The organism is Rhodovulum tesquicola (assembly GCF_024128855.1).
GTDB classification, from domain to species: Bacteria; Pseudomonadota; Alphaproteobacteria; order Rhodobacterales; family Rhodobacteraceae; genus Rhodovulum; species Rhodovulum tesquicola.
Genome location: NZ_JAMYDV010000008.1, coordinates 55404 through 111438, shown reverse-complemented (window position 1 = coordinate 111438; position 56035 = coordinate 55404). Strand labels below are relative to the sequence as shown.

The following is a 56035-nucleotide window of genomic DNA, read 5'->3' as shown; positions in this document are numbered from 1 at the left end:
CAGGAACTGCGCTGCGGTGATCGAGCCCGCGGACCGCCCGCCGCTGTTCTTGATGTCGGCGATCTGCGACTTGATGAGCTTGTCATAGGCCTCGCCCAGCGGCATCCGCCAGGCGCCCTCGCCCTCGGCCCCGGCGGCCTTGAGGAAATCGGCGCAGAAGGCGTCATCGTTCGAGAAGACGCCCGCATTCGCGTGACCCAGCCCGATGATGATGGCGCCGGTCAGCGTGGCCAGATCGACCATGGCGGCGGGCTGGAACCGGTCCTGCGCATACCAGAGCACGTCGGCCAGCACCATGCGGCCCTCGGCATCGGTGTTGATGACCTCGATCGTGTCGCCCTTCATGCTGCGCACGATGTCGCCGGGGCGCTGGGCGCGGCCATCGGGCATGTTCTCGACCAGACCCACAAGGCCCACGACGTTGGCCTTGGCCTTGCGCAGCGCGAGCGTGCGCATCACGCCCGCCACGACGCCCGCGCCGCCCATGTCCATGGTCATTTCTTCCATGCCCTGCGCGGGCTTGATCGAGATGCCGCCGGTGTCGAACACGACGCCCTTGCCGATCAGCGCGAGCGGCGCGGCATCCCGCTTGCCGCCGTTCCAGCGCATCACGACGACCTTGGAGGGGCTTTCGGACCCCTGCCCCACTGCCAGCAGCGCGCGCATGCCGAGCTTTTTCAGATCGTCCTCTTCGAGGATCTCGACATCCAGCCCCAGTTCCTGCATCGCGGCCAGCCGCGCGGCGAAATCGTCGGTGGTCAGGATGTTGGCGGGTTCGTTGACAAGGTCGCGGGTGAAGAACACGCCCTCGGCGCGGGCGGCCATGGGACCGGCCTCGGCGGCGACGGCCTCCGGTTTGGCGACCATCACCTTGACCTTGCCGGGCAGGGTCTTGTCGCCGGTCCTGTGGTCGGTGAACTCATAGGCGCGCAGCGCGAAGCCGAAGGCGATATCGGCCGCGCGCGGATGCGCCCCTGCCAGCATCAGCACATCGGCCGCGCCCTGCCGCTTGGCCAGCGCGGCGCCCGCGCGGCGCGCGCAGTCCGGCGCGGGGCGCTTGTCGAGCCGCACCACATCCACCGCCTCGGCGGCGAGCCCTGCGGGCCAGCCGAGCGTCGCGGCCTCGGCCGGTTTCAGCCTGGAAAACGCCTCGCTCGCCAAGAAGCGTTCCAGCGCGCCCTTCATCAGGCGGTTGAGCCGGCGGGCGGCGGGGTCGAGCTTGCCATCGGCGTCCAGGAAGACCGCGATCCGGCCCGATGCCGTGGCGATGGCTTCGAGATCGGTTTCGGCGAAGGTGATCGCGACGGGCGTGGTCATGGCGGGCTCCCTGTTTTCCTGTACCCGGCCCTACCTAGCCCCCTGCCCCGCACTTGACCAGATAGCAGTTTCCGGCCCTGCCCGATTGGTCTAACGTCCCTTCCGATCCGTGCCGCCCCAGGGGAAGATGTGCCCAGATTCGACCGATACCTGCTTGCGCAGCTGACCGTTCTTTTCGGCTTCTTCGCGCTTGTGCTGGTCTCGGTTTACTGGGTGAACCGGGGCGTGTCGCTGTTCGAGCAACTGATCGGCGACGGCCAGTCGGCGCTGGTCTTCCTGGAATTCGCGGCGCTGACCCTGCCCAACGTGATCCGGCTGGTGCTGCCGGTCGCGGCCTTTGCGGGCACGGTCTATGTGATCAACCGAATGACCTCGGAAAGCGAACTGGTGGTGATGCAGGCGCTGGGATGCAGCCCCTGGCGGCTGGCGCGGCCGGTGATGCTGTTCGGGCTGGCGGTGGCGCTGCCGATGGCGGTGCTGACGCATGTGCTGGTGCCCGCAAGCCGCGCCCAGCTGGACGAGCGGCGCGACGAGATCTCGCGCGATGTGGCGGCGCAGTTCCTGAGCGCGGGCCAGTTCCTGCACCCCGCCCGGGGCATCACCTTCTACATCCGCGATATTTCCGACCGGGGGGAGCTTTTCGACATCTACCTGTCGGATGCGCGCAGCGCGGGGACGCGGGTGACCTATATCGCGCGGCGCGCCCTGCTGGTCGAGGGCGGGACCGGGCCGAAACTGGTGATGTTCGAGGGGATGGCGCAATCCTACCGCTCCGACGACCGGCGGCTGTCGGTCGCGAGCTTCGAGGATTTCGCCTATGATATCGGGGCGCTGATCGACACCGCGCGGCTGCGTCCGCCCCGGCTCGAGACCCTGCCCACGCGCGCGCTGCTATGGCCGAGCGACGAGATGATCGCGGCCACGGGCGAGACGCGGGCGGTGTTCCTGGTCGAGGGGCACGAGCGCACCGCGCAGCCGCTGCTGGCGCTGGCGGGGGCGCTGATCGGCTATGGCGCGCTGCTGCTGGGCGGGTTCAGCCGGTTCGGGCTGGGCCGTCAGGTGCTGCTGGCGATCGTGCTGCTGATCGGGGTGAATCTTCTGGGCAACGCGGCGGCCGATCTGGCCCGGCGCGAGGCCGCGCTGTGGCCGGTGACCTATCTGCCGCCGCTGGCGGGGGCCGCGATGGGGGCGGCGCTGATCGCCTTCTCGGCGCGGCGGCGACGGGTTCCGGCGGGGATTGCGGGGCAGGCATGACGCTGCATCTCTACTTCGCGCGCAAGTTCACGCTGCTGGTCTTCGGGCTGTTCGGGATCTTCGCCGCGATCCTGGTGCTGTTCGACATGGTCGACCAGATCCGGCGTTTCGAGATCGGCAGCATCGGCTTTGGCGAGGCGCTGCACCTGTCGGCGCTGAGGGTGCCTGCGGATCTGTACACGATCCTGCCGCTGGTCGTGGTGCTGGCGACGGTGGCGCTGTTCCTGGGGCTTGCGCGGACCTCGGAACTGGTGATCACGCGGGCCTCGGGCCGGTCGGCGCTGCGCGCGCTGGTCGCGCCGGTGCTGGCCGCGCTGGTGCTGGGCGGGATCGCGGTGGCGATCATGAACCCGATCGTGGCGGCCACGTCCAAGCAGTACCGGCTGGTCACCGACCGCTACAAGACCGGCGAGACCAGCGTGCTGTCGGTCAGTTCCGAGGGGCTGTGGCTGCGCGAGGGCCGCGACGAGGGCCAGATCCTGATCCGCGCGGCGCGCACCAATCCCGAGGGCACGCGGTTCTTCGACGTGACCTTCCTGGCCTTTGGCCAGGACGGCCAGCCCGCCTGGCGGATCGAGGCGGCAGAGGCCGTGCTGGGGGTCGGAAGCTGGGAGCTGCGGGAGGCCAAGCGCTGGAGTTTCGACGCGGACACGCCCAATCCGGAACTGGCCGCGATCGAGCAGCCGCTTCTGTCGCTGCCCTCGGACCTGACCAGCCAGCGCATCCGCGACGGCTTTGCCCGGCCGTCGGCGATCGCGATCTGGGACCTGCCCGAATTCATCGCCGGCCTGGAGCGGGCGGGCTTTTCGGCGCGGCAGCACCGGGTCTGGTTGCAGATGGAACTGGCGCGGCCGCTGTTGCTGGCGGCGATGGTGCTGCTGGCGGCGGGCTTCACGATGCGGCACACGCGGTTCGGGCGCACCGGGCTGATGGCGATGCTGGCGCTGGGGCTGGGTCTTGGGCTTTTCTTCCTGCGCAATTTCGCGCAAGTCTTGGGCGAAACCGGGCAGATCCCGATAGCCCTTGCCGCCTGGAGCCCGCCGGTCGCGGGCATCCTGTTCTCGCTGGGGGTTCTGCTGCACCTGGAGGATGGCTGATGCGGCGCGCCCCCGCCCCCCTTGCGGCCCTGGCCGCGGCGCTGGTCGCCGCGGGCGCGCTGCTGCCGGGGGCGGCACCGGCCCAGACCGGCCGCCCGGCCGCGAGCGCGCCCGCCGACCTGCCCGCCATGCTGATCGCGGACCGGGTCAGCGTGGGGGAATTGCGCCAGCTTGTCGCCGAGGGCAATGTCGAGGTGCTGCATGGCCAGACGCGGCTGCGCGCCACGCGCATCGTCTATGACCGCGCGGGCGACCGGCTGAGCATCGAGGGGCCGATCCTGCTGACCACGGGCGAGGGCACGGTGCTGGTGGCCGACAGCGCCGCATTGTCGGCGGACCTGTCCGAGGGCATCCTGCGGTCGGCCCGGATGGTGCTGGACCGCCAGTTGCAGATCGCGGCGGCAGATATCCAGCGCGTTTCGGGGCGCTACACGATGCTGGACCGGACCGTGGCCTCGACCTGCCGGGTCTGTTCGGACTCCGAGGTGCCGCTATGGCAGATCCGCGCCCGACGGGTCGTGCATGACGCGCAGGAGCGCCAGCTGCAATTCGATGATGCACGGTTCGAGGTGCTGGGCGTGCCGGTCTTCTACCTGCCGCGCCTGCGGGTGCCCGACCCCTCGGTGGAGCGTGCCTCGGGCTTCCTGACGCCGGGGCTCCGGGTGACCGACCAGCTGGGCACCGGGGTGAAGCTGCCCTATTTCCTGACGCTGGGCGATCACCAGGACCTGCTGATCACGCCCTATGTCTCGACCAGCCGGACGCGCACGCTGGAACTGCGCTACCGCCGCGCCTTCCGCAATGGCGAGATCGAGGCCGAGGGCGCGGTCTCGCGCGATGACCTGCGGCCGGGCGAGACGCGCTATTACCTGTTTGCCGGGGGCGGGTTCGACCTGCCGCGCGATTTCCGGCTGGACCTCAATATCGAGGGGGTGTCCGATCCCGCCTATCTGCTGGATTACGACTATTCCGACAAGGACCGGCTGGACAGCGCGCTGGCGCTGACCCGGGCGCGGCGCGACGAGCTGATCACGGCCGACCTGATCTATTTCCAGACGCTGCGCGAGTCCGAGAGCAACCAGACGATCCCGTTCCTGGTGGGCGATCTGAGCTATACCCGGCGGATCGCGCCGCCGGTGATCGGCGGCATCGCCGGGTTCACGCTTGCGGCGCATGGCCATGAGCGCCGGTCGGGCGATCCGCTGGACGGCCCGGATTTCGACCCCTATGGCGACGGGCTGGATCTGGCGCGGTTTTCGGCCGGGCTGGACTGGCGGCGCGACTGGGTGCTGGGCAATGGCGTGCTGCTGGGCGTTCTGGGCGCGCTGGACATCGACCATTACCGCATCGGGGACGATCTGGTTTTCGAGGGCAGCCGCACCCGGACCACGCCCTCGGCGTCGGTCGAATTGCGCTGGCCGCTGGTCAAGGCGGGGGCGGGCGGCGCGACCCATGTGCTGGAACCCGTCGCGCAACTGGTCTGGAGCCGCGAGGACAGGGACGGCGTGCCCAACGAGGACAGCGTGCTGGTCGAGTTCGACGAGGCCAACCTGTTCTCGCTGACGCGCTTTGCGGGCGAGGATCTGCGCGAGGCGGGGCTGCGGGCCAATCTGGGGCTGGGCTGGACACGGTATGACCCGGCGGGCTGGTCGCTGGCGCTGATGGTGGGGCGGATCTGGCGCGAGGACGACCTCGGCCAGTTCGCGCCCGGCTCGGGGCTGGACGGGATGCGGTCGGACTGGCTGGCGGCGTTCACGCTGGACCTGCCCGGCAATCTGAGCCTGTCGAACCGCGCGCTGTTCGATGACGGGTTCGACTTTTCGCGCAACGACCTGCGGGTGGCCTGGGATGGCGAGCGGGTGGAACTGGCGTCGAGCCTGCTATGGGCCGAGGCGAACCCGGCCGAGAACCGCCCGGACGACCGGTCGGAATGGGTGATGGATGCCGCCTACCGGTTCCGCGACAACTGGATCGGCAAGACCGACTGGCGCTACGATTTCGTCGCCGACCGCGCCGCAAGGGCCGGTATCGGTCTGGAATACCGCAACGAATGCGTGACGGTCGATCTTTCCCTCTCGCGTCGGTTCACCTCGTCGACTAGTGTGGAGCCGAGCACGGATTTCGGCTTCACCGTGTCGCTGGCAGGGTTTGGCGCGCGCGCAGACGGGGCGGGCCTTGCGCGGCGTTGTGCAAGGTTCTGAGAGCAGGAAGAAGACGGAGGGACGGAATGATCCGACGGATGGGCCTGGCGGTTGCGGCCGCGCTGGCGCTGATGGGCGCCGGGATCGCCTCCGCGCAGCAGGGCGGGTCCTTCGCGCCCCGGATGATCGTCAATGACCGGGCGATCACCAATTTCGAGGTCGAGCAGCGCATCCGCTTCCTGCGGCTCCTGGGCAACCCGCCGCAGATCGAGAAGGTCTCCATGGACGGGTTGATCGACGACCGACTGCGCATGGCCGAGGCCAAGAGGCTGGGCGTGAGCGTCAGCCCCGAGCAGCTTCAGGCGGGCATGGAGGAATTCGCTTCGCGCGCCAACCTGGACGCCGAGCAGTTCATCGCCGCCATCGCGCAGGGCGGGGTCGAGGCCGAGACCTTCCGCGATTTCGTCGAGTCCGGGATCGCCTGGCGCGAGGTGGTGCGCACCCGTTTCGGACCGCGCGCGCAGGTCACCGAGGCCGAGATCGACCGGGCGCTGGCGATCACCTCGCCGCGGGCGGCGGCGGCCGGCGCGCAGGTGCTGCTGTCGGAGATCGTGCTGCGCGCCGACACGCCGGAATTCCGCGCCGAGGCCGAGCGGCTGGTGCGCGAGTTGCGCGCCTCGATCCGCAACGAGGCCGATTTCGCCGCCGCCGCGCGGCAATATTCGGTGTCGCGCTCGCGCGGGGAAGGCGGGCGGATGGGCTGGCTGCCGCTGGGCAACCTGCCGCCCGCGCTGGCCGGTCAGGTCCTGACGCTGCGGCCGGGCCAGGTGTCGGAACCGATCGAACTGGATAACGCGATCGCGCTGTTCCAGTTGCGCGCGCTGCGCGAGGGGGGCGCGGCCACGCCCGAGGCGGTGTCGGTGGAATATGCGCGTTTCCTGATCCCCGGCGGCACGCTGGCCGATGCGATGCGGGTGCGCGCGCAGGTCGATACCTGCGACGATCTTTTCGGTGTCGCCAGGGGACTGCCCGAGGACCGCCTGCAACGCGAGGTGCTGCCGGTGGCGCAGGTGCCGCAGAATGTCGCGATGGAACTGGCGCGGCTCGACGAGGGCGAGGTGTCCTATGGCCTCTCGACGCCGCAGATGGCGGTGGTGCTGATGCTGTGCGCGCGCACGCCCGACCTGGGCGAGGGCGAGATCGACCGCCAGGCCGTGCGCCGGCAACTGGTCAACCAGCGGCTGGGCGGTTACGCCGAAAGCTACCTTGCCGAGTTGAAGGCCGACGCGATCATCCGCGAGCCATGACCGACCTGCCGATCGCGCTGAGTTGCGGCGAGCCCGCGGGCATCGGCCCCGAGATCGCCGCCAAGGCGTGGCGCGCGCTGGGGGCGAGGCTGCCCTTCTTCTGGATCGGCGATCCCGCGCATCTGCCGGACGGAACGCCGCATGCCGAGATCCACGCCCCCGAGGAGGCGCTGCATGTCTCGGCCCGCGCGCTGCCGGTGCTGCGCCTGCCCTTCCCCGCCCCGGCCATGCCCGGCCGCCCCGCGCCCGAGAATGCGGCCTGCGTTATCGAGGCCATCGCGCGGGGCGTTTCGCTGGTGCAGGCGGGCCATGCCGCCGCGATCTGCACCGCGCCGATCAGCAAGCAGGCGCTGAAGGAGGGGGCGGGCTTTGCCCATCCCGGCCATACCGAATACCTGGCCCATCTGGCGGGCGTGAAGCGGGTGGTGATGATGCTGGCCTGCGCGGCCCTGCGCGTCGTGCCGGTGACGATCCACATCCCGCTGTCGGAGGTGCCCGCGGCGCTGGAGGCGCGTCTGCTGGAGGACACGATCCGCATCACCCATGCCGCGCTGATCCGCGATTTCGGGATCGAGGCGCCGCGGCTCGCGGTCGCGGGGCTGAACCCGCATGCGGGCGAAGGCGGCACGATGGGCCGCGCCGAGATCGACCTGATCGCCCCGGTGCTGGACCGGCTGCGCGCCGAAGGGATCGCGCTGACCGGCCCCCTGCCCGCCGACACGATGTTCCACGAGGCCGCGCGGCGGCGTTACGACACGGCCATCTGCATGTATCACGACCAGGCGCTGATCCCGATCAAGACGCTGGATTTCGCGGGCGGGGTGAATGTCACGCTGGGCCTGCCCTTCATCCGCACCTCGCCCGATCACGGCACGGCCTTCGACATCGCGGGCCAGGGCCGGGCCGATCCCTCCAGCCTGATCGCGGCACTGGAGATGGCCAGCCGGATGGCGCGGGCGCGTGCCGCATGCTCGCGGTGATTGTATCGGCCGCTAGGGGGCGGTATTTCCGCAGTGAAGCGCATGGGATGGGCCGGACTTGCCGTGAAACGCGTGGAACTTTCGCTGCGGGCCACGATGCTGTTCGTGGCGGTCCTGCTTCAGAACGCGGAGACGGCGCTGTATCTGCCGGGCTGGCTGATGGCGCAGCGGCCGGATTTCGCCTGGCCGGGACCGGCGCAATATGCGGTGGCGGCGATCCTGATGACGTTGGTGGCGGCGGGCGTCGTGATCCTGGGCAAGCCGCGCTTTGCGGGCGCGCATGGCTGGGCGCTGGCGATCCTGGCCGGGGCCCTGCTGATGAGCGCGGCGGGGCATGTGCTGATGTCGGTGGCCACGCTGGGCGTGATGCCCGGGGCGGTGACGGGCGCCGTTCTGCTGGGGCCGGTCGCGATCTGGGTGCTGGCCGGGCTGGTCGAGGAGCGGCGGCTGTCGGGCCGGGGCGCGGCGATCGCCGCGGGCATCGGCGTGGCGGGGGTGCCCTTCGCCTGGGGCGCGGCGCTGCGGCTGGCGGAATGGCTGATGGCCTGAGGGGGACGCGATGAGCGCCATTGACGGGCTGCCGCCCCTGCGCGCGGTGATCGCGGCGCATGGGCTGTCGGCGAAGAAGGCACTGGGACAGAATTTCCTGCTGGATCTGAACCTGACCGCCAAGATCGCGCGGGCGGCGGGCGATCTGTCGGGCGCGGATGTGCTGGAGATCGGCCCCGGACCCGGCGGGCTGACGCGGGGGCTGCTGGCCGAGGGGGCGCGGCATGTGCTGGCGGTCGAGAAGGACGCGCGCTGCCTGCCCGCGCTGGCCGAGATCGCGGCGGCCTGGCCGGGGCGGCTGACGGTGCTGAATGCCGATGCGCTGGAGATCGACCCGCTGGCGCATCTGCGCCCGCCGGTCAAGGTGGTGGCCAACCTGCCCTATAACGTGGGCACCGAATTGCTGGTGCGCTGGCTGACCCCGCCCGACTGGCCACCCTTCTGGCAGAGCCTGACGCTGATGTTCCAGCGCGAGGTGGCCGAGCGGATCACCGCGCAGCCGGGGGGCAAGGCCTATGGGCGGCTTGCGATCCTGGCGCAGTGGCGTTGCGAGGCGCGGATCGTCATGCGCCTGCCGCCCGAGGCGTTCACGCCCGCGCCCAAGGTGGACTCGGCGGTGGTGCATCTGACCGCCCTGCCCGCGCCGCGCTTTCCGGCCGATCCGGCCGTGCTGGAGCGGGTGGTGGCGGCCGCCTTCAACCAGCGGCGCAAGATGCTGCGGGCCAGCCTGAAGGGGCTGGCGCCCGATATCGAGGACCGGCTGCGCGCGGTCGGCATCGCGCCCACCGAGCGGGCCGAACAGGTTCCGATCGAGGGGTTCTGCGCGCTGGCCCGGGCGCTGGCGGGCTAGCGGCCTATTCGGCCGCGGGCGCCTGCGCCTGGTCCGGGCTGTCGCCTTCCTCGCGGGGCTTGGGTGCCCGGGGACGGCGGGCGCGGCGCGGTTTCTCTGCCGGACGTTCCTCGGTCGCCCCGAAGGCGTCGGCGGGGCGTTCCTCGGGGGTCTCGACAAGGGTGCTTTCGCCATCGGTGTCGTCGAGGTCGATCACCTCGGCCATGCGCTGGCCCGTCTCGTCGGCCGTGCCGTCGCGGCGGGGCTGCTGCTCGCCCTCGGGGCGGTCGTCGGCGCGATCGTCGCGGCCACGCTCGCGGCCCTGCTGGGCCTCGTGCTGCTCGCGGCGGGCGTCCTGCTCGCGCATCGCCTCGCCCAGAAGCCTTGTGTAATACTCGGCATGCTGCTGGAAGTTCTCGGCCGCCACGCGGTCATTCGAGAGCTGCGCATCGCGGGCAAGCTGGTTGTATTTCTCGATGATCTGCTGCGGTGTGCCGCGGACCTTGCCCTCGGGCCCGGAACTGTCGAAGACCCGGTTGACGATATTGCCCATCGAGCGCTGACGGTTCGACTTGGAGCGCGAACGTGACTTGGATGGTCTCATGCGATTTCTGGTTTCCAGCCTTGTATTGGCGTGATCGGGCGGGTGCAGCGCCGCGCGGGCGCCTTGGCCTCGTCCGTGTCCTGTCTGCCGACCTGTGTCTGGCTTGTGCAGTGCGGGAGCGCCGAACGGCTCGCTCCCGCGTCCCGTGCCTGCGCGGCCTGAGTAAGCACGCCACACGCGCGCTGACAAGGGAAATCTACACAAAATGCGGCGTTTTGGCGAGGACTGCGCGCGGCACGCAACGTCCGTTCCGTCACGCCCCCGGTGCCGCGGCGCGGGCCTCGACCGCACGGTCACGACCATCGAGATCGGCATGGATCGCGACGATTTCAAGCCCCGCCGCGCGCAGCAGGGCACAAACCGCCGCGCCCTGGGTCGGGCCGATCTCGACGATCAGCCGCCCGCCCGGGTCCAGATGCGCCACGGCGCCGCGGGCAATGGCGCGATAGGCCGAAAGCCCGTCGCCCTCGTCGGTCAGGGCAGTGCGGGGTTCATGGGCCAGTTCGGGGGCGAGGCCGGGCATTTCCGAGGCCGCGATATAGGGCGGGTTCGACACGATCAGGTCGAACCGCCCGGAAATGCCCCGGAACCAGTCGGCCTGCAGGAACGCGGCGCGTTCGATGCCCAGCGCCCGGGCATTGTCGCGCGCGACGGCGAGGGCGGGTTCGGAAATGTCTGCGCCGATACCTTTGGAATCGGGGCGCTCGGCCAGCAGGGTCAGCAGGATGCAGCCCGAGCCGGTGCCAAGGTCGAGCACGCGGCCAAAGGGCGCGGCCAGCGCCGCGGCGATCAGCGTTTCGGTTTCGGGGCGGGGGTCGAGCACGTCGGGGCAGACCCGGAAATCGCGGCCATAGAAGGCGCGGGTGCCGGTGATATGCGAGACGGGCTCGCGGGCGACACGGCGCGCGATCGCGGCCTCGAACCGGGCGGCGGACTCGGGCGGCAGCGGGTCGGGCAGCACCAGCGTCAGCCGTCCCGGCGCGATCCCCAGCGCGTGCGCCAGCAGGCGGCGGGCGTCGCGGGGCGCGTCGGGAATGCCGACCTCGGTCAATGCCCGGACGGCCGCGGCCAGCGCCTGCTGCGCGGTCATCCCTCCATCTCGGCCAGCAGGCTGGCCTGGTCGTCGGCGATCAGCGCGTCGATCACCTCGTCCAGATCGCCCGCCATGATCTGGTCCAGCCGGTAGAGCGTCAGGTTGATCCGGTGGTCGGTCATCCGGCCCTGCGGGAAATTGTAGGTGCGGATGCGTTCGGACCGGTCGCCCGAGCCGACCTGCGATTTCCGCGTCGCGGCGCGTTCATCGGCGGCCTTCTGGCGTTCCATGTCGTAAAGCCGCGCGCGCAGCACCGCCATGGCGATGGCGCGGTTCTGGTGCTGGGACTTTTCCGAGGACGTGACCACGATGCCGGTGGGGATATGGGTGATCCGCACGGCGGAATCGGTAGTGTTGACATGCTGGCCCCCTGCCCCGCTGGCGCGCATCGTGTCGATGCGGATATCGGTGGCGGGAATGTCGATATCGACCTCCTCGGCCTCGGGCAGGACGGCGACGGTGGCGGCCGAGGTATGGATCCGCCCGCCCGATTCCGTCTCGGGCACGCGCTGGACGCGGTGAACGCCCGATTCGTATTTCAGCCGGGCAAAGACCCCCTCGCCCTGCACATTGGCCACGACTTCGCGGATGCCGCCCAGTTCGGTCTGGGATTCTTCTAGGATGGTGAATTTCCAGCCCTTCGCCTCGGCGTAACGCTGATACATCCGCAGCAGGTCACCGGCGAACAGCGCCGCTTCCTCGCCCCCCGTTCCGGGGCGGATCTCGACGATGGCGGGGCGGGCGTCGGCGGCATCCTTCGGCAGCAGCGCGAGGCGCAGGGCCTGTTCCATGTCGGGCAGGCGGGCGCGCAGCGTGGGCAATTCGTCCTCGGCCAGCGCGCGCATCTCGGGGTCGGACAGCATCGCCTCGGCCTGCGCGATCTCGTCGATCAGGTGGCGATAGGCGGCGATCTGCTCGGCCACCGGCTTCAGCTCGGCATATTCGCGGCCCACCTGCGCGAAGTCACCCCCCGCACCTTCTGCGAGTCGGGCTTCGAGGAATTCGAAGCGGCGGGTGATCTGGTCGAGTTTGTCGCGGGGAACCATGCCGCTCTGTCGCCCGAAGCCGGGGCGCGGTCAAGACCCGAGCCGGGCGCGCAACTGCTCTTGCCAGCGGGCCAGCCGCGCCGCGTTCACGCCCAGATCGGACTGCCCGAAGCGGGAGCGGGAGAACGCCGCCCAGGTCGCGCCATCATCCTTGGGCAGGGCCTTGATCGAGATGTAGTCGGGAAAGCCCATGATCCGCGAGCGCTGGACATAGGTCATCCACAGCTCCTCGGGGCTGCCCGCGATGCGGCTGGTGTTCGGCTCGGCAAGGGCCATCTCGTCGATCGCGCGGGCCAGGTCCTCGGGGCTGACGGCATAGGCGGGGGCGGTGCGGTCGCCGGTTTCGGGTCGGACGAGGATCGCGTTGGGCGTGCCGGGTTTCTCGGCTGTCAGCGGATCGACATGCCAGACGGCCGGATCATCGGCGACCTTGCGGAAATAGACGGCACCTGCGGCCGAGGCCAGCAGCAGGAGGATAACGATATACATGAGGATTTTCATTGGTCTGTGCCCCTTTCTTCGCGTTTCTTCCAGGCCCAGAGGCAGATCAGTTCGACCGCCACATGCGCCCCTGCGACCGCCGTGATGCCCGAGGGGTCGAAGGGCGGCGAGACCTCGACCACATCGCCGCCGACCATGTTCAGGCCCGCGAGCCCGCGCAGCATCGCCGCGGCCTGCGCGCTGGTCAGCCCGCCCCAGACCGGCGTGCCGGTGCCGGGCGCGAAGGCCGGGTCCAGCGCGTCGATATCGAAGCTGACATAGGCGGGCGCGTCCCCCACCACCTGACGGATGCGGGCGACCGTCGCGGCCGGGCCGTTGTCGTGGACGAAGGGCGCGTCGATCACCGTGATCCCCATCGGGTCGGGATTGTCGGTGCGGATGCCCACCTGAACCGACCGCGCGGGGTCGATCAGCCCCTCGCGCACCGCCTTGCGGAACATGGTGCCATGGTCGATCCGCTGCGGGCCGCCATCCTCCCAGGTGTCGGAATGGGCGTCGAACTGGACCAGCGCCAGCGGGCCGTGGCGGGCGGCATGGGCGCGCAGGATCGGCAGCGAGATCGAATGATCGCCGCCCAGCGCGATGCAGGCCGCACCGGCGTCGAGGATGCAAGCGACATGGGCCTGAAGCACCGCCGGAAACTCGGCCACGGTCGCGTAATCGAAGGCCAGATCGCCGTAATCGACGATATCGAACGCCTCCAGCGGGTTGAAGCCCCAGCCATAGGGCGCGTCGCAGGCCTGAAGCGCGCTGGCCTCGCGGATCGCGCGCGGCCCCAGCCGCGTGCCGGGCCGGTTCGTCACCGCCTGGTCGAAGGGGATGCCGGTCACCGCCAGATCGACGCCCGTCAGATCCTTGGTCAGCGTGCGCCGCAGGAACGAGGTCACGCCGCCAAAGGCGTTTTCATAGGACAGCCCCCGGTGCCCCTGCCGCGTGATCGCGGTGTCCACCTGCCGTTTCGCGTCTTCGAGTGCCATGCCGCCTCCGTTCGGGCGCCACGATACTGCCCTGCGCGCCGCTTGCCAGCCCTGCCTTTACATCCGCGCGCGCTTTTGCCCAACTCCCTTCGCACGCCCCCAGCCGGAGATTGCCGATGAGCCCCGAAGAATCCGACGCCCTTGTGCATGACCCGAAAGGCGGCATGCCCCGGCTGATCGAGATCATGCGCCGGTTGCGCGACCCCCAGACCGGCTGCCCCTGGGATATCGAGCAGGATTTCGCCAGTATCGCGCCCTACACGATCGAGGAAGCCTATGAGGTCGCCGATGCCATCGCCCGCGAGGCCTGGGGCGAGTTGGAGGGCGAGCTGGGCGATCTGCTGTTGCAGACGGTCTATCACACCCAGATGGGGGCCGAGGCGGGGCTGTTCGACTTCGACTCGGTGGCGAATGCGATTGCCGACAAGATGGTGGCGCGCCACCCCCATGTCTTCGGCGACGAGAGCCGCGACAAGAGCGCGGAGCAGCAGACCCGCGACTGGGAGGCGATCAAGGCGGCCGAGCGCGCGAAGAAGGCCGCGCATGGGGTGCTGGACGACGTGGCGCTGGCCCTGCCCGCGCTGACCCGCGCGGTCAAGTTGCAGAAGCGCGCGGCACGGGTCGGATTCGACTGGCCCGAGATCGGCCAGGTCGTCGACAAGATCGTCGAGGAGGCGCAGGAACTGGCCGAGGCGCGGGCCACGATGACCGAGGCCGAGGTGTTCGAGGAATTCGGCGACATGCTGTTCGCGATCGCCAATCTGGCCCGTCACCTGAACCTCGACCCCGAGGAGGCGCTGCGCGCGACGAATGCGAAATTCACACGCCGATTCACTGCGGTGGAGGCCGCACTTCGGGAACGAGGCAAGCGGCCCGAGGACTCGGATCTGGCCGAAATGGATGCGCTGTGGGAGGCGGCGAAGACGGCCGAGCGGGCGTCCTGAGCGGCGGGCGGCCCCGTTATCCGACAGAAACGATCATGTATTGACCTGACATTTTTTGTCGGATTTAACGGGAGCACAGGATCCGCCAAAGGACAGGAGATACCATGACTTTCCGCACCGCCCTGATGGCCAGCGTGGCCGCCGCCATTCTGGCCCCGGCCGCCCAGGCCGACGTGAACATCTATTCCTACCGCCAGCCCGAACTGATCCAGCCGCTGCTGGACGCCTTTACCGCCGAGACCGGGATCGCGACCAATGTGGCCTTTCTGGACAAGGGTCTGGTCGAACGGCTTCAGGCCGAGGGCGCGCGCAGCCCGGCCGACATCATCCTGACCGTCGATATCGCGCGGCTGTCCGAGGCGGTCGCCGCCGGTGTGACGCAGCCCGTCGAGAGCGAGGCGCTGGCCGCCGGCATCCCCGACGCCTTTCGCGACCCCGACAACCACTGGTTCGGCGTGACCACCCGGGCGCGGATCGTCTATGCGTCCAAGGACCGTGTCGATCCGTCCGAGGTGACCACCTACGAGGATCTGGCCGATCCGAAATGGAAGGGGCGCATCTGCACCCGGTCGGGCACGCATGACTACAACCTCGCCCTGTTGTCGGCGGTGATCCACCACCACGGCGAAGAGGCCGCGAAGACCTGGCTGGAAGGCGTCAAGGCCAATCTTGCCCGCAAGCCCGAGGGCAATGACCGTGCGCAGGTCAAGTCGATCTGGGCCGGGCAATGCGACATCAGCCTCGGCAACACCTATTACATGGGCCAGATGGTCGCCGACCCGGAACAGAAGGACTGGGCGAATGCGGTCAATGTGCTGTTCCCGGCCTTCGAGAATGGCGGCACCCATGTGAACGTCTCGGGCGTGGCGATGACCCGGGCGGCGCCGAACCGGGACGAGGCGTTGAAATTCATGGAATTCCTCGCCTCGCCCCAGGCGCAGGAAATCTATGCCGAGGTGAACAACGAATACCCCGTCGCGCCGGGCGCGCAGCCGTCGGACCTGGTGGCAAGCTGGGGCGCGTTCACGCCCGACGAGGTGAACCTGATGGATCTGGCCGGGCTTCGGCCCGCGGCGCTGCGCCTGATGGAAGAGGTCGATTTCGACGGCTGACCCTTGCGGTCATGCGCCGCGGTCCCCCTGTCGGGTGGGGCCGCGGCCGCGGCGCGGGCGCTTTACTTCCCTGCGTGCCCGCGCCAGTCTCCGCCCCGGATGGCCCCGGAGACCCCCATGCAGCGCAAGATCATCATCGACACCGATCCCGGCCAGGACGACGCCGTGGCGATCCTGCTGGCGCTGGCCAGCCCGGACGAGCTGGACGTTCTGGGGATCACGGCGGTTGCGGGCAATGTGCCGCTGGCGCTGACCCAGAAGAATGCGCGCATCGTCTGCGAACTGGCGGGGCGTCCGGATGTGCCGGTCTTTGCCGGCTGCGACCGGCCGCTGAAGCGCGCGCTGGTCACGGCCGAGCATGTCCATGGCAAGACCGGGCTGGACGGGCCGGTGCTGCCCGACCCCTTGATGCCCCTGCAGGACGCCCACGCGGTCGAGTTCATCATCCAGACGCTGCGCCGCGAACCGGCGGAAAGCGTGACGCTCTGCCCGCTGGGGCCGCTGACGAATATCGCGACCGCGATGCAGGCCGCGCCCGAGATCGTGCCGCGGATCGCGCAGATCGTGCTGATGGGCGGCGCCTATTTCGAGGTCGGCAACATCACCCCCGCGGCCGAGTTCAACATCCATGTCGACCCCGAAGCCGCTGAAATCGTGTTCGGTTCCGGCGTGCCGCTGACGGTGATGCCGCTGGACGTGACGCACAAGGCGCTGGTGACGCAAGCGCGCAACGCGGCGTTCCGGGGGCTTGGAACGCGGGTGGGCGTCGCGGTGGCCGAGATGACCGATTTCTTCGAGCGCTTCGACAAGGCGAAATACGGCTCGGACGGCGCGCCGCTGCATGATCCCTGCGTGACGGCCTTTCTGCTGCGCCCCGACCTGTTCTCGGGCCGTCACGTCAATGTCGAGATCGAGACCGAGGGGCGCTTTACCGCCGGAATGACGGTGGCGGACTGGTGGGGCGTGACCGGCAGGGCGCCGAACGCGATGTTCATGGGCGATCTGGACGCGGACGGGTTCTTTGCGCTGCTGACGGAACGCCTAGGTCGGTTGTGACGGATGCCGCCGTGCTGAACGAGACAAGTGGAAAATCCCGGCCTTGCGCTATGTTCAGCGCATGGCCCTGACGATCCCCTTCGACAATTCCTATGCGCGGCTGCCCGACCGGTTTTTTGTGCGGCAGGCCCCCGTCCCGGTGCGCGCGCCGCGGCTGGTGATGCTGAACGGGCCGCTGGCGGCCGAGCTGGGCCTGGATGCCGGGGCGCTGGCCGCCGAAGGCCTGGAGATGCTGGCCGGAAACCGCCTGCCCGAGGGGGCGGAGCCGCTGGCGCAGGCCTATGCCGGGCACCAGTTCGGGGGCTTCGTGCCGCAACTGGGCGACGGGCGGGCGATCCTTCTGGGCGAGGTGGTGGCCCCCGACGGGCGGCGGTTCGATCTGCAACTCAAGGGCGCGGGGCGCACCGCGTTTTCGCGGATGGGCGACGGGCGGGCCTGGCTGGGGCCGGTGCTGCGCGAATATGTCGTGTCCGAGGCGATGCACGCGCTGGGCATTCCGACCACGCGCGCGCTGGCCGCCGTGACCACGGGCGAGGACGTGATCCGCGAGGCGATCCTGCCCGGCGCCGTGCTGACCCGGGTGGCCGCCAGCCATATCCGCGTCGGCACCTTTCAGTTCTTCGCCGCCCGCCGCGATACCGAGGCGCTGCGCCTGCTGGCAGACCACGCCATCACCCGCCACTATCCGCAGGCGGACGGGCCGCTCGATCTGTTGCGCGCGGTGATCGCGGCGCAGGCCCGGCTGGTGGCGCAGTGGATGGGGGTGGGGTTCATCCATGGGGTGATGAACACCGACAATACCGCGATCTCGGGCGAGACCATCGATTTCGGCCCCTGCGCCTTCATGGATGGCTATCACCCGGACACGGTGTTCAGTTCGATCGACGCCTATGGCCGCTATGCCTTCGCCCGGCAGGCCGATATCGCCGCCTGGAACCTGGCGCAACTGGCCTCGGCGCTGCTGCCGCTGATCGACCCGGACGAGGAGCGGGCGATTGCGCGGGCGACCGAGGCGATCAGGGCCTTTCCGGCGCTGTTCCGCGAGGAATGGCTTTCGGTCTTCCGGCCGAAGATCGGGCTTGCGACGCCCGAGGACGGCGATGCCGAGCTGATCCATCGGCTGCTGGACCTGATGGCGGCGGAGCGGGCGGATTTCACCAATACCTTCCGCGGGTTTGCAGAGGGACAGGCAGGGGCCGCGCTGAAGAATCGGGCCGGGTTCGAGGCCTGGGCCATGGACTGGCGCGCGCGACTGGGGCACGAGGCGGCGACGCAGACCGTTCTTGCGGAACGGATGCGCGCAGCGAACCCGGCCTTTATCCCGCGCAATCATCGGGTGGAACAGGTCATCGCGGCGGCTGTCGCGGGCGATTTCGCGCCGTTCGAACGGCTGGTCGGGATCACGGCGCGGCCCTTTGACGACCAGCCCGGGAACGCCGGGTTTCGCGCCCCGCCCGAAGCGCATGAGATCGTGCGCCGGACCTTTTGCGGCACCTGAGCCCGCGACGGGGGGATCGGCCGGCACTGGCCCGCCCCCCGCCCCCCGCGCCGCTGCGCCGGGGCGGGCGGCGGGGCAATGCGCGATCCACGCGCGTGGCGTTTTCCTTCTGGCAGGCCCGGACGTGATCGCCTAGAACCTCGCTCCATCATGGGGAGTGAGGAGCCATGACCGACACCATCGAAACGCGCGCCGAGGACAGGGGCCTGCGCATGACCGATCAGCGCCGGGTGGTGGCGCGGGTGCTGGAGGCCAGCGACGATCACCCCGATGTCGAGGAGCTTTATCACCGCGCCAGCGATGTCGATCCGCGGATCTCGCTGGCGACGGTCTATCGAACGGTCAAGCTGTTCGAGGAATCGGGTATCATCGAGCGGCTGGAATTCGGCGACGGGCGCGCGCGCTACGAGGATGCCGAGCGCGATCATCACGATCATCTGATCGACCTGAACACCGGCGCGGTGATCGAGTTCTGCGACCCCGAGATCGAGGCATTGCAGGAACGCATCGCGGAAAAGCTGGGCTATCGGCTCAAGGGGCACCGGCTGGAGCTTTACGGCGTGCCGATCCGCAAGGGCTGAGCCCCCTTCCCTGCGGCGCATGCGCGGGGTAAGCCGGAGCGGACACCCCCGACCGGATTTTCCCCGATGGACAACATGCGCGGTATCGCGCTGATGGTGGCCGCGATGGTCGCCTTTGCGCTGGAAGACATGTTCGTGAAAAGCGCCGCCGCCACGCTGCCGGTGGGCCAGATCCTTGCGATGCTGGGCGCGGGCGGTGCGGTGATCTTTGGCGCGATGGCGCTGGCGCGCGGGCAGCGGCTGTGGTCGCGCGCGCTGCTGACCCGGCCGGTGCTGCTGCGCAATCTGGGCGAGGTTCTGGGCACGCTGGGCTTTGTCTTTGCGATCGCGCTGACGCCGCTGTCGACGGCTTCGGCGATCCTTCAGGCGACGCCGCTGGTCGTCACGCTGGGGGCGGCGCTGTTTCTGGGAGCGCAGGTCGGCTGGCGGCGGTGGAGCGCGATCCTGGTGGGGCTTGGCGGCGTGCTCCTGATCATCCGGCCGGGGATGGAGGGGTTTCAGCCCGCCTCGCTCTTCGCGGTGCTCGGCGTGTTCGGGCTGGCGCTGCGCGATCTGGCCACGCGGGCGACACCGCGCACGGTCTCTTCGCTGCAACTCTCGACCTATGGCTTTGCGATGCTGGTGCCGCTGGGGGTGGTGGTGATGGCGCTGGAGCGGGGGCCGGTCGCGCTGGACGCGCCGCTCGCGGGGCTGATGGCGGGCGCGCTGGTGCTGGGGGTGGCGGGCTATTACGCCATCGTCGAGGCGATGCGGGTGGGCGAGGTCGCGGTGGTGACCCCCTTCCGCTACACCCGGCTGGTCTTTGCGCTGGGGATCGGGGTCGTGGTCTTCGGCGAGCGGCCCGATGCGGCAACGCTGTGGGGGGCGGCGATCATCATCGCCTCGGGGCTTTACACGCTGTGGCGGGAACGCGCCCTTTCCAAGGCCCGCGCCCGGCGCTAGAAGGCGCGCAGGTTTGCAGTCGCAGCAAGGGAAGGACGCCCGCCCATGAGCACCATCATCGACATCATCGGCCGCGAGATCCTCGACAGCCGGGGCAATCCCACCGTCGAGGTGGACGTGATCCTGGAAGACGGCACGATGGGCCGGGCGGCGGTGCCCTCGGGCGCGTCCACCGGCGCGCATGAGGCGGTGGAACGGCGCGACGGCGACAAGGGCCGTTACCTCGGCAAGGGCGTGCTGGAGGCGGTGGCCGCCGTCAATGGCGAGATCGCCGAGGAGCTGGTGGGGATGGACGCGACCGAACAGGTCGCCATCGACGGCGCGATGATCGATCTGGACGGGACCGGGAACAAGGCCCGTCTGGGCGCGAACGCGATCCTGGGCGTCAGCCTCGCGGTGGCCAAGGCCGCGGCGGATTTCACCGGCCAGCCGCTGTATCGCTATGTCGGCGGCACCTCGGCGCGGGTGTTGCCGGTGCCGATGATGAACATCATCAATGGCGGCGAACATGCCGACAACCCGATCGACATCCAGGAATTCATGATCATGCCCGTGTCCGCGGGCAATATCCGCGACGCGGTGCGGATGGGATCCGAAGTGTTCCACACGCTGAAGAAGGAACTCTCGGCGGCGGGCCACAACACGGGGATCGGCGACGAGGGCGGCTTTGCGCCCGCGCTGAACTCCACCCGCGAGGCGCTGGATTTCATCCTGAAAAGCATCGAGAAGGCGGGCTATACGGCGGGCGAGGATATCTTTCTCGCGCTCGACTGCGCCTCGACCGAGTATTTCCGGGACGGCAAGTATGAAATGACGGGCGAGGGGCTGTCGCTGACGGCCGCCGAGAATGTCGATTACCTGGCCGGGCTTTGTGCCGATTACCCGATCATCTCGATCGAGGATGGCTGCGCAGAGGATGACTGGGAGGGCTGGAAGGCCCTGACCGAGGCGCTGGGGGGCAAGGTGCAACTGGTGGGCGACGATCTGTTCGTGACCAACCCGGTGCGGCTGGCCGAGGGGATCGCTTCGGGCGTCGCGAACGCGATGCTGGTGAAGGTCAACCAGATCGGCACGCTGACCGAAACGCTGGCCGCCGTCGATATGGCGCATCGGGCGCGCTATGCCAACGTGATGTCGCACCGCTCTGGCGAGACCGAGGATGCGACCATCGCCGATCTGGCGGTGGCGACGAATTGCGGGCAGATCAAGACCGGCTCGCTGTCGCGCTCGGACCGGCTGGCGAAATACAACCAGTTGATCCGGATCGAGGAAATGCTGGGCGAGACGGCCGTCTATGCGGGCCGGTCGATCCTGAGATAAGGCCGCCCCCGGGCGAGGATTTGCCCGGTCAGACGATCAGGCGGTAGGCCCCGTAGCGGGACTGCTGCCCGAGGGCGTCGATCAGGGCGCGGCCCTCGCTGGTCGGGCGGTCGTGGTCGTCGATCCAGCCGCGCGCCCGGGCGGCCGCGGCCGGGTCGCTTGCATTGCCGCATTGCACGGCGAAGGTGACGATGTGGCCTGCAATCTCTTCGTTCGACATCTGCGATCTCCTTGGCTGCAACGGTTACGGGCGCCGCAGATGCGCGGATGTGTCGCACCAGTCACGGTTGTGCGAGGGATCGCGATGCGGGCCGCTTCAGACCGGCAGGCGGTAGACGCCGTAGGCGCAGTCCCGGCTGGTCAGCGCGGCGATCAGCGCGCAACCGTCGGCCGTGGGACGGCCCTGTTCGTCGATCCAGCCGCGGCTGAGGGCGGCCTGTTCCAGCCGTTCGCCCGCCTGCCCCGCGCAGAAGCGGGTGAAGCCCAGGATGCGCGAGGCGATATCCTCGGCGCTGAGGGGGGGTGCGGCCTCGGTCGCGTCCTTCTGGTCGATCTCGTTGAAATCCGGTTCCATCTCTTTGTCCCTTTGCTCCGGCCCGCCTTGCACCGGGGTCGAGCCGTCCGCCTGTGCGCGCACGCCATGCAGAATATGCTGCGCCGCAGCAATACGGTCACGAGAATTTTCTGCAACGCAGCAATCATCGCACCAAAAATGTCACTTTCTTTGACAGAACCATGTCGTTTTGCGCATCATTCCATCAAGACCGATGCCTTGCCCCGCCGATCCGGACCCGAGGCCCGACCCGATGACCGCCGACCAGATCATCGCCCTTCTGGCATTGCAGCCCCATCCCGAAGGCGGCTGGTATCGCGAGACATGGCGCGCCGAGGCCGCGCAGGGCGCGCGGCCCGTGGGCACCGCGATCCATTACCTGCTGGCCGAGGGACAGCACAGCCACTGGCATCGGGTGGATGCCGCCGAGATCTGGCATTTCCACGCCGGCGCGCCGCTGGAACTGCGCATCGCCGAACGCGCCGACGGCCCGGCGGTGGCGCATCGGCTGGGTATCGACCTTGCGGCGGGCGAGCGGCCGCAGATCCTGGTGCCCGCCCATCACTGGCAGGCGGCGCGCCCGCTGGGCGGCTGGACGCTGGTCGGCTGCACGGTCAGCCCGGGTTTCCGCTTTGACGGGTTCGAGATGGCGCCGCCCGGCTTCGACATTCCGGGCGCGGCGGGCTGAGGCTCAGGTCGCCCCCGGCGGGCGGCTGACGATGCCGCCCCCCACCGCCGCGGCAACGCCCGTGGTCGCGGGACAGGTGGTCGGCAACCCGCGCGCCACCCGCACCGCGAGATAGGCGAAAGCCTGCGCCTCGAGCATGTCGCCATCCAGCCCCACCGCCTCGACCGGATCGACCGGCAGGCCGCTGCGCGCGGCAAGCATTTCCATCATCACCGGGTTCGACCGCCCGCCGCCGGTGACCAGCAACCGGTCGGGCCGCGTCGGGCAATGATCCAGCCCGGCGGCAACCGCGGCGGCGGCCGCGGCGGTCAGCGTGGCGGCCGCATCGGCGTCGGACAGCCCGGCCACCTGCGCGCCGAGCGTGGCGAAATCGTTCCGGTCCAGCGATTTGGGCGGCATCCGCCGGAAATGCGGATGGGCAAGGAAGGCGGCGATCACGCGCTGATCCACCTGGCCCGTGGCGGCCAGCGCCCCGTCGCGGTCGCAATCCTGGCCAAGCCGCGCCCGCATCAGGTCGTCGATGGGCGCATTCGCGGGGCCGGTGTCGAAGGCCAGCAGCGCGCCGGGCGCCTCGGGCCGGTCAAGCCGGGGATCGACCCAGGTCAGGTTGCCCACGCCGCCCAGATTGACAAAGGCCAAGGGCGCCCGCGCGCCGATCCATGTCGCACAGGCGAAGTGGAAGAACGGCGCCAGCGGCGCCCCCTGCCCGCCCAGCCGCACATCGGCAGACCGGAAATCCCACACCACCGGCAGGCCCAGCACCTCGGCCAGCACGCGGCCACAGCCCGCCTGATGCGTCCCCCGCCCGCGCGGATCATGCGCCAGCGTCTGGCCGTGAAAGCCCGCGATCGCCACATCCGAAAACCGCGCCATCACCTCGGCATGGGCGGTCTCGACAAGTTCGACGGCCTCCTCGACACCCGGATCATCCGGCCAGCGGCCCAGGGCTTCGGCCAGCACGGCGCGTTCCCCGGGCGTGTAGGGGCGATAGGCGGTCTCGCCGAAACCCATGATCGCCACGCCATCGGTCAGGACCACGGCGGCATCCACCCCGTCGAGCGAGGTGCCCGACATCGTGCCCAGGGCGCGCACAGGCGCGGTTTTCAACATGGCCTTTCCCTTCTGCGGCCTGCCCGATATATCACTGGCCAAAACCACCCCCAGGGACAAGAGGCGATGACCTATCACCCGAAATCGGACTTCCTGCGCGTGATGATCGAGCGCGGCTACCTGGCCGACTGCACCGATTATCAGGGCCTCGACGAGGCGCTGAGCCAGGGGGTGGTCACCGCCTATATCGGTTATGACGCGACGGCGGCCTCGCTGCATGTGGGGCATCTGCTGAATATCATGATGCTGCGCTGGTTGCAGAAGACCGGCCACAGGCCGATCACGCTGATGGGGGGCGGCACGACCAAGGTGGGCGATCCCTCGTTCCGCTCGGACGAACGCCCGCTGCTGGGCCCCGACCAGATCGAGGCCAATATCGCGGGGATGAAGCAGGTCTTCGGCAAGTATCTCGACTATGGCGCGGGGCCGACCGACGCGCTGATGCTGAACAATGCCGAATGGCTGGACAGCCTGAACTACCTGGATTTCCTGCGCGATATCGGGCGGCATTTCTCGGTCAACCGGATGCTGTCCTTCGAGTCCGTGAAATCGCGGCTGGATCGCGAGCAGTCGCTGTCCTTCCTCGAATTCAACTACATGATCCTTCAGGCCTATGACTTCCTGGAACTGAACCGCCGCTATGGCTGCCGGTTGCAGATGGGCGGGTCGGACCAGTGGGGCAATATCGTCAACGGCATCGACCTGACGCGGCGCATCCTCGATCACGAGGTCTACGGGCTGACCTCGCCGCTGCTGACCACGGCCGATGGCGCCAAGATGGGCAAGAGCGCGGGCGGCGCGGTCTGGCTGAATGCCGAGATGCGCAGCCCTTACGAGTTCTGGCAGTTCTGGCGCAACACCGCCGATGCCGATGTGGGCCGCTTCCTGCGGCTTTACACCGAAATGCCGCTGGACGAGTGCAACCGGCTGGGCGCGCTGGAAGGGGCCGAGATCAACGCGGCCAAGATCGTGCTTGCGAATGCCGTGACGACGCTCTGCCACGGGGCCAACGCGGCCGAGGCCGCCGAGGCGACCGCGCGCGAGGTGTTCGAGAAGGGCGGGCTGGGCGAGGATCTGCCCACGCTGGCGCTGAGTGCGGCCGAGATCGCGGACGGCATTCCGGTGGTGCAGCTCATCACCCGGGCGGGGCTGGCGAAATCGGGCAAGGAGGCCAAGCGGCTGATCGCCGAGGGCGGCGCGCGGCTGAACGACGAGCTTCTGTCCGATGCCGGGCTGGTGATCGACGCGGCGATGCTGGCCGAGCCGATCAAGCTTTCGGCCGGCAAGAAGCGTCACGCGCTGGTGCGAATCGCGGGCTGAGAGCCGCCCCGCGGCGATCCCCTGCCCGCCGTTCCGCGTCTTCCCCGGCTTGCGGCCCCGACGCGGCGCCCGTGATCGCGGCGGCCCGCCCGGGGATTCGCCCGCCACGGGCGGCGGGGGGATGGCCTGCACGACGCGTCACGCATCCGCGGCGCGCTCACATTGCCGCAAGCCCCCTTGCGCGGGCGGCGCGTTCGGCCGACAGCTTGGCGAGCAAGGGGGGGTGGCGATGCTGGACGGGATCATGCGCCGCTTGATCGACCCGCCGCTCGACCGGGCGGGGCGGGCGCTGGCCGCGCGCGGGGTCACGGCGGATGCGGTGACGCTGGCCGGGCTGGCGCTGGGGCTGGCGGCGGCGGGCCTGATCGCGCTGGGGCTGACGCTTCTGGCGCTTGTCCCGCTGCTGGCCAGCCGTCTGGCCGACGGGCTGGACGGCGCGGTGGCGCGCGCCAGCCGCAAGACCGATTTCGGCGGCTTTCTCGATATCGTCAGCGATTTCCTGTTCTACGGCGCGGTGCCGCTGGGCTTCGTGCTGCTGGACCCGGCCGCGCACGGGGCGGCAGGCGCGTTCCTGCTGCTCAGCTTCTATGTCAACGGGGCCAGCTTTCTGGGCTTCGCCATCCTGGCCGAGCGGCGCGGGCTGGAAACCCGCGCGCGGGGGGTGAAATCGCTCTATTTCACCGGCGGGTTGCTGGAGGGGACGGAAACCATCGCCTTCTTCGTCGCGCTCTGCCTCTGGCCGGGATGGTTCGCGCCGCTGGCCTGGGCCTTCGGCGCGCTGTGCTTCGTCACCGCGGGGGCGCGGGTGCTGCTGGCGCGGCGGGTCTTTCCGCCGCAAGACTAGCCCCCCGGGATCGGGCGGGCCGGGTCATAGCCGATCGGATGGGCGTCCAGCGCGGCGCGCTGGCTGTCCGTCAGGCTGTCGAAGGCGACGACCCAGGTATGGATCGAAAAGATCACGGCGCCGCTCACGGGCAGCCGGACCAGCACCTGCCGCTCGCTGCGCAGGAAGGGTGCGGGTCCCTTCACCTTGGCGCGCGGCGCGGATTCGGGGCGCGGCTGGAACAGCGCGGGGTCGGTATAGTAATGCGCGTTCGCCCGCCACAGGGCACGCCCCGGGCGCAGACCGACGAACAGCCGCTCGACCCGCGCGGCAAGGGCGGCATCATATTGCGGCACCGGGGCGTGGATCGGCCCCAGCGGGCGGCCGAGCTTTTCCGCCAGCATCCAACTGGCCGGAAAGCACAGGATCGCGCCTGTCAGCACCGGCAGCCCGCCCGCCCCCGGCTGCAAGAGGCAGAAATCCTCCTGCACCAACCGGCCCAGCGTCAGCAGCGGCGCCGCCCGGTCGAGCGGCACGCGGACGCCATCGGGCCGGATCACCGCGTCGCCCCCGACCGCGAAATCGCCGCGCCCGGCCAGCAGGGCCAGAACCGTGTCGAGCAGTTCCCCGGCCGCCGCCCGCGCGCCCTCGGTCAGCGCATGAACCTCGGCGGGGCGTGTCGCGATCAGCCGGTCGCGCGCGGCCATCTGCCCGGCATGGGCGTCGTCCACCACCAGCCAGTCCGCCATCTCCAGCGGCTGGATGCCCGGCAGGCGCCGCATCGCAGGCTCGGCCCAGGGCGTGTGCGGCAGGTGGCTCTGCAGGATCGGATCGGCGGCGGACATGGGCCGATCAATCCCGATCCCGGCCGCCGGCGCAGGGGCCGTCGGGGTCGGTCAAGGGCACCGCCCTGTGCTTCTTCTTGGCAAAAATACCCATGGCACCACGGTCCCGATGTCCCGAACGTCAAGGGGGCGCGGCCCGGCCGGCCACGCCCCCTTCCTGTCGATCCGGAAAGGTCAGCCGCGCGCGCGGCCGATCAGCGCCCAGAGCCCCGGGATCAGCAGCGCCGCCAGACCCAGCTTCAGCGCATCCCCGATCAGGAAGGGCGTCAGGCCCCAGGCCAGAATCGGCTGCTCCCAGCCATAGAGATGGCCAAGCCACAGAAGGCCCGGCACATAGATCAGCGCGTTGCCCAGCAGCAGCGCCGCCGCCATCCGGCCCATCGAGCGGTCCCATCCGGCGCGCGCGGCAAAGCCCAGCGCCACCACCGCCAGCACATAGCCGACCAGATAGCCGCCGGTGGCGCCCATCATGTAGGTCAGGCCCGCCACCTCGGCGCTCGATCCCACGAAGACATCATAGCCCAGCGCGCCCACCAGCATGTAGCCCAGGATCGTCGCAAGGCCCAGCCTCGGCCCGTAGGCCACGCCGATGGCCAGCACCGCGAAGGTGCCCATGGTGATCGGCACCGGCCACATCGGCACCTTGATCTTCGCCGCGACTGCCAGCGCGGCGATGCCCGCCACCACCAGCAGCGCCTGTTTCACGCGCAGCGCGACGCCGCCTTCGGGCAGCAGGGTTTCGGCAAGAACCTTGCCGGTCAGGGCCTTGGCCATCTCGGTCTCTCCGTTCGGCTGGTTTTTTCTCTTCATTCGACTTCTGCCCCAGCCCCGCCCCCCGCGCAAGCCCCGAGCCGCGTATAGACCGAGCGCATCGCATAGTCCTTGCGCGGCCCCGTGACGCGCCAGAGGCTGGACCAGTCGGGCCAGCGGGCGAAATCATAGCCGACCTCGTAGCGGTCGGGCGGGCAGTCATGCAGGGCCTGCGCATGCGGGCCGGGCGCGATGGCGTGAAAGAACCGGCCGTCCTCGAAGAAGACCTCGATCCCCGAAGCCCCCTGCCGCCACAGATAGCGCCGCTCTGCGGTCATGGGCGCATGGCCCGGCAGGTGCAGCCTGCCGGTCTCGGCCTGGACCAGCCCCGCCTTGCCGGGGGCGAAGACGGCCCGTCCCTCGAACCGCGCGGCATGGCCTGCCCGGGCATCCTCGATCACCCGATCAAGCCGCCATTCCCCGGCAAACGCCTCCAGATCCGGCATCCCCGCCCCCGCTTCTTGTCGCGCCCCGCCCCAACGGGTATCAGACCGCGGAAATCCTGTCCAAGAGGCCGCCCATGATCCCCCGCTATGCCCGCCCCGAGATGACCGCCATCTGGGAGCCCGCGACCCGGTTCCGCATCTGGTTCGAGATCGAGGCCCATGCCTGCGACGCCATGGCCGAACTGGGGGTGATCCCGAAGGAGAACGCCGCGGCGGTCTGGAAGGCCAAGGACGTGGAATTCGACGTCGCCCGCATCGACGAGATCGAGGCGGTGACCAGGCATGACGTGATCGCCTTCCTGACCCATCTGGCCGAGCATGTCGGCAGCGAGGAGGCGCGCTTCGTCCATCAGGGCATGACCTCGTCCGACGTGCTGGACACCTGCCTGAACGTGCAGCTGACGCGCGCCGCCGATATCCTGCTGGCCGATCTGGACAAGGTGCTCGCCGCGCTCAAGCGCCGCGCCTACGAGCACAAGGACACGGTCCGGATCGGGCGCAGCCACGGCATCCATGCCGAACCCACCACCATGGGCCTGACCTTCGCGCGTTTCTACGCCGAGATGGACCGCAACCGCGCCCGCCTTCGGGCCGCGCGGGCCGAGATTGCCACCGGCGCGATTTCCGGCGCGGTCGGCACATTCGCCAATATCGACCCGCGCGTGGAAGAGCATGTCTGCAAGATGCTGGGCCTGACGCCAGAGCCGATCTCGACCCAGGTGATCCCGCGCGACCGGCATGCCATGTTCTTCGCCACGCTGGGCGTGATCGCCAGTTCGATCGAGAACATCGCCATCGAAGTGCGCCACATGCAGCGCACCGAGGTACTGGAGGCCGAGGAGTTCTTTTCCGCAGGCCAGAAGGGCAGTTCCGCCATGCCGCACAAGCGTAACCCGGTGCTGACCGAGAACCTGACCGGCCTTGCGCGGCTGGTGCGCGCGACGGTGATCCCGGCGCTGGAGAATGTCGCGCTGTGGCACGAGCGCGACATCAGCCATTCCTCGGTCGAGCGCGGGATTGCGCCCGATGCGACCGTGACGCTGGATTTCGCGCTGAACCGGCTGGCGGGGGTGATCGACAAGCTGGTGATCTATCCCGAGGCGATGCTGAAGAACATGAACAAGTTCAAGGGGCTGGTCATGTCCCAGCGGGTGCTTCTGGCGCTGACGCAGGCGGGCGTCTCGCGCGAGGATGCCTATCGGCTGGTGCAGCGCAACGCGATGAAGGTCTGGGAGGAAGGCAAGGATTTCCGCGAGGAACTGCTGGCCGACGCGGAGGTGACCGCCGCGCTGAGCCCCGCCGAGATCGACGAGAAATTCGACCTCGGCTATCACACCAGGCATGTCGACACGATCTTTGCCCGGGTTTTCGGCGAACCGGCATAGGGTCGCGCAGCGGGCAAAGCGAAGGTTTGGAAATCGCCGGGAACGTGCTACCTTGTGTCACACCTCACCAGGGAGATGCACCATGACCTTCAAGACGATCCTTTCGGCGGCGGTTCTGACGCTGGCCCCGACTCTGGCGCTTGCCAATGGCTGCGGCTGGGAAAAACGGATGAACGCCAGCCAGTGCGCCGACGGCAAGGTGTTCGATTCGGCCTCGGGCACCTGCGTCGACCAGGCGACGAGCTGACGGGCCGGACATCCGGCGACCTGACGCGGCGCGGGTCCAGACCGCGCCGCTTTTTTTATGCCAGCGGGCGGCCATCAACCCCGGCTTAACGCTCCTGCGCCAATCTGGCGCCGTTGCAGACGGAGCGTGGTGTGACCAGCCTTACCCCCAGCCTTCCCGGGCATATCCGCTCGGCCACCGGCCTGACGCGTCGGCGCAAGGCCGCGATCATCGTGCGGCTGCTGCTGAACGAGGGGGTCACGCTGCCACTGGGCGATCTGCCCGCCGAGCTTCAGACCAGCCTGGCCGACGAGATCGCGGGGCTTCGCTATATCGACGCGCCCACGCTGGAATCGGTGGTCGAGGAATTCGTGGCCGAACTGGAACTGGCCGGGCTTGCCTTCCCCGGCGGCATCGACGGCGCGATCGAGTTGCTGGGCGAGCATCTCAGCCCCGAGGCGGCGGCCGCCTTGCAGGCCCTGCATGCCGGGGACCGGCCGACCGATCCCTGGGTGCTGCTCTCCGAACAGGAGCCGAAGAAGCTGGCCGAGCTGCTGATGTCCGAAAGCCCCGAAGTGGCCGCGATCGTGCTGGCCAAGCTGCCCAGCCAGATCGCCGCCGCGGCGCTTGGCCAGATGCCCGGCCCCGAGGCGCGGCGCATCGCCATCGCGATCTCGCGCACCTCGGGCGTGCCGCCCGCGGCGATCGCCCGGATCGGCGCGGCGCTGGCCCGCCGCCTGCTCGACGCGCCGGTGCGGGCGTTCGAGCTGCCGACGGAAAGACGCATGGGCGCGATCCTCGATGCCGCCCCCGCCGCCACCCGCGACGACGTCCTGCAGGGTCTGGCCGAGACCGATGCGGATCTGGCCGAACGCGTGCGCCGGGCGGTCTTCACCTTTGCCGACATTCCCGCCCGGCTGGCGCCGCTGGATGTGCAGGCGCTGACCCGAACCGTGGATCAGCCCGTCCTGGTCACGGCGATGGCCGGGGCCGACGAGAAGAACGCCCCGACGGTGGAGTTCATCCTGTCCAACATGTCCCAGCGGATGTCCGCCCAGCTGCGCGAGGAGATCGCCGAGCGCGGCACCCCCTCGACCGAAGAGACCGAGGCCGCGATGTCCGAGATCACCGCCGCGCTGCGCGGGCTGGAGGCCGCGGGCGAGATCAGGCTCAAGGCGGCCACCGGCGAGGGGTAGGACCGCCCCCCCCGCTGCGCAAGGCGGTCGCCGGGGCGTCCTGCTTGTGATCGCGGGGCGCGGGTTCTATGTCTGCCCACGCGCCGCGGCGGGGCGCGGACAGGGAAAGCGGGCGGCCATGGCCAGCGGCGGCAGGACATCGGGAAAGGAAAGGCGGGGCGCGACGGACTGGCTTGCCGACCGCGCGATCCGCGCCGTGATCGCGCTTGCCCTTGCCCTGCCCTATGAGCGGCGGGTGCGGTTCGCGGGATGGGTCATGCGCCGCCTGATCGCGCGCCCGGCGGGCTATCTGGCCCGCGCCGAGGAGAACCTTGCCCTGATCTGGCCCGACATGCCCCCCGCCGAGCGGCAGCGGATCGCCCGGGCGGTCGCCGACAATGCGGGCCGCACGCTGATCGAGAATTACTCGACCCGGGAGTTCCTTGCGCGCATGGCCAGCGCCGAACCGCGCGGCCCCGGCCTTGCGGCGCTCGAGGCGGCGCATGCCGCCGGGCGTCCGGTGATCCTCGTGACCGGGCATTTCGGCAATTACGAGGCCGCCCGCGCCGCCCTGGTCGCGCGGGGCCATGCGGTCGGCGGGCTGTACCGGCCGATGCGCAACCGCTTCTTCAACGCCCATTACGTCCGCACGATGGAGGCGTTCGGCGGCCCCGTCTTCGCGCAGGGCCGCCGCGGCACCGGCGGCTTCGTGCGGCACCTGAAATCGGGCGGCATGCTGGTCCTGCTGATCGACCAGCACCACAGCCGGGGCGCGGTGCTGGAGTTCATGGGGCAGCCCGCGCTGACCACGCTTTCGGCGGCCGAGCTTGCCCTGCGCTACGGGGCCGAGCTGATTCCCTTTTACGCGACGCGCCGCCCCGACGGGCTGAGCTTCGACATCGCGCTGGAGTCCCCGGTTCCGGCCGGGACGCCCGAGGCGATGACGCAGGCGCTGAACGACAGTCTTGCCGCGCGGGTGCGTGCCCATCCCGAGCAATGGTTCTGGATCCACCGCCGCTGGAAGGCCCCGCGCCCGCGCGGGCGGAACCGCGCCGGGACCGGCTGATCAGCGCAGCCGCGCCGCCGCCAGGATGCGCCCCGGCCCCGCCTTCTGGATCAGCGCGACGATCGGCTGCTCGCCCTCGATCTGCACCGTCACGACCAGCGGCAGCGCGCCGTCCCAGCGGGCGACCGCGTTCCAGGCATCGACGATGTTGGTATAGACATAGCGTTGCCCGGAATTCTCGCCCCGCGTGATCTCGACCTCTTCGGACGGGCGGTAGCGCACCACCTGAAGCACCACGTCCTCCTCGAAGGCGGTCTCCGAGCGGGCCCGGATCGTGACCGTATCGCCCTGCCGCTCCATCGTCAGGGTCACGGGGCTTGGTGCGCCGCGATGCGCCTCGATCAGGCGGACCACGTCCATCGGGCTGTAGCCGACGACGTGATCCTTGCCGCCCACGATGATCTGCGGGGTATAGACCGACCGCTGGCCCGCCGCCCTTGCATAGGCCTTTTGGCGGCGGGTGAAGGCGGGATCGGCAAAGACATCCTTCCAGCCGATATAGTCCCAGTAATCCACATGCAGCGCCAGCGGGATGACATCCTCGCGCTTGGCCAGTTCCGCGATCAGCGCGTCGGCGGGCGGGCAGGAGGCGCAGCCCTGCGAGGTGAACAGCTCCAGCACCACCGGCCCCCCCTCGGCCCGGGCCGTTCCCGAAAACGCCAGCCAGGCCGAAATCAGAACCGTGATGAACGCCCGCATGTGCCCTGCCCTGTCCGCCTTGTCCCCGACCTTCCTACAGAACCCGCCCCTCCCCTGCCAATCAAGGATTCGGGAGGGTGCGACAGCTTGGCCACACCCGGGATCCGCCTTCTGTGCACCACGGTATACAGAAAATACCGTGCCCTCTTGATCGCTTGCGGCCGTTAGGGCAAGAGGTCTTCAAGGACAGATGCGCTTGAGCCATGGAGACCGCCCCACATGCCGATCGTCGTTGGACAGGACACCGCCCGCACCCGCCGCACGCTGACCGCCGGCGGGGCAAGCGTTGCGTATTACTCGATCCCGGCCGCCGAGGCCGCGGGGCTGGGCCAGTTCACCCGCCTGCCCGCCGCGCTGAAGGTGGTGCTTGAGAACCTGTTGCGCTTCGAGGATGGCAAGACGGTCAGCGTGGACGACATCCGCGCCTTTTCCGACTGGGCGGCGAATGGCGGGCGGTCGGATCGCGAGATCGCCTATCGCCCGGCGCGCGTGCTGATGCAGGATTTCACCGGGGTTCCCGCGGTCGTGGACCTGGCCGCGATGCGCGACGGGATCGTGGCGCTGGGGGGCGATGCGCAGAAGATCAACCCGCTGAACCCGGTCGATCTGGTGATCGACCATTCCGTGATGATCGACGAGTTCGGCAATCCGCGGGCGTTCCAGTTGAACGTGGACCGCGAATACGAGCGCAATATCGAGCGCTACACCTTCCTGAAATGGGGCCAGAAGGCGTTCGACAATTTCCGCGTCGTCCCGCCCGGCACCGGCATCTGCCACCAGGTCAACCTGGAATACCTGGCCCAGACCGTCTGGACCGACACCGACCAGAGCGGGGAAACCGTGGCCTATCCCGACACGCTGGTCGGCACCGACAGCCATACCACCATGGTCAATGGCCTCGGCGTGCTGGGCTGGGGCGTCGGCGGCATCGAGGCCGAGGCCGCGATGCTGGGCCAGCCCGTGTCGATGCTGATCCCCGAGGTCGTGGGCTTCCGGCTGACCGGCGCGATGCTCGAGGGCACGACGGCCACCGATCTGGTGCTCAAGGTCGTGGCGATGCTGCGCAAGAAGGGCGTCGTCGGCAAGTTCGTGGAATTCTACGGCCCCGGGCTGGATCATCTGCCGCTGGCCGACCGCGCGACCATCGCCAACATGGCGCCCGAATACGGCGCGACCTGCGGCTTCTTCCCGGTGGATGACGAAACACTGCGCTATCTGCGCCAGACGGGCCGCGACGAGGGCCGCATCGCGCTGGTCGAGGCCTATGCAAAGGAAAACGGCCTGTGGCGCGGGCCCGATTACGCGCCGGTCTATACCGACACGCTGGAACTGGACATGGGCGAGGTCGTGCCCGCGATCTCGGGGCCGAAACGGCCGCAGGATCACACGCCGCTGGACCAGGCCGCCGACAGCTTCTTCCGCGTGGTGGCGGAATATCGCGGCGAGGACGAAAGCGCCGCCGCCCATGACATGAGCGCCGAAGGGCCGGTGCCCGACACGCTGCTGGACCCGCGCCGGTCGGCCGCGGTGGCGGGGCAGGATTACGCGCTGCGCGACGGCTCGGTGGTGATCGCCTCGATCACCTCCTGCACGAATACCTCGAACCCCTATGTGATGATCGGCGCGGGGCTGGTGGCGCGCAAGGCGCGCGCGCTGGGACTGAAGGCCAAGCCCTGGGTCAAGACCTCGCTCGCGCCCGGCTCGCAGGTGGTCAGCGAATATCTGGAAGCGGCGAACCTGCAGGAGGATCTGGACGCGCTCGGCTTCAACCTGGTGGGCTATGGCTGCACCACCTGCATCGGCAATTCCGGGCCGCTGGCCGAGGAGATCTCGAAGACGATCCATGACAATGACCTGATCGCGACCAGCGTCCTGTCGGGCAACCGCAATTTCGAGGGCCGGATTTCCCCCGACGTGCGGGCGAACTACCTGGCCTCGCCGCCGCTGGTGGTGGTCTATGCCATCGCGGGCGACATGAATGTGGACCTGACCCGCGATCCGATCGGCACCGGCAAGGACGGCAAGCCGGTCTACATGAAGGACATCTGGCCGACCGGCAAGGAGATTGCGGAACTCGTCGAACAGACGGTCACCCGCGCCGCATTCCTGAAGAAATATGCCGATGTCTTCAAGGGCGACGAGAAATGGCAGGCGGTCGAGACCACCGACAGCGAGACCTATGACTGGCCCGCCGCCTCGACCTATGTGCAGAACCCGCCCTATTTCCGCGGCATGGCGACCGAACCGGGCGTGATCGCCGATATCGCGGGCGCGCGGGCACTGGCGATCCTGGGCGACATGGTGACGACCGACCACATCAGCCCGGCGGGCAGCTTCAAGGACAGCACACCCGCGGGCCGCTACCTGGTGGACCGGCAGGTGCCCGTGCGCGAGTTCAACTCCTACGGCTCGCGGCGCGGCAATCACGAGGTGATGATGCGCGGCACCTTCGCCAATATCCGCATCCGCAACGAGATGCTGCAAGGCGTCGAGGGCGGCTATACGCTGGGCCCGGACGGCGCGCAGACCTCGATCTATGACGCGGCGATGGCCTGGCAGGCGCAGGGCGTGCCGCTGGTGGTGATCGGCGGCATCGAATACGGCGCGGGCAGTTCGCGCGACTGGGCGGCCAAGGGCACGGCGCTGCTGGGCGTCAAGGCGGTGATCGCCGAAAGCTTCGAGCGCATCCACCGCTCGAACCTGGTCGGTATGGGCGTGATCCCGTTCGAGTTCACCGGCGGCGACAACCGCAAGACGCTGGAACTGAAGGGAGACGAGATCTTCTCGATCAGCGGCCTGGCGGGCGACCTGAAACCGCTGGCCGAGGTGCCCTGCACCATCCGTTCCGCCGATGGCCGGGAACGCACGATCACGCTGAAATGCCGGATCGATACCGCGATCGAGAAGGAATATGTCGAGCATGGCGGCGTGCTGCACTACGTGCTGCGCAACCTCGCCCGCGCGGCCTGACGCCCGCATCACGGCGCACGCAAACGCCCCCGTCCGAAAGGCGGGGGCGTTTTTCATGGCAGCGCGGCGGGCTTACTCGGCGGCGGCGGCCCGTTCGATGGCCGGGCGCAGGCTTGTTTCGATGACCGCGGCGGTCAGCGGGCCGGGATGGCGCAGCAGGACGCGGCCCTGCCCGTCCAGCACGAAGGTTTCCGGCACGCCATAGACGCCCCATTCGATCGCCGTGCGCCCCGCCGGATCGGCCGCGATGCCCGCATAGGGATTGCCCAACTGGTCGAGAAAGCGCAGCGCGTTGGCGGGCTTGTCCTTGTAGTTGATGCCGTAGATCGCCACGCCCTCGGCGGCCAGCGCCTCGAGCAGCGGATGTTCGTCCCGGCAGGGGCCGCACCAGCTGGCCCAGAAATTCACCAGCGTCACCGCGCCTCCGCGCAGCACCGCCTCGTCGAAGATCTCGCCGCCCAGCGGCTCGACCGCCAGCGCGGGCGCGGGCTTGCCGATCAGCATCGAGGGCAGCGCGTTCCGGTCATCGCGGCCGACGCCGATGAAGAACAGCGCGGCGAGGGCGACAAAGATCACCGGCGGCACGAACATCAGCGGAGAGACGCGTTTCTTCTCAGTCATCGGAAACCCTGCGCGCTTCGACCTCTTCGAGTTGCCGACGGACCCGCGCAGCCCGCCAGAGCGACAGCACGACGAGCGCCACCAGCAGCGCCAGCGAGATCGCGTAGGAGGACAGCACCGCGCCCGCGTATTTGCCCAGATCAGGGATCATGCCATCCGCTCCCGCGCGATCAGCGCCTTGATCCGGCGGGCGCGAATCTCGGTCCGCGTGCGTTCCAGCACGAGCGCCACGAACAGCAGGATGAAGGCCCCCATGCAGACCAGAAGCGGAAACCAGAACACGTTGGCGATGTTCTCCTGCTTGTCCATCGACAGCGTCGCCCCCTGGTGCAGCCCCTGGTTCCAGAAATTCACCGCGTAGCGCGACAGCAGCGCGAAGACCGAGCCCACGATGCACAGCACCGAGGTCAGGTCGGCCGCGGCGTCCGGGTTCTCGATCGCCTCCCACAGCGCGATATAGCCGAGATAGAACAGAAACAGGATCAGGAACGAGGTCAGCCGCGGATCCCAGGCCCAGTAGGTGCCCCACATCGGCTCGCCCCAGATCGCGCCGGTGACCAGCGCGATCACCGTCATCGTCAGCCCCACCGGGGCCGCGGCCCGCGCCGCCAGCGCCGAGACGTGATGGCGGCGGACCAGCCAGATCAGCGAGGCCACCAGCATCATCACCCAGGCATTGATCGCCATCATCGCGGCGGGCACATGCAGGTAGATGATCTTGACCGTCGAGCCGAAATTCTCGGCCTCGGGCGTCAGGAAGAAGCCCCAGACCAGACCCACCACCATCGACAGCGCCGTCAGGCCCCAGATCGCGGGCAGAACGGCCTGCGAGGTCTGCATGAACTTTTTCGGATTGGCATATTCCCAGAGCGACATGAACGTTTCCTAGAGGGCTTTTCCTGAGGTCTCAACTGAATAGCGCGTGAACCCTAGCGCAGGTTGATCCGGATCGCCGCAGCCGCCGCAAAGGGCAGCAGCGCGAGCGTGGCCAGCGTGATCCCCGCCAGCATCAGAAGCGGCGTCGCATTGGCCTGCCCGGCCGCGCCCCGCACCACCGCCTCGGCGCCGAAGATCAGGGTCGGGACGTAAAGCGGCAGCACCAGCAGCGACAGCAACAGCCCGCCGCGCTTCAGCCCCACGGTCAGCGCCGCGCCGAAGGTGCCGATCATGCTGAGCGCGGGCGTGCCGAGGGCGAGCGAGAGCACGAGCCAGCCATAGGCGGCCGGATCGAGGCTCAGCAACAGGCCGAGCCCAGGTGCGGCCAGGGTCAGCGGCAGGCCGGTCGTCACCCAATGCGCCGCGGCCTTCATCGCCACGACGCCTTCCAGCGGGATCGGCGCGGTGGCCAGCAGGTCGAGCGAGCCATCCTCGAAATCCAGCGCGAAGATGCGGTCGAGCGATAGGAGGCAGGCCAGCAGCGCACCGACCCAGAGGATGCCGGGCGCGATCCGCGACAGGATCGCGCTTTCGGGACCGACGCCGAAGGGCACCAGCACCACGACGATCAGGAAGAAGGCGAGGCCCAGCCCGAATCCCCCGCCCGCCCGGATCGCAAGGGCGAGATCGCGGATCAGCAGCGCGATCATGCGAAGGCCTCGTCGAACCGGTCCATCGCACGGGGACGGGCGCGGAAGGGGGTGAGGTCAAGCTCCGCGGCCTCGAAGCCCAGATGGATATGCGTGGCGATCAGCGCGGCGCCGCCCGCCCGCAGGTGGCGCGCCACGGCCTGGCCGAACAGCGCGACCGAGGCGGCATCGAGCGAGACGGTCGGTTCGTCCAGCACCCAGATCGGCCGCCCGGTGACCAGCAGGCGGGCAAGGCCCAGCCGCCGCTTCTGCCCGGCCGAGAGGTTCTGGGCCGGGCGATGGGCGAGATCGGCCAGGTTGAATTCGTCCAGCGCCTGGCCGATGCCCGTCTGGCCGAAGATGCGGGCCCAGAAGCGCAAGTTCTCCTCGACGCTGAGCGTCGCCTTGAGCCCGTCGGCATGGGCGGCATAGGCCATCGCCTCGGGCGGGGCCGAGATGGTTCCGGACAGGGCGGGTTGCAACCCCGCGAGCGTGCGCAGAAGCGTCGTCTTGCCGATGCCGTTCGGCCCGCGCAGCATGAGCGCCCGGCCCGGGTGCAGCGTGAAGCCGACGCCTTCGAGCACGGGCAGTCCGCCGCGGGCGCAGGCGAGGTCTTGCACGGTCAGATCCATGCGTTTCGCATAGCCGATCGGCGGGCGGGCGGGAAGCGGGAAAGGGGCACTCCCGCCCCCGGCCGGCGCAGGGCGCAGGCGCCCCGCTTGTCCGCGGTTGGGCGTGGCCGCGCGCGTGGCCGCGCGCGGCGCCTCCGGCGGGGATATTTGGGGCCAGAAGAAGGCTCAGGCCGGCGGGGCGGCGGAGACCGGGACCAGGGCGGCGGCGACGCGGCGGCCTTCGGCGAGCAGGAGGTTGTAGCCGCGGGCGGCGGAGGGGCTGGCCATGAACTCGACCCCGAGCCCGGCCGCCTCGAGCCGGGACTGGAGGCCACCCGGCAGCGGCAGGAGGCTGTTGCCGGTGCCCACCAGCAGCACGTCGACGCGGGTTGCAAGCGCGAAGAGCGGCGCGGGATCGTCAAGGCCGGCCCAGGCGAGCGCCCGGCCCTCGGCGACGATCACCGGGCCTTCATGCACGCTGCCCGCGATGCGGAAGAAGCCCGGGCCGTAGCCGTCGACGGGAAGGCCGACAGGCGGCTGGATCTCGGTCAGGCGCATCGGCATCTCCCTGGGCCTCGGGGGGGGGGGGGCGGCCGCCCCGTCATGGCGGCGTCATGGCGGCGCGCGCGGTGGCGGATCAGCCCTCGGCGCTGGCGAATTGCGTGCCCGCGCCACCGTCCTGATCCTTGGACCAGTCGCGCTTGACGCCGAGGAACAGAAGGATGTTCGAGGCCACGAAGACCGAGGAATAGGTGCCGACCACGATCCCCCAGATCATCGCGAAGACGAAGCCCCGGATCACGTCGCCGCCCAGAACGAACAGCGCGATCAGCGCCAGGAGCGTGGTGACCGAGGTCATCACCGTGCGCGAGAGCGTGTCGTTGATCGAGAGGTTCAGCAGGTCCCGCAGCTCCATCTTCTTGTATTTGCGCAGGTTCTCGCGCACCCGGTCGAACACGACCACGGTGTCGTTGAGCGAGTAGCCGACGATGGTCAGCAGCGCCGCGATGATGGCGAGGTCGAAGCGGATCTGGAGGGCCGCGAAGACCCCGATGGTCAGCGTCACGTCATGGACAAGTGCGGCCACCGCGCCCAGCGAGAACTGCCATTCGAAGCGCAGCCAGATATAGACCAGGACCGCCACGATCGAGAGCACCACGGCAAGGATCGCGGTCTGCACCAGTTCGGCCGAGACCTTGGGGCCGACGCTTTCCACCGAGGGGAAGGTGATCGAGGGATCGACGGTCTTCAGCGCGGCCTCGACCGCGTTGATGACCTGGGGCGTGATGCTTTCCTCGCCGTCCTGGGCCTGGATGCGCACCTGGGCGACGTTGCGTTCGGGGCCGAAGCCGGGGTCGAAGACCTGGGAAATGGCCACATCGCCCAGATCGAGCGCGGAAAGCGCGGCGCGATAGGCGGCGACGTCAACGGGCTGGGTGCTTTCGGTGCGGATCGTGGTGCCGCCGCGGAAGTCGATCCCGTAATTCAGCCCCATCAGGAAGAACAGCACCACCGAGGCCACCATCGCCACCACCGAGGCGCCGAAGGTGAAGCTGGCGAACCGGAAGAAGTTCCAGTTGGTGTCCGAGGGAACGAGTTTCAGGCGCATGCGGATCCCCTCACACGGTGATGGTCTTGGGACGGCGGCGTTCCATCCACATCACCACCATCAGGCGGGTGACGAAGATCGCGGTGAAGACCGAGGTCAGGATGCCCAGCCCCAGCGTCACCGCAAAGCCCTTGACCGGGCCCGAGCCCATGGTGAACAGGATCGTCGCGGTGATGAAGGTGGTGATATTGGCATCGAGGATCGCCGACAGCGCCTTTTCATAGCCAAGCTCGATGGCGCGGGCCGGGCCGCGGGCGGATTTCAGTTCCTCGCGGATGCGCTCGAAGACCAGCACGTTTGCATCGACCGCCATGCCGATGGTCAGCACGATCCCGGCGATGCCGGGCAGCGTCAGCGTGGCGCCGATCAGCGACAGCAGGCCGAAGATCATCGCCACGTTCACGATCAGCGCGATATTGGCGAAGATCCCGAACAGCCCGTAGCTTGCCCCCATGAAGAACAGCACCGCGACGAATGCCACGATGCAGGCGATCTTGCCCGCGGCGATGCTGTCGGCGCCCAGTTCGGGGCCGATGGTGCGTTCCTCGAGGAAGACCAGTTCCGCGGGCAGCGCCCCCGCGCGCAGCAGGATCGCCAGTTGGGTCGATTCCTCGACATCGAAATTGCCGGTGATCTGGCCCGAGCCGCCCAGGATCGCCTCGCGGATCACGGGGGCCGAGATCACCTCCTCGTCCAGCACGATGGCGAAGGGGGAGCCGACATTTTCCTGCGTGTAGCGGCCGAACTTGCGCGCGCCGGCGGGGTTGAAGCGGAAGGTGACCGAGGGCAGCCCGTTCTGGTCGAAGGCGGGCTGGGCGTCGGTCAGTTCCTCGCCCGAGACGACCGGCGTGCGTTCGAGGATGTAATAGACCCCCGCATCGTCCATCGAGGGGTAGATCACGTTGCCCGCGCCGGGCGCGTCGTTCGGATTGTCGGTGCGCGAGACGACCGGGTGGAAGGTCAGCCGCGCGGTGGTGCCGATCAGCGCCTTGAGTTCCTCGGCCGAGCCGATGCCGGGCACCTGGATCAGGATGCGGTCGGCGCCCTGGCGCTGGATCGTCGGCTCGCGGGTGCCGACCTCGTCGACGCGGCGGCGCACGATTTCCAGCGATTGCTGGATCGTGCGGTTGTCGGTGGCCTGCCTCTCGGCCTCGGACAACTGGACGATCAGCAGATCGCCCGCGCCGCGCACCTCGATATCGGAACTGCCCACCCCGGTCAGCGTGACCGTGGGGCGGGCGATCTCGCGCACGGCGGCGATCGCGGCAGCCATCCCCTCGGGCCGGGCGATGTTCACATGAAGTTCGGCGGGCGGCGAGTCGGCGCGCCGGATCGGCCCCACCTCGTCGCGCACCGCGCGCAGCGCGTCGCGCACATCGGGCCAGAGCGCATCCATGCGGTCGGCATAGACATCCGCGACCTTGACCTCGGCCAGGAGATGCGCGCCGCCGCGCAGGTCGAGGCCGAGATTGACCAGCCCCGAGGGCAGCCAGCCGGGCCAGGCGTCCCGGTCGGCCACAAGCTCGGGCATCGCGCCCCGGAGTTCGATCGCCTGAACGGCGTCGTTATGCCGTTCGACCCGTTCGTAGAACAGGTTCGGCATGGCCAGAGCGAGGCCGATCAGGACAAGCGCCCAGATCGTGGCCCGCTTCCAAAGCGCGAATTGCAGCATCTGCGGTTATGCCTTCTCGGCGGGCTCGGTCTTGTTCAGCACCTGGACGATGGTGTGGCGGACGACGCGCACGCGCACGTTCTCGGCGATCTCGACCTCCAGTTCCTCGTCGTCCTTGACCTTGGAGACCTTGCCGATCAGCCCGCCCTGGGTGACGACCTGGTCGCCGCGGCGCAGCGCCTCGACCATCTGCTTGTGCTGCTTCATCTTCTTCTGCTGGGGCCGGATCAGCAGGAAATACATGATCAGGAAGATCAGGATCAGCGGAAGGAAGGTCGCAAAGGCGCCCCCGGCGCCGCCGCCACCGGCCGCTTGCGCAAAGGCAGGCGTGACAAACATCGTGAGAATCCCCGTGTTCTGCGGGCAGGCGCGCTGCCCGGGTCCTTGGTCGCGGCGCACCCTATTCGGTGCCCCCCTGCTTGGCAAGGCGAAGCCGCGCGGCTTTGACCTCGGGCGGGTCCGGCGCATATCTGGGGCATGAAACGCGCGTTCCGCCTTGTCCTGCTGCTGCTGGCCTGTCTCGCGCCCGGAATCGCCGCCGCCGACGGGGGCGCGCCGGTGCGGCTGAGCGATGCCGAGCACCAGCCCTGGCGCGCGATCGGTCGCATCAATGTGACCGGATTCGACACGGGCGGCATGTGCACCGGCACGCTGATCGCGCCCGATCTGGTGCTGACCGCGGCGCATTGCCTGTTCGCGCTGAACCCCAACCGCGTGGTCCGGCCCGGTCAGGTGCATTTCCTCGCAGGCTGGCTCAAGGGCGGATATGCCGCGCACAGGGTCGCCGCCGAAATCAGGCTGCATCCCGATTACGATCAGGCCAACGGCATCAATTTCCAGACCCTTGCCACCGATCTGGCCGTGCTGCGCCTGGCCGAGCCGATCCCGCCCGGCGAGGTGCCCCCCCTGCCCGCCGATCTCGGCGCGGCCGATGGCGGCGCGCTGTCGCTGATCGGCTATCGCCGCGACCGGACCAGCGCGCTCAGCCGACATGACGATTGCCGGGTGCTGAACCGCTGGCCCGGCATCCTGGGCCTGGACTGCCCGGTGGTCTTCGGCACCTCGGGCGCGCCGGTGCTGGTGCAGACCGCGGCGGGCTGGCGGGTGATCGCGGTTGTCTCGGCGGGCAGCACCGGGCCGGGCCGGATTCGCACCGTCGCCGCCCGCCCCGACGCGGCCTTCCTGACGCCCGAGTGACCGGCGCGGCGATTCCCGGTTCAAAACGCCGTGCGGCTGGGGCATACGGGGCCGAAGACGGTCCCGCCGCCCTGCAACGGAGCCCCCATGCACGACATCCGCGCCATCCGCGAAAACCCCGACGCCTTCGACGCCGCGCTGGCCCGCCGGGGCCTTGACCCGGTCTCGGCCGGGATCCTTGCCATCGACACCGCGCGGCGCGCCCGGATCCAGGCCGCCGAAGAGGCGCAGGCCGAGCGCAACGCCGCGTCCAGGGATGTCGGCGCCGCCAAGGCCAGCGGCAACGAGGCCGAGTTCGAGCGGTTGCGCGCGCTGGTGGCCGAGAAGAAGGACGAGATCGCCCGGCTGGAGGAAGAAGCCAGGGCCGAGGATGCCCGCCTTGCCGACCTGCTGATGCGCCTGCCCAACCTGCCGCTCGACGACGTGCCGGACGGCGCCGACGAATCCGACAATGTGGAACTCCACCGCTGGGGCAGCCCGCGCGCCTTCGATTTCGCGCCGCGCGAGCATTTCGAGATCCCGGGCGTCCTGCCGGGGATGGATTTCGAGGCGGCGGCAAAGCTTTCGGGCGCGCGCTTCGTGGTGCTGAAGGGCGCGGTCGCCCGCATCCACCGGGCGCTGGCGCAATTCATGCTGGACACCCATGTCACCGAGAACGGCCTGACCGAGGTCAACGCGCCCGTTCTGGTGCGCGACGAGATGATGTATGGCACCGGGCAACTCCCGAAATTCGGCGAGGATAGCTATCAGACGCGCGAGGGATGGTGGCTGATCCCCACCTCCGAGGTGACGCTGACCAATACCGTGGCGGGCGAGATCCTCGACGCCGCCGACCTGCCCCGCCGGATGACCGCCCATTCGCTGTGCTTCCGCTCCGAGGCGGGCAGCGCGGGCCGGGACACCCGCGGCATGCTGCGCCAGCACCAGTTCGAGAAGGTCGAGATGGTCTCGATCGTGGCCCCCGATCAGGGCCGCGCGGAACTCGACCGGATGACCGGCTGCGCGCAGGACATCCTGGAACGGCTGGGCCTGCCCTACCGGACGGTCGTGCTGTGCACCGGCGACATGGGCTTCGGCGCGCGGCGGACCCATGATATCGAGGTCTGGCTGCCCGGCCAGAACAGCTATCGCGAGATCTCGTCCGTCTCGCTCTGCGGCGATTTCCAGGCGCGGCGCATGAACGCCCGCTTCCGCCCCGAAGGCGGCGGCAAGCCGGAATATGTCCACACCCTGAACGGCTCGGGCCTGGCGGTCGGGCGCTGCCTGATCGCGGTGCTGGAGAACGGCCAGCAGGCGGACGGCTCGGTCGCGCTGCCCGCCGCGCTTGCCCCGTATCTCGGCGGCAAGACCGCGCTCACGGCCAAGGGGGTGCTGGCCTGATGGATCCGGTCAAGGCGATCCTCGTCTTCGTCGCGACGCTGTTCTTCGTGCTGTCGCCGCTGATGTCGGGCGGCTTTTCGGGCTTCGAGCCCGGCCAGTTCCCGATCCCGCAGGACGACCCGCCGGTGCAGCCGGCGGGCTATGCCTTCGGCATCTGGGGGCTGATCTATGTCTGGCTGATGATCTCGGCCGGGATGGGCCTGTTCCAGCGCGCCAAGGACGAGACATGGGAGCCCGCGCGCCTGCCGCTGATCCTGTCGCTGGCGCCCGGCGCGGCCTGGATCGGGGTCGCGCAACTCTCGCCGCTCTGGGCCTCGGTGCTGTTGTGGTGGATGCTGGCCATGGCGCTCTGGGCGCTGGCGCGCACGCCCTTCACCGACCGCTGGACCCTTCAGGCGCCGGTGGCGGTCTATGCGGGCTGGCTGACGGCCGCCAGCTGGGTCGCGGTGGGCCTTCTGGGCGGGGGCTACGGGCTGTTCTTCGGCCCGGTGGTCTGGGCGCTGATCGCGCTGGCGGGCGCGCTGGTGACGGGTGCGCTGGTGCTGCTGGCGCTGGACCGCGCGCCCGAATATGGCGGCGCGCTGATCTGGGCGCTGGTGGGCGTGATCGTGGCCAATGCGACCACGACGCCGATCGTCGCCTTTGCCGCCATCGCGGGCGCGGTGCTGATCGGGCTGCTGACGGTGCGGGCGGCGACCTAGCCGCCCAGCGGCCCCTTGCCCAGATGCTTGCGCAACCGCGAGGGCGTCTTTTTCTTCTTTGTCCGGAACGGGTTCTGGTCGCCCTGCCCGCGAAAGGTCAGCCGGATCGGGGTGCCCGGCATGGCGAAATCCTCGCGCAGCCCGTTCACGAGGTAGCGCCGGTAGCTTTCCGGCAGCTTCTCGGGGTTCGAGGCCATGACCACGAAACCCGGCGGCCGCGTCTTGACCTGGGTCATGTAGCGCAGCTTGATCCGGCGGCCGCCCGGGGCGGGTGGCGGGTGCAGTTCCAGCATGCCCGCGAGCCAGCGGTTCAGCTTTGCCGTGGAAACCCGGCGGTTCCAGACCGCATAGGCCGACATCACCGCCTCGTTCAGCCGGTCGAGACCCCGGCCGGTCAGCGCCGAGACGGTGACCAGCGGCGCGCCCTTGATCTGGGGCAGCGCGCGGGCGAATTCCTCTTTCAGTTCCTTCAGCTTGCCCTGCCGGTCCTCTTCCAGATCCCATTTGTTGACCGCCACGACCACCGCGCGGCCCTCGCGCTCGGCCAGATCGGCGATCTTCAGATCCTGCGTCTCGAACGGGGCCTGTCCGTCCAGCAGCACCACCACGACCTCGGCGAACTTGATCGCGCGCAGCGCGTCGCCCACCGACAGCTTCTCGACCTTGTCCTGCACGCGCGCCTTCTTGCGCATGCCCGCGGTGTCGAAGACGCGCATCGGCACGCCCTGCCAGTCCAGCACCACGGAAATCGCGTCGCGCGTGATCCCGGCCTCGGGGCCGGTCAGCAGACGATCCTCGCCGAGAATCGCGTTGACCAGCGTGGACTTGCCCGCGTTCGGGCGGCCCACCACGGCGATCTGCAAAGGTTTCGCGCGGGTCGGCACGCGGGGGCCGGTCTCCTCGTCCTCCTCGCCGACATCGACATCGGTCTCGGGCGCGGCCTCCTCGATCTGGCGGGTCTCGGCCTCCTCGACCAGGGGGGCGAGGGCTGCGTAAAGATCGCCCATCCCCTCGCCATGCTCGGCCGAGATGCGCACCGGCTCGCCCAGGCCCAGCGCATAGGATTCGATCACGCCCGCATCGGCCGCCGCGCCCTCGGCCTTGTTGGCGGCCAGGATCACATGGGCCGACTTGCGGCGCAGGATCTCGGCAAAGATCTCGTCGCTGGGCAGCACGCCCGCCCGCGCGTCGATCACGAACAGGCAGGCATCCGCCATGCCCACCGCGCGTTCGGTCAGCTTGCGCATCCGTCCCTGAAGGCTTTCGTCGGTCGCCTCTTCCAGACCCGCGGTGTCGATCACGGTGAAGCGCAGATCGCCCAGCCGCGCCTCGCCCTCGCGCAGGTCGCGCGTGACGCCCGGCTGGTCGTCGACCAGCGCCAGCCGCTTGCCGACAAGGCGGTTGAACAGCGTGGACTTGCCCACGTTCGGGCGGCCCACGATGGCGAGGGTGAAGCTCATCTTTCCCAACTCCGGACGGATCGAACCGCCCGCCTACACCAATCCCGCCTCAGCGGAAAGCGTGGAGTTGCCCGCGCGTCGAGACGACGTAAAGCGTGCCGCCCGCCACCACGGGGCGCGACGCCGCCCCGCCGGGCAGTTCGACCGACTGCACGAGCGCCCCGCTTTCCGGGCTGAAGGCGCGCAACAGCCCGTCATCGGAGGCCACCCACAGCCGCCCACCGGCCAGAACCGGCCCGTAATGGGCATGGATCGCCTTGAACCGCTTGGGCTTTTCCTTGGTGAAATAGGGCAGCTCCACCGTCCAGACCGTGGCGCCGCTTGCAGCATCCAGCCGCACCAGCCGCGCCTGATCCGAGACAAGGAAGACCGAGCCCCCCACCGGCAGCACCGCGCCATAGGCGCCTTCCTCGGCGGTCCAGAGCCGTTCGCCCGAGCTGGCGGCCAGCGCGACCGTCCGGCCCGACTGGTTGCCGATGTAAAGAACCTCGCCCGCGATCACCGGATCGGCGACCAAGTCGGTCACATTCGCATAGACAAGGCCGCGGCGCTGGCCCGCCACCGTCGCCTGCCAGACCCGCACGCCCGACTGGCGCAAGGTAGCCACCAGTTCGGCCGAGCCGAAGGGAAAGACCGCCAGCCGGTCGGACACCGCGGGCGCCGCGGCCCCGGTCATGCCCGCGGGCGAGGGCGTTCCGGGCAATTGCCATTGCACGCGCCCATCCTCGGCCCGGACCGCCCAGGCGCGGCTGTCGCGGCTGACCACATAGACCAGCCCGTCGCGATAGGCGGGCGCGCCCGAGACCGGCGCGTCGGTGCGTTGCGTCCAGAGCTGCGCCCCCGTTGCGGGATCGAGCGCGACCAGCGAGCCGAACCCCGTCGTCGCGAACAGCCGCCCGTCGCCGAAGGCCAGCCCCCCGCCCGTGGCCGAGCGCGCGCGCTCCGAGGCGGGCGTCAGATCGGCGACCCAGAGCACCTCGCCGCCGGTCGAGACGGCGGTGACCCGGCTTTGGGCGTCCAGCGTGAAGACCCTGCCCCCCGCCACGACCGGGCTGGCGGTGATGCGGTGGCGGCGCGTGTCGCCCTGCCCGATATTGGCCGACCAGATCCGGGCGGGCGCGGCCGAAAGCGCCGCATGTTCGGGCAGATGGGTGGCACTGCCGCCGGACTGGGGATGATCGGCGCGCGACACGGGCGCGGGCAGCGTGATCGCGACGGCGACCGGGGCCACCGGGGCGCTGCCGCCCTCTTCCAGGCCCAGCGCCTCGCGCACGCCAAGCCGCTCGCCCGGAAGGATCGGCTCCTTCTGGCCGCATCCGGCCAGAAGCGCGACCGCCGTCAGGGTTCCGATTGCAGAAGCGAATTTCACCGCGCGAGTCCCCTCGTCAAACCAGAAACCGGGCCGTCAGCCCTCGTCGGACCCGCCGCCGAGCGCCACAATCAACTGAGAGGCGCGCTGACGCAAGCCCGCGCTCGCGCCCGCATCCTCGACCAGCGCGCGCAGATGGCCAAGCGCGGCGGCCGTATTGCCCGCGTCGATCTCGGCCAGCGCCATCTGTTCCAGCGCAAGCGGGCGGAACGGACGCCCCGGTTCGGCCAGCGGCGCAAGGGTTTGCAGGCGGGCATCGGGCGCGGCGCCGCGCCCCTCGATCATCACCAGCTTCAGCGCGGCAAGATGGGTGTAATGCAGCGGCAGCGACGGATCCTCCGCCATCGCCCGCAATTCGGGTGCCGCCTCGGCGCCGATCTCGCCCGCGATCAGCAGCTTGACCAGCCCGCGCGCCTCGCCCGTTGCGGGCAGCGCCTCAAGCGCGGTCACCCGCGCGGCCGGATCGGGCAGTTCCAGCGCGGTCAGGATGCCATCGCCCAGCGCCTCGGCCGCGGTCCGGTCCTGCGCGGCACGCCATTCCCGCCAGCTTGCGCCGCCCACCAGCAGCAGCACCGCCAGCACCGCGATCCAGCCATAGCGGCGCATCAGGCGGAAAAGCCGGTCGCGGCGCACCTCTTCGGTGACTTCCTCGATGAAACTGTCGGGGTTGCTCATCCTGCCTCGCTCGGCCCGCTCGATCTGGCGTCGGGCCTGTCATACCCCAGCCCGGACGGGATTGCAAAGCCCTGCCGGAACGCGCGTCCAAGGCTTGAATGAATGCAGTTTGCGCTATAATCTGAACCGATTGGTTCACCCGATTGAAACCACCCCGTCCGAGGCCGGGCGGCGGCGTCGAGCGCGGGGAGGAATGCGCTCGGCGTGGGAAAGCGACGGAAGAGGCAAGGACCGGATGCGTTTGATCCCCATGCTTACCGCGGTGCTGGTGAGCGTCTCGCTCTATCTTCTGCTGATGCAGCGCGAACGGGTGCTGGCCTTCGCGGGCGCCGAGCCTGTCGCCGCCGCCGCCGAGGACACCGTCTTCGAGGCAGATCGCCGGGTCTCGGTCGTGGTGCAGAAAAGCCGCGCCGAGACGGTGCAGGGCGCGGTGCGCGTGCGCGGCGAAACCCAGGCCGCGCGCCAGGTCGAGGTCCGCGCCGAAACCGGCGGACGGGTGATCTCGGAGCCCTTGCGCCGCGGCGCGACCATTGCCGAGGGCGCGGTGCTGTGCGAGCTCGATCCGGGCACGAGGGCCGAGACGCTGGCCCAGGCCGAGGCCGCGCTGGCCGAGGCGCGGGCGCGCCTGCCCGAGGCGCGGGCCAATGTCGTTCTGGCCGAGGCGCGGCGGTCCGAGGCCGAGATCAACGACCGCGCGGCGCAGCGGCTGGCCGAGGGCGGCTTTGCCTCCGACACCCGCGTCGCGGGCACGCAGACCGCCGTCTCGACCGCCGAAGCGGGCGTGGCCTCGGCCCAGGCCGGGCTGGAGGCCGCCGAAGCCGCGATCCGCGCGGGCGAGGCCAATGTCGCCGCCGCAAGGACCGAAATCGGGCGGCTGAAGATCGCCGCGCCCTTTGCCGGGCTGCTCGATGCCGACACGGCGGAACTGGGCACGCTGATGCAGCCCGGGTCGCTTTGCGCGACGGTGATCCAGCTCGATCCGATCTACCTTGTCGGCTATGTGCCGGAAACCGAGCTTGACCGGATCGAGATCGGCGCGCTGGCGGGGGGGCGGCTGGCCTCGGGCCGCGAGATCGTGGGCCGGGTCAGTTTCGTCGCCCGCACCGCCGATCCCGCGACACGCACCTTCCGGGTGGAGATCGCGGTCCAGAACGAGGCGGGCACGATCCGCGCGGGCCAGGCCGTCGAGATGATCATCGCGGCCCCCGGCCAAAGCGGGCATCTGGTGCCGCAATCGGCGCTGACGCTGGACGATGCCGGGCGGCTCGGGCTGCGGCTGGCGGATGGCGACGGCACCGCCCGCTTCTTCGCGGTCGAGATCCTGCGCGACACGCCGGACGGGTTCTGGGTCGCGGGCCTGCCGGACGAGGCCGAGGTGATCGTCGTCGGGCAGGAATTCGTCACCGATGGCGTGCCGCTGGCCGTCAGCTATCGAGGAGCGGCCGAATGACCGGGATCATCGACTGGGCCGCCAGCCGCGCCCGGATGGTCGTGGCCTTCGTCCTGATGTCGATCGCGGCCGGCACCATGGCCTATGTCGGGCTGCCCAAGGAGGGCGAGCCGGATATCGAGATCCCGGCGCTGTTCATCTCGGTCCCCTTCCCCGGCATTTCGGCCGAGGATGCCGAAAAGCTGCTGGTCAAGCCGATGGAGACCGAGCTGTCCGATCTGGACGGGCTGGACAAGATGACGGCGACGGCGCGCGAGGGGTTCGCCGCGGTCGCGCTGGAATTCGAGTTCGGCTGGGACAAGACCAAGATCATCGCCGATGTGCGGGACCGCATGAACACCGCCGAGGCCAAGTTTCCAGAGGGCTACGAGAAATACGCGATCACCGAGATCAACTTCTCGGAATTCCCGATCATCATCGTGAACCTGTCGGGGCCGCTGCCCGAGCGGACGCTGCTGCGCGTTGCCAGGGATCTGCAGGACCGGCTGCAGGGCCTGGACCCGGTGCTGGATGTCGTCCTGACCGGCCATCGCGACGAGATGGTCGAGGTCATCATCGACCCGCTCCGGCTGGAATCCTACAATGTCACCGCGGGCGAACTGATCGACGTGGTGCGCAACAACAACCGCCTGATCGCCGCGGGCGAGGTCGATGCCCCGCAGGGCACGTTCTCGGTCAAGATCCCGTCCTCGTTCGAGGGCGTTCAGGACATCTATGCGCTGCCCGTCAAGGTGAACGGCAACCGGGTGGTGACGCTGGGCGACCTGACCGAGATCCGGCTGACCTTCGAGGATCGCAGCTCGACCGCGCGCTTCAACGGCGAACCGACAGTCGCGTTGCAGATCGTCAAGCGCAAGGGCTTCAACATCATCGACACCGCCGACCTGATCCGCCGCGAGGTCGCAGCCGCACGCGTCGCCTGGCCCGAGGATCTGCGCGACGCGGTGACCGTGGGCACCTCGAACGACCAGTCGCATACGGTCGACTCGATGGTGCGCCAGCTCGAAGGCTCGGTGCTGACCGCCATCGCGCTGGTGATGATCGTGGTGCTGGCCTTTCTCGGCACGCGCTCGGCGCTGCTGGTGGGCTTCGCGATCCCGACCTCGTTCCTGCTGTGCTTCGTGCTGTTCGGCGTCCTGGGCGTCGCGATCAACAATATCGTGATGTTCGGGCTGATCCTTGCGGTGGGGATGCTGGTCGATGGCGCCATCGTGGTGGTCGAGAATGCCGACCGCCGGATCTCGGAAGGGGTCGGCCCGATGACCGCCTTTTCCGAGGCCGCCAAGCGGATGTTCTGGCCCATCGTCAGTTCCACCGCCACCACGCTTTGCGCCTTCCTGCCGATGCTGTTCTGGCCCGGCGTGGCGGGCGAGTTCATGGGGATGCTGCCGATCACGCTGATCTTCGTTCTGTCGGCCAGCCTGATGGTGGCGCTGGTCTACCTGCCGGTGGTGGGGGGCGTCGCGGGGCGGTTCTCGCGCATCCTGTGGCGGATCACCGCGCGGGTCCGTCCCTGGCCAATCGCCGCGCGTGCCGGGCTGATGGCATTTGCGCTGGCGCTGACCTTCCTTGCCGCGCTGCGGATGCTGAACCCCGCCTTCCCGGCGCCCTCGACGGGGCCTTCGGGGCTTGCCGAGACGCTGCCCGGCGTGGCGCTGTTCATGGCCGGGCTGGTGCTCTGCTCGATCGGCGTGAACGCGCTGAAGACGCCGCGCCGGGCGCCGGTCCGCGCGGGCTATCGCCGCACCGCCTTCGGCCATGTGACCCGGGCCATCGTCGGCAATCCGGTCATGCCGATCGTCACCGTGGCCGCCGTGCTGGCCTTCGTGATCGGCGTGTTCCTTTATTTCGGCAAGCATAACAACGGGGTGGAGTTCTTCGTCGAGAGCGAACCCGAACAGGCCATCGTCTATGTCCGCGCCCGCGGCAACCTTTCGCTCGACGAGAAGGACGCGCTGGTGCGCCAGGCCGAGGCGGTCGTGCTGGCCGAGCGCGGCGTGCGCAACGCCTTCGCCTTTGCCGGCGAGGGCGGGCTGAACGCGAACACCGCTGGCGCCAGCCCGCCGCTGGACACGGTCGGCCAGATCCAGATCGAACTGGTCCCCTGGGAGGACCGCGCCGACATTCCCGAACTGGACGGCAACCGCGTGCTGGACCGCATCATGCAGGGGCTGGCCGCGATCCCGGGCATCCGCGCCGAGATCCTGGACCTCGCGATGGGGCCGTCCTCGCCCAAGCCCGTCCATCTGCGCCTGATGGGCGAGGATTGGGACAGCCTGTCCGCCGCCGCCCGGATCGCCATCGCCCGGTTCGAGGCGACCGAGGGGCTGCGCGACATCGAGGACACGCTGCCCCTGCCCGGCATCGACTGGCAGATCGACGTCGATGTGGAAACCGCCGGACGCTTCGGCGCCAGCGCGTCCAGCGTGGGCGGGATGGTCCAGCTTGTCACCCGCGGCATCCTGCTCGACACGATGCGGGTGCCCAGTTCCGACGAGGAGATCGAGATCCGCGTCCGCCTGCCCGAACAGGACCGGCTGCTGTCCACCCTCGACACGCTCAAGCTGCGCACCTCCGAAGGGCTGGTGCCGCTTGCGCATTTCATCACGGTGAGCCCGGTGGAAAAGCTGGGCCGGATCAACCGCGTGGACGGCAAGCGCTATTTCGACGTCAAGGCGGCGGTGGCCAGCGGCCTGACCAACGAGGCGGGCGCCACGATCAATGCCAATGAACGGATCGCCACCCTGACCGAATGGCTGAACACCAACCCGCTTCCGGCGGATGTCACATGGGAATGGACCGGCGACCAGGCCGACCAGCAGGAAAGCTCGGCCTTCCTGTCCAAGGCCTTCGCCGCGGCGCTGGGGCTGATGTTCATCATCCTGCTGGCCCAGTTCAACAGCTTCTACAACGCGGTCCTGGTGCTGCTGGCGGTGGTGCTGTCGACCACGGGCGTCCTGATCGGGATGCTGGTGATGAACCAGCCCTTCTCGATCATCATGACCGGCACCGGCATCGTGGCGCTGGCGGGCATCGTGGTGAACAACAACATCGTGCTGATCGACACCTACCAGGAATTCGCGCGCTACATGCCGCGGATCGAGGCCATCGTGCGCACCGTCGAGATGCGCCTGCGCCCGGTCCTGCTGACCACGGTCACGACCATGGCGGGGCTCAGTTCGATGATGCTGGGGGTCAGCTTCGATTTCGTGAATGGCGGCTATACCGTCGACAGCCCGACCGCGCTGTGGTGGAAGCAGCTTGCGACCGCGGTGGTCTTCGGGCTGGGGATCGCGACGCTGCTGACGCTGGTCTTCACGCCGTCGCTGCTGGCGATCCGCGAATGGTTCTGGGCCGGAGTCTACGGCTCGTTCAAGCGCTTCCGCGCCGCATTCGGCGGCCCCGACAGCCAGGCCGCGCGCGAACTGGCGCTGAACCACGCCGCCCGCGGCGTCGGCTCGCCCCAATTGCTGTGGTCGGAGTTGCCCCCTGATGGTCCAGAGCCGGATGTCGAGAGCACCGACCCCGAACGGCCGCTGCGCGCGGCGGAGTGAGCGGCAGGCACGGCGGCCCCCGGGGGCCGGTTCGGGAATCGGCCGCGCCCGCGGACCGGCGGACCTCAAGGCATCGGCGACACGGTCGGCGCGGCCCGCACGTCTGACGACCCGCGCGGGCCTTCTTTCGGGCGGTCGAGGGCGGGTCCGAAAAAAGTCCGACGAAAGTCCGATGAAATTCCGATGGAATTCCGATCACGGAAATCGCGCCTCAGGCCGCCTCCACGTCCTCGTCCTCGCCCGCCTGCTGGCGTGCCCACATGGCGGCATAGCGTCCGGCGCGGGCGATCAGGGCCTCGTGCGATCCGCGTTCGACGACCTGTCCGTCCTCCAGAACCACGATCTCGTCGGCATCGACGATGGTGGACAGCCGGTGCGCGATGGCGATGACCGTGCGCCCCTCGCCCATCGCCTTGAGCTGGGTCTGGATGTCCGCCTCGGTCTCGCTGTCCAAGGCCGAGGTCGCCTCGTCCAGCAGCAGAATCGGAGGGTTTTTCAAAAGGGTACGCGCGATCCCCACGCGCTGCTTCTCGCCGCCCGACAGCTTCAGCCCGCGCTCGCCCACCATCGTCTCGTAGCCCTTGGGCAGCCCCGCGACGAAGTCGTGGATCTGCGCGGCGCGCGCGGCGGCCTCGATCTCGGCGCGGCTCGCCTCGGGGCGGCCATAGGCGATGTTGTAATAGATCGTGTCGTTGAACAGCACCGTGTCCTGCGGCACCACGCCGATCTGTGCATGCAGGCTGTCCTGCGTGACATCCCGCAGATCCTGCCCGTCGATCAGCACCGCGCCACCCGTCACATCATAGAACCGGAACAAAAGCCGCCCGATGGTGGACTTGCCCGCCCCGGACGGCCCGACAATGGCGACCTTGCGCCCGGCGGGCACCTCGATCGTCACGCCCTTGAGGATCGGCCGATCCGGGTCATAGCCGAAGCGGACATCGCGGAACGAGACCGCGCCGCCCGTCACCGCCAGCGCCGGCGCGCCGGGCTTGTCCAGCACTTCGGCGGGCTGTTCCAGCAGGTCGAACATCTCGGCCATGTCCACAAGGCTCTGGCGGATCTCGCGATAGACCGTGCCGAGGAAGTTCAGCGGCATGGTGATCTGGATCATGTAGGCGTTGACCATGACGAAATCGCCCACGGTGAGCTTGCCCGCCTGCACGCCCATCGCCGCCATCACCATAACCGCGATCAACCCCCCGGTGATCAGCAGCGCCTGGCCGAAATTCAGCACGGCCAGCGAGATCGAGGTCTTGATCGCGGCGTCCTCGTAGCCCGCCATGGCGCGGTCGTAACGCTCGGCCTCGCGGGTCTCGGCGCCGAAATACTTGACGGTCTCGAAATTCAGCAGGCTGTCGATCGCCTTCTGGTTGGCGTCGGTGTCCTGGTCGTTCATCTTCTTGCGGATCTTCAGCCGCCATTCGGTCACGGCGAAGGTGAACTTGACATAGGCCGCGATGGTGACCGCCACGACCGCCAGATACCAGACATCGAAGGCGACGTAGAAGATGACCCCCACCAGCGCCAGTTCGATCACCAGCGGGCCGATCGAGAACAGCAGGAAGCGCAGCAGGAAATCCACGCCCTTGACGCCGCGCTCGATGATGCGCGACAGCCCGCCGGTCTTGCGGGTGATGTGGTAGCGCAAGGACAGCCGGTGGATATGGGTGAAGGTTTCCAGCGCGATCCGGCGCAGCGCGCGCTGCCCCACCCGGGCAAAGATCGCATCGCGCAATTGCTGGAAGCCGGTATTCATCAGCCGCGCCATGCCATAGGCGACGGTCAGGCCAACCGCGCCCACCGCCATCAGCATCGCCTCGGGCGCGCCCTCGCCGGTCAGGCTGTCGACGGCGGCCTTGTAGAAGAAGGGCGTCACCACCGCGATCACCTTGGCCAGCACCAGCGCCAGCATGGCCAGAACCACGCGCCGCTTTGCCCAGCCCTGCCCCTCGGGCCAGAGATAGGGCGCGACCTTGCGGATCGTGCGCAGCCCCTGCCCGCGATCGACCTTTGAGAAATCGGCAGTGGTGGGGCGGCGTCCGCGGCGCATGGGCAAGGTCCGATTTTGGGTCAGGCTTCCCAACCTAATCTGCGCAAGGGGGAAAGGCCAGTGACGCAGTCACATGGGCCCTTTACTCGGGCAGGGTGAAGACCTGGCCGGGATAGATCAGGTCGGGGTCGCGGATCTGGGCGCGGTTGGCGCTGAAGATCTTGACGTATTGAAACCCGCTGCCATAGGTCCGGTCGGCGATGCCCCAGAGGGTAAAGCCCGGCTGCACCGTGATCACCCGGGCCTCGGCCTGCCCGTCGGGGGCGGCGACGGACGCGCGGGCGGCGATTTCCTCGGGCGGCTCGCGCCGGAACGGCGTCTCGAACCGCGCCGAGACGCTGCCATCGGGGTTCAGGAGGTCGGCGCGCAGCGTGTAAAGCCCCGGCGCCACCGAGTCGAGCCGCTGCGCCCAGCGGCCCGAGGCGTCGATCAGCCCCCCAGCGATGGCGGCATTGTCCAGGTAAAGCCGCAGCGCGCCCCCGGCCTGACCGCGCCCCGACAGCGCCACGGCGCCATCCGCCTCATAGGCGATGGCCTCGATCAGCACCCCCGCCCGGCCCGGTGGCAGGTCGCCCTCGGGCGCCTGCAGCACGCGCACCCCGGCCGCATCGGACAACAGGATTTCGGGCGCGCGGGGCGGGGCGGGTTCGGGCGGGGCGGGTTCGGGCGCGGCGGGGGGTGGCACCTCGGCCAGTTCCGCGGCGGGCGGCTCTGGCGCCAGCGGCTCTGGCGCGGGCGGTTCGGCGGCGCTTGCGACTGGCGCGGGCGGCGCGGGCGCGGATGTTGGCGCCAGAAACACGGTCGCCCCCGACGCGATGGTGCGCCCGTCGGCAAGCTCCATCCGCAGCGACAGG

Annotated in this window: 54 protein-coding genes (2 of these 54 only partly in view); 27 read left to right on the top strand and 27 right to left on the bottom strand. The window is 69.3% G+C overall.

Translation table 11 applies throughout. The features are described from left to right. Positions 1-1317 carry the 5' portion of a leucyl aminopeptidase gene (locus NHN26_RS09260; protein ID WP_253089198.1) on the bottom strand. Its footprint begins 153 nt before the window's first position, so only the first 1317 of its 1470 coding nucleotides appear in the window; it begins with the start codon at positions 1315-1317; its stop codon lies off the left edge, out of view. Between the two features lie 129 nt (positions 1318-1446). Here NHN26_RS09260 and lptF point away from each other — a divergent pair, with 129 nt between their 5' ends. The 7 genes from lptF (at position 1447) to rsmA (ending at position 9495) form a co-directional block, all read left to right on the top strand. After that, positions 1447-2571 carry an LPS export ABC transporter permease LptF gene (lptF, locus tag NHN26_RS09255; protein WP_253089197.1) on the top strand — a complete coding sequence of 375 codons (1125 nt, stop codon included), beginning with the start codon at positions 1447-1449 and terminating at the stop codon, positions 2569-2571. Then, complete coding sequence (gene lptG, locus NHN26_RS09250) at positions 2568-3668, top strand: LPS export ABC transporter permease LptG (protein WP_253089196.1); 1101 nt, start codon at positions 2568-2570, stop codon at positions 3666-3668. Before lptF ends, lptG begins: the two co-directional genes overlap by 4 nt. After that, entirely contained in the window at positions 3668-5869 is a 2202-nt protein-coding gene (locus tag NHN26_RS09245) for an LPS-assembly protein LptD (protein WP_253089195.1), read from the top strand. The genes lptG and NHN26_RS09245 overlap by 1 nt, the downstream gene beginning before the upstream one ends. Before the next feature lie 26 nt (positions 5870-5895). Further along, positions 5896-7116: a peptidylprolyl isomerase gene (locus NHN26_RS09240; protein WP_253089194.1), complete on the top strand. Its 1221-nt coding sequence runs from the start codon at positions 5896-5898 to the stop codon at positions 7114-7116. Beyond that, a complete protein-coding gene (gene pdxA / locus NHN26_RS09235; RefSeq protein WP_253089193.1) occupies positions 7113-8096 on the top strand; it encodes a 4-hydroxythreonine-4-phosphate dehydrogenase PdxA in 984 nt (327 codons plus the stop codon). Before NHN26_RS09240 ends, pdxA begins: the two co-directional genes overlap by 4 nt. A 63-nt stretch (positions 8097-8159) precedes the next feature. Beyond that, complete coding sequence (locus NHN26_RS09230) at positions 8160-8645, top strand: HXXEE domain-containing protein (RefSeq protein ID WP_253089192.1); 486 nt, start codon at positions 8160-8162, stop codon at positions 8643-8645. Positions 8646-8655: 10 nt separating this feature from the next. Beyond that, the gene (rsmA, locus tag NHN26_RS09225; protein ID WP_253089191.1) at positions 8656-9495 is read left to right on the top strand and encodes a 16S rRNA (adenine(1518)-N(6)/adenine(1519)-N(6))-dimethyltransferase RsmA; all 840 of its coding nucleotides are present in this window, start codon (positions 8656-8658) and stop codon (positions 9493-9495) included. A gap of 4 nt (positions 9496-9499) precedes the next feature. Here the strand turns inward: rsmA and NHN26_RS09220 are convergent, their stop codons facing one another. The 5 genes from NHN26_RS09220 to speB form a co-directional block, all read right to left on the bottom strand. After that, positions 9500-10078: a DUF4167 domain-containing protein gene (locus tag NHN26_RS09220; RefSeq protein ID WP_253089190.1), complete on the bottom strand. Its 579-nt coding sequence runs from the start codon at positions 10076-10078 to the stop codon at positions 9500-9502. 253 nt (positions 10079-10331) lie between these two features. After that, entirely contained in the window at positions 10332-11168 is an 837-nt protein-coding gene (gene prmC / locus NHN26_RS09215) for a peptide chain release factor N(5)-glutamine methyltransferase (RefSeq protein WP_253089189.1), read from the bottom strand. Continuing rightward, complete coding sequence (gene prfA, locus NHN26_RS09210; RefSeq protein ID WP_253089188.1) at positions 11165-12217, bottom strand: peptide chain release factor 1; 1053 nt, start codon at positions 12215-12217, stop codon at positions 11165-11167. The genes prmC and prfA overlap by 4 nt, the downstream gene beginning before the upstream one ends. A gap of 30 nt (positions 12218-12247) precedes the next feature. Further along, positions 12248-12706 (bottom strand): DUF1499 domain-containing protein, encoded by a 459-nt coding sequence (locus NHN26_RS09205; protein WP_253089187.1) that lies wholly within the window; start codon positions 12704-12706, stop codon positions 12248-12250. Positions 12707-12714: 8 nt separating this feature from the next. After that, positions 12715-13695: an agmatinase gene (gene speB, locus NHN26_RS09200; protein WP_253089186.1), complete on the bottom strand. Its 981-nt coding sequence runs from the start codon at positions 13693-13695 to the stop codon at positions 12715-12717. Positions 13696-13811: 116 nt separating this feature from the next. Between speB and mazG the strand changes: the two genes are divergently transcribed. The 7 genes from mazG to eno all read left to right on the top strand — a co-directional run bounded on the left by mazG (position 13812) and on the right by eno (position 21148). Then, positions 13812-14639 (top strand): nucleoside triphosphate pyrophosphohydrolase, encoded by an 828-nt coding sequence (gene mazG, locus NHN26_RS09195; RefSeq protein ID WP_253089185.1) that lies wholly within the window; start codon positions 13812-13814, stop codon positions 14637-14639. Positions 14640-14764: 125 nt separating this feature from the next. Next, a complete protein-coding gene (locus NHN26_RS09190) occupies positions 14765-15751 on the top strand; it encodes a Fe(3+) ABC transporter substrate-binding protein (RefSeq protein WP_253089229.1) in 987 nt (328 codons plus the stop codon). Between the two features lie 117 nt (positions 15752-15868). Further along, on the top strand, positions 15869-16807 hold the full coding sequence (locus NHN26_RS09185) for a nucleoside hydrolase (RefSeq protein ID WP_253089184.1): 939 nt from the start codon (positions 15869-15871) through the stop codon (positions 16805-16807). Between the two features lie 61 nt (positions 16808-16868). Beyond that, complete coding sequence (locus NHN26_RS09180; RefSeq protein WP_253089183.1) at positions 16869-18305, top strand: protein adenylyltransferase SelO; 1437 nt, start codon at positions 16869-16871, stop codon at positions 18303-18305. Between the two features lie 167 nt (positions 18306-18472). Further along, positions 18473-18886, top strand: coding sequence for a Fur family transcriptional regulator (locus NHN26_RS09175; RefSeq protein WP_253089182.1), 414 nt, complete (start codon positions 18473-18475; stop codon positions 18884-18886). Positions 18887-18952: 66 nt separating this feature from the next. Next, entirely contained in the window at positions 18953-19828 is an 876-nt protein-coding gene (locus NHN26_RS09170) for a DMT family transporter (protein WP_253089181.1), read from the top strand. Positions 19829-19873: 45 nt separating this feature from the next. Further along, on the top strand, positions 19874-21148 hold the full coding sequence (eno, locus tag NHN26_RS09165) for a phosphopyruvate hydratase (RefSeq protein WP_253089180.1): 1275 nt from the start codon (positions 19874-19876) through the stop codon (positions 21146-21148). Positions 21149-21176: 28 nt separating this feature from the next. Here the strand turns inward: eno and NHN26_RS09160 are convergent, their stop codons facing one another. Together NHN26_RS09160 and NHN26_RS09155 are read right to left on the bottom strand one after the other, a co-directional pair. Further along, positions 21177-21368 (bottom strand): hypothetical protein, encoded by a 192-nt coding sequence (locus tag NHN26_RS09160; protein ID WP_253089179.1) that lies wholly within the window; start codon positions 21366-21368, stop codon positions 21177-21179. Between the two features lie 96 nt (positions 21369-21464). Then, positions 21465-21722, bottom strand: a complete 258-nt coding sequence (locus tag NHN26_RS09155) for a hypothetical protein (protein WP_132694404.1) — start codon at positions 21720-21722, stop codon at positions 21465-21467. A 232-nt stretch (positions 21723-21954) separates the two neighbouring features. Between NHN26_RS09155 and NHN26_RS09150 the strand changes: the two genes are divergently transcribed. Next, positions 21955-22389: a cupin domain-containing protein gene (locus tag NHN26_RS09150; RefSeq protein ID WP_253089178.1), complete on the top strand. Its 435-nt coding sequence runs from the start codon at positions 21955-21957 to the stop codon at positions 22387-22389. A gap of 3 nt (positions 22390-22392) precedes the next feature. Here the strand turns inward: NHN26_RS09150 and NHN26_RS09145 are convergent, their stop codons facing one another. After that, positions 22393-23499, bottom strand: coding sequence for an anhydro-N-acetylmuramic acid kinase (locus NHN26_RS09145; protein ID WP_253089177.1), 1107 nt, complete (start codon positions 23497-23499; stop codon positions 22393-22395). 66 nt (positions 23500-23565) lie between these two features. Between NHN26_RS09145 and tyrS the strand changes: the two genes are divergently transcribed. Both tyrS and NHN26_RS09135 read left to right on the top strand, forming a co-directional pair. Next, complete coding sequence (tyrS, locus tag NHN26_RS09140) at positions 23566-24819, top strand: tyrosine--tRNA ligase (protein WP_253089176.1); 1254 nt, start codon at positions 23566-23568, stop codon at positions 24817-24819. 229 nt (positions 24820-25048) lie between these two features. Further along, positions 25049-25663 (top strand): CDP-alcohol phosphatidyltransferase family protein, encoded by a 615-nt coding sequence (locus tag NHN26_RS09135; protein ID WP_253089175.1) that lies wholly within the window; start codon positions 25049-25051, stop codon positions 25661-25663. On the opposite strand, the gene NHN26_RS09130 is transcribed toward NHN26_RS09135, so the two are convergent. The 3 genes from NHN26_RS09130 to NHN26_RS09120 all read right to left on the bottom strand — a co-directional run bounded on the left by NHN26_RS09130 (position 25660) and on the right by NHN26_RS09120 (position 27743). Then, positions 25660-26487 carry a heme-dependent oxidative N-demethylase family protein gene (locus NHN26_RS09130; RefSeq protein WP_253089174.1) on the bottom strand — a complete coding sequence of 276 codons (828 nt, stop codon included), beginning with the start codon at positions 26485-26487 and terminating at the stop codon, positions 25660-25662. The two genes, NHN26_RS09135 and NHN26_RS09130, sit on opposite strands and share 4 nt — an antisense overlap. 174 nt (positions 26488-26661) lie before the next feature. Further along, complete coding sequence (locus tag NHN26_RS09125) at positions 26662-27261, bottom strand: biotin transporter BioY (protein ID WP_253089228.1); 600 nt, start codon at positions 27259-27261, stop codon at positions 26662-26664. Positions 27262-27293: 32 nt separating this feature from the next. Continuing rightward, the gene (locus NHN26_RS09120) at positions 27294-27743 is read right to left on the bottom strand and encodes a DUF6314 family protein (protein WP_253089173.1); all 450 of its coding nucleotides are present in this window, start codon (positions 27741-27743) and stop codon (positions 27294-27296) included. 74 nt (positions 27744-27817) lie between these two features. Here NHN26_RS09120 and purB point away from each other — a divergent pair, with 74 nt between their 5' ends. From purB to NHN26_RS09100, 4 genes are all read left to right on the top strand, one after another. Next, positions 27818-29128 carry an adenylosuccinate lyase gene (gene purB, locus NHN26_RS09115; protein WP_253089172.1) on the top strand — a complete coding sequence of 437 codons (1311 nt, stop codon included), beginning with the start codon at positions 27818-27820 and terminating at the stop codon, positions 29126-29128. A gap of 82 nt (positions 29129-29210) precedes the next feature. Further along, the gene (locus NHN26_RS09110; protein WP_165899202.1) at positions 29211-29375 is read left to right on the top strand and encodes a hypothetical protein; all 165 of its coding nucleotides are present in this window, start codon (positions 29211-29213) and stop codon (positions 29373-29375) included. 131 nt (positions 29376-29506) lie between these two features. Beyond that, positions 29507-30550, top strand: coding sequence for a flagellar motor switch protein FliG (locus NHN26_RS09105; protein WP_253089171.1), 1044 nt, complete (start codon positions 29507-29509; stop codon positions 30548-30550). A 118-nt stretch (positions 30551-30668) separates the two neighbouring features. Next, positions 30669-31595 carry a lysophospholipid acyltransferase family protein gene (locus tag NHN26_RS09100; RefSeq protein ID WP_253089170.1) on the top strand — a complete coding sequence of 309 codons (927 nt, stop codon included), beginning with the start codon at positions 30669-30671 and terminating at the stop codon, positions 31593-31595. On the opposite strand, the gene NHN26_RS09095 is transcribed toward NHN26_RS09100, so the two are convergent. Then, the gene (locus NHN26_RS09095) at positions 31596-32294 is read right to left on the bottom strand and encodes a DUF1223 domain-containing protein (protein WP_253089169.1); all 699 of its coding nucleotides are present in this window, start codon (positions 32292-32294) and stop codon (positions 31596-31598) included. A gap of 219 nt (positions 32295-32513) precedes the next feature. Here NHN26_RS09095 and acnA point away from each other — a divergent pair, with 219 nt between their 5' ends. After that, positions 32514-35264 carry an aconitate hydratase AcnA gene (gene acnA / locus NHN26_RS09090; RefSeq protein WP_253089168.1) on the top strand — a complete coding sequence of 917 codons (2751 nt, stop codon included), beginning with the start codon at positions 32514-32516 and terminating at the stop codon, positions 35262-35264. Between the two features lie 72 nt (positions 35265-35336). Here acnA and NHN26_RS09085 read toward each other — a convergent pair whose 3' ends face one another. The 9 genes from NHN26_RS09085 to yajC all read right to left on the bottom strand — a co-directional run bounded on the left by NHN26_RS09085 (position 35337) and on the right by yajC (position 41681). Then, a complete protein-coding gene (locus tag NHN26_RS09085) occupies positions 35337-35885 on the bottom strand; it encodes a DsbE family thiol:disulfide interchange protein (RefSeq protein ID WP_253089167.1) in 549 nt (182 codons plus the stop codon). After that, complete coding sequence (ccmD, locus tag NHN26_RS09080) at positions 35878-36036, bottom strand: heme exporter protein CcmD (RefSeq protein ID WP_253089166.1); 159 nt, start codon at positions 36034-36036, stop codon at positions 35878-35880. Before ccmD ends, NHN26_RS09085 begins: the two co-directional genes overlap by 8 nt. After that, the gene (locus NHN26_RS09075) at positions 36033-36761 is read right to left on the bottom strand and encodes a heme ABC transporter permease (protein WP_253089165.1); all 729 of its coding nucleotides are present in this window, start codon (positions 36759-36761) and stop codon (positions 36033-36035) included. The genes ccmD and NHN26_RS09075 overlap by 4 nt, the downstream gene beginning before the upstream one ends. A 53-nt stretch (positions 36762-36814) precedes the next feature. After that, positions 36815-37471 (bottom strand): heme exporter protein CcmB, encoded by a 657-nt coding sequence (ccmB, locus tag NHN26_RS09070; RefSeq protein ID WP_253089164.1) that lies wholly within the window; start codon positions 37469-37471, stop codon positions 36815-36817. Further along, positions 37468-38082, bottom strand: coding sequence for a heme ABC exporter ATP-binding protein CcmA (gene ccmA, locus NHN26_RS09065; RefSeq protein WP_253089163.1), 615 nt, complete (start codon positions 38080-38082; stop codon positions 37468-37470). The genes ccmB and ccmA overlap by 4 nt, the downstream gene beginning before the upstream one ends. A 165-nt stretch (positions 38083-38247) precedes the next feature. After that, on the bottom strand, positions 38248-38619 hold the full coding sequence (locus NHN26_RS09060; RefSeq protein ID WP_253089162.1) for an Mth938-like domain-containing protein: 372 nt from the start codon (positions 38617-38619) through the stop codon (positions 38248-38250). Positions 38620-38698: 79 nt separating this feature from the next. Beyond that, a complete protein-coding gene (gene secF, locus NHN26_RS09055) occupies positions 38699-39670 on the bottom strand; it encodes a protein translocase subunit SecF (RefSeq protein WP_253089161.1) in 972 nt (323 codons plus the stop codon). A 10-nt stretch (positions 39671-39680) separates the two neighbouring features. After that, positions 39681-41342, bottom strand: coding sequence for a protein translocase subunit SecD (secD, locus tag NHN26_RS09050; protein ID WP_253089160.1), 1662 nt, complete (start codon positions 41340-41342; stop codon positions 39681-39683). A gap of 6 nt (positions 41343-41348) precedes the next feature. Beyond that, positions 41349-41681, bottom strand: a complete 333-nt coding sequence (yajC, locus tag NHN26_RS09045) for a preprotein translocase subunit YajC (RefSeq protein WP_132694607.1) — start codon at positions 41679-41681, stop codon at positions 41349-41351. 138 nt (positions 41682-41819) lie between these two features. On the opposite strand from yajC, the gene NHN26_RS09040 reads away from it, so the two are divergent. From NHN26_RS09040 to NHN26_RS09030, 3 genes are all read left to right on the top strand, one after another. Then, on the top strand, positions 41820-42539 hold the full coding sequence (locus NHN26_RS09040) for a trypsin-like serine peptidase (RefSeq protein WP_253089159.1): 720 nt from the start codon (positions 41820-41822) through the stop codon (positions 42537-42539). A gap of 87 nt (positions 42540-42626) precedes the next feature. Continuing rightward, positions 42627-43919, top strand: a complete 1293-nt coding sequence (serS, locus tag NHN26_RS09035; protein ID WP_253089158.1) for a serine--tRNA ligase — start codon at positions 42627-42629, stop codon at positions 43917-43919. Continuing rightward, a complete protein-coding gene (locus tag NHN26_RS09030) occupies positions 43919-44620 on the top strand; it encodes a TspO-related membrane protein (protein WP_253089157.1) in 702 nt (233 codons plus the stop codon). The genes serS and NHN26_RS09030 overlap by 1 nt, the downstream gene beginning before the upstream one ends. Here the strand turns inward: NHN26_RS09030 and der are convergent. The 3 genes from der to NHN26_RS09015 are packed head-to-tail and all read right to left on the bottom strand — an operon-like array spanning position 44617 to position 48124. Further along, entirely contained in the window at positions 44617-46080 is a 1464-nt protein-coding gene (gene der, locus NHN26_RS09025) for a ribosome biogenesis GTPase Der (protein WP_253089156.1), read from the bottom strand. The two genes, NHN26_RS09030 and der, sit on opposite strands and share 4 nt — an antisense overlap. 49 nt (positions 46081-46129) lie before the next feature. Further along, positions 46130-47449, bottom strand: a complete 1320-nt coding sequence (locus NHN26_RS09020; protein ID WP_253089155.1) for a PQQ-like beta-propeller repeat protein — start codon at positions 47447-47449, stop codon at positions 46130-46132. Positions 47450-47485: 36 nt separating this feature from the next. Beyond that, the gene (locus NHN26_RS09015; RefSeq protein WP_253089154.1) at positions 47486-48124 is read right to left on the bottom strand and encodes a hypothetical protein; all 639 of its coding nucleotides are present in this window, start codon (positions 48122-48124) and stop codon (positions 47486-47488) included. 235 nt (positions 48125-48359) lie between these two features. Here NHN26_RS09015 and NHN26_RS09010 point away from each other — a divergent pair, with 235 nt between their 5' ends. Together NHN26_RS09010 and NHN26_RS09005 are read left to right on the top strand one after the other, a co-directional pair. Further along, positions 48360-49574, top strand: a complete 1215-nt coding sequence (locus tag NHN26_RS09010) for an efflux RND transporter periplasmic adaptor subunit (protein ID WP_253089153.1) — start codon at positions 48360-48362, stop codon at positions 49572-49574. Further along, complete coding sequence (locus NHN26_RS09005) at positions 49571-53128, top strand: efflux RND transporter permease subunit (RefSeq protein ID WP_253089152.1); 3558 nt, start codon at positions 49571-49573, stop codon at positions 53126-53128. Before NHN26_RS09010 ends, NHN26_RS09005 begins: the two co-directional genes overlap by 4 nt. A gap of 211 nt (positions 53129-53339) precedes the next feature. On the opposite strand, the gene NHN26_RS09000 is transcribed toward NHN26_RS09005, so the two are convergent. Both NHN26_RS09000 and NHN26_RS08995 read right to left on the bottom strand, forming a co-directional pair. Beyond that, complete coding sequence (locus tag NHN26_RS09000; RefSeq protein WP_253089151.1) at positions 53340-55181, bottom strand: ABCB family ABC transporter ATP-binding protein/permease; 1842 nt, start codon at positions 55179-55181, stop codon at positions 53340-53342. Positions 55182-55263: 82 nt separating this feature from the next. After that, positions 55264-56035: the 3' portion of a LysM peptidoglycan-binding domain-containing protein gene (locus NHN26_RS08995; RefSeq protein WP_253089150.1), read on the bottom strand. It continues 386 nt past the right edge of the window; the window shows 772 of its 1158 coding nt (coding positions 387-1158); the start codon falls outside the window, past its right edge — the gene reads right to left on this strand; its stop codon occupies positions 55264-55266.

Coding starts and splice junctions, on each gene's coding strand:
- lptG (WP_253089196.1), top strand. CDS start 2,568: ATGACGCTGCATCTCTACTTCGCGCGCAAGTTCACGCTGCTGGTCTTC.
- NHN26_RS09245 (WP_253089195.1), top strand. CDS start 3,668: ATGCGGCGCGCCCCCGCCCCCCTTGCGGCCCTGGCCGCGGCGCTGGTC.
- NHN26_RS09240 (WP_253089194.1), top strand. CDS start 5,896: ATGATCCGACGGATGGGCCTGGCGGTTGCGGCCGCGCTGGCGCTGATG.
- pdxA (WP_253089193.1), top strand. CDS start 7,113: ATGACCGACCTGCCGATCGCGCTGAGTTGCGGCGAGCCCGCGGGCATC.
- rsmA (WP_253089191.1), top strand. CDS start 8,656: ATGAGCGCCATTGACGGGCTGCCGCCCCTGCGCGCGGTGATCGCGGCG.
- NHN26_RS09220 (WP_253089190.1), bottom strand. CDS start 10,078: ATGAGACCATCCAAGTCACGTTCGCGCTCCAAGTCGAACCGTCAGCGC.
- prmC (WP_253089189.1), bottom strand. CDS start 11,168: ATGACCGCGCAGCAGGCGCTGGCCGCGGCCGTCCGGGCATTGACCGAG.
- prfA (WP_253089188.1), bottom strand. CDS start 12,217: ATGGTTCCCCGCGACAAACTCGACCAGATCACCCGCCGCTTCGAATTC.
- NHN26_RS09205 (WP_253089187.1), bottom strand. CDS start 12,706: ATGTATATCGTTATCCTCCTGCTGCTGGCCTCGGCCGCAGGTGCCGTC.
- speB (WP_253089186.1), bottom strand. CDS start 13,695: ATGGCACTCGAAGACGCGAAACGGCAGGTGGACACCGCGATCACGCGG.
- mazG (WP_253089185.1), top strand. CDS start 13,812: ATGAGCCCCGAAGAATCCGACGCCCTTGTGCATGACCCGAAAGGCGGC.
- NHN26_RS09190 (WP_253089229.1), top strand. CDS start 14,765: ATGGCCAGCGTGGCCGCCGCCATTCTGGCCCCGGCCGCCCAGGCCGAC.
- NHN26_RS09185 (WP_253089184.1), top strand. CDS start 15,869: ATGCAGCGCAAGATCATCATCGACACCGATCCCGGCCAGGACGACGCC.
- NHN26_RS09180 (WP_253089183.1), top strand. CDS start 16,869: ATGGCCCTGACGATCCCCTTCGACAATTCCTATGCGCGGCTGCCCGAC.
- NHN26_RS09175 (WP_253089182.1), top strand. CDS start 18,473: ATGACCGACACCATCGAAACGCGCGCCGAGGACAGGGGCCTGCGCATG.
- NHN26_RS09170 (WP_253089181.1), top strand. CDS start 18,953: ATGGACAACATGCGCGGTATCGCGCTGATGGTGGCCGCGATGGTCGCC.
- eno (WP_253089180.1), top strand. CDS start 19,874: ATGAGCACCATCATCGACATCATCGGCCGCGAGATCCTCGACAGCCGG.
- NHN26_RS09160 (WP_253089179.1), bottom strand. CDS start 21,368: ATGTCGAACGAAGAGATTGCAGGCCACATCGTCACCTTCGCCGTGCAA.
- NHN26_RS09155 (WP_132694404.1), bottom strand. CDS start 21,722: ATGGAACCGGATTTCAACGAGATCGACCAGAAGGACGCGACCGAGGCC.
- NHN26_RS09150 (WP_253089178.1), top strand. CDS start 21,955: ATGACCGCCGACCAGATCATCGCCCTTCTGGCATTGCAGCCCCATCCC.
- NHN26_RS09145 (WP_253089177.1), bottom strand. CDS start 23,499: ATGTTGAAAACCGCGCCTGTGCGCGCCCTGGGCACGATGTCGGGCACC.
- tyrS (WP_253089176.1), top strand. CDS start 23,566: ATGACCTATCACCCGAAATCGGACTTCCTGCGCGTGATGATCGAGCGC.
- NHN26_RS09135 (WP_253089175.1), top strand. CDS start 25,049: ATGCTGGACGGGATCATGCGCCGCTTGATCGACCCGCCGCTCGACCGG.
- NHN26_RS09130 (WP_253089174.1), bottom strand. CDS start 26,487: ATGTCCGCCGCCGATCCGATCCTGCAGAGCCACCTGCCGCACACGCCC.
- NHN26_RS09125 (WP_253089228.1), bottom strand. CDS start 27,261: ATGGCCAAGGCCCTGACCGGCAAGGTTCTTGCCGAAACCCTGCTGCCC.
- NHN26_RS09120 (WP_253089173.1), bottom strand. CDS start 27,743: ATGCCGGATCTGGAGGCGTTTGCCGGGGAATGGCGGCTTGATCGGGTG.
- purB (WP_253089172.1), top strand. CDS start 27,818: ATGATCCCCCGCTATGCCCGCCCCGAGATGACCGCCATCTGGGAGCCC.
- NHN26_RS09110 (WP_165899202.1), top strand. CDS start 29,211: ATGACCTTCAAGACGATCCTTTCGGCGGCGGTTCTGACGCTGGCCCCG.
- NHN26_RS09100 (WP_253089170.1), top strand. CDS start 30,669: ATGGCCAGCGGCGGCAGGACATCGGGAAAGGAAAGGCGGGGCGCGACG.
- NHN26_RS09095 (WP_253089169.1), bottom strand. CDS start 32,294: ATGCGGGCGTTCATCACGGTTCTGATTTCGGCCTGGCTGGCGTTTTCG.
- acnA (WP_253089168.1), top strand. CDS start 32,514: ATGCCGATCGTCGTTGGACAGGACACCGCCCGCACCCGCCGCACGCTG.
- NHN26_RS09085 (WP_253089167.1), bottom strand. CDS start 35,885: ATGACTGAGAAGAAACGCGTCTCTCCGCTGATGTTCGTGCCGCCGGTG.
- ccmD (WP_253089166.1), bottom strand. CDS start 36,036: ATGATCCCTGATCTGGGCAAATACGCGGGCGCGGTGCTGTCCTCCTAC.
- NHN26_RS09075 (WP_253089165.1), bottom strand. CDS start 36,761: ATGTCGCTCTGGGAATATGCCAATCCGAAAAAGTTCATGCAGACCTCG.
- ccmB (WP_253089164.1), bottom strand. CDS start 37,471: ATGATCGCGCTGCTGATCCGCGATCTCGCCCTTGCGATCCGGGCGGGC.
- ccmA (WP_253089163.1), bottom strand. CDS start 38,082: ATGGATCTGACCGTGCAAGACCTCGCCTGCGCCCGCGGCGGACTGCCC.
- NHN26_RS09060 (WP_253089162.1), bottom strand. CDS start 38,619: ATGCGCCTGACCGAGATCCAGCCGCCTGTCGGCCTTCCCGTCGACGGC.
- secF (WP_253089161.1), bottom strand. CDS start 39,670: ATGCGCCTGAAACTCGTTCCCTCGGACACCAACTGGAACTTCTTCCGG.
- secD (WP_253089160.1), bottom strand. CDS start 41,342: ATGCTGCAATTCGCGCTTTGGAAGCGGGCCACGATCTGGGCGCTTGTC.
- yajC (WP_132694607.1), bottom strand. CDS start 41,681: ATGTTTGTCACGCCTGCCTTTGCGCAAGCGGCCGGTGGCGGCGGCGCC.
- NHN26_RS09040 (WP_253089159.1), top strand. CDS start 41,820: ATGAAACGCGCGTTCCGCCTTGTCCTGCTGCTGCTGGCCTGTCTCGCG.
- serS (WP_253089158.1), top strand. CDS start 42,627: ATGCACGACATCCGCGCCATCCGCGAAAACCCCGACGCCTTCGACGCC.
- NHN26_RS09030 (WP_253089157.1), top strand. CDS start 43,919: ATGGATCCGGTCAAGGCGATCCTCGTCTTCGTCGCGACGCTGTTCTTC.
- der (WP_253089156.1), bottom strand. CDS start 46,080: ATGAGCTTCACCCTCGCCATCGTGGGCCGCCCGAACGTGGGCAAGTCC.
- NHN26_RS09015 (WP_253089154.1), bottom strand. CDS start 48,124: ATGAGCAACCCCGACAGTTTCATCGAGGAAGTCACCGAAGAGGTGCGC.
- NHN26_RS09010 (WP_253089153.1), top strand. CDS start 48,360: ATGCGTTTGATCCCCATGCTTACCGCGGTGCTGGTGAGCGTCTCGCTC.
- NHN26_RS09005 (WP_253089152.1), top strand. CDS start 49,571: ATGACCGGGATCATCGACTGGGCCGCCAGCCGCGCCCGGATGGTCGTG.
- NHN26_RS09000 (WP_253089151.1), bottom strand. CDS start 55,181: ATGCGCCGCGGACGCCGCCCCACCACTGCCGATTTCTCAAAGGTCGAT.